The following is a 57,671-nucleotide window of genomic DNA, read 5'->3' on the forward strand; positions in this document are numbered from 1 at the left end:
TCGTAAGGATGTGTCATCACCTCTTGCAGTTCATGTATCAATGCATAGTCTCCGTTTTCGGCCTGCTGATAGGCAGGGACGAGGAACCACTCTCTCAATGTATATTTCGGATTGACCCGTTTCATTTGCTCTGAGAGTTTTGCGCGTTCTTCAGGAGTAGTGGCATTGATGCGCGATCTCCATTTTTCCAGCCACTCTGTCCACCGTTGGAGAAGCTGTTCAGTGAGCAACGTCTCATCATAGAAGCTTTTTTGAAGCGGGCTGATCTCCTCAGGTATGGACGAGAGCTCACGGAAGAAGATCGTATAATCGACGTGCGTTTGTACCATCAGCATAAAGAGCTCTCTAAAGAGCGGTTCATCGAAGGTGTTCAGACCCAGTTTTGCTGCCCACATCTTTTCCATTTTTTCATCCATTACTTTATCAAAGCCCTGTCGGATGGCATCAAGCTGAGCCGCAACATCGGGGTTGGACGCGACCAGCGCTCTGAGTGCCGAATAAAACATATGGAAATTGCGCTCCGCCGCCTGAGGCTGATTTAAAAACGAGAAATGGACTCCGCCACCCGTCCACGGCTGATATTTGGGATCGAACAGATCGATAAATCCAAACGGGCCGTAATCGAGGGTAAAGCCGCCTACAGCAGTATTATCGCTGTTAAAATTACCCTGACAGTAGCCTACGCGGATCCAGTTGGCCACCAGTGAGGTAAGGCGGTTGCGGAAGTGAATAGCAAGCAAGAGTACTTTTTCTTCCAGTGATAAATGAGGCTCGATGACGTCGCTGTATTCGCGCTCAATAGCGTGCAGTACGATCTGCTCCAGCTCTTCGAGGGCTTTAGGGTGTTCCTGTTTGCGGGCGCGGCGGCCGAATAGCTCGATCTGACCCACCCGAAGAAACGAAGGAGCCACCCGTGTAGTGATCGCGATATCTTCTTCGATCATCACTTCGGGATCTCGGGAGTAGGAGCCCTGATTAAACCAAGGGCGTTTTACGGTCTCGGATTTCGAGGTGTAGAGCGTCAAAGAACGTGAAGTCGGTACGCCCAGTGCGTGCATATGTTCTTGTGCCAAAAACTCTCTTACACTCGAACGCAGTACCGCACGGCCGTCAGCTCCGCGGCAGTAAGGGGTTCTTCCGCCCCCTTTTAGCTGCATTTCCCAGCGCTGGCCGTTGATAGTGGCCTCGAGGATGGAGATGGCACGCCCGTCTCCATAGCCGTTTCCCGTTTGGAAGGGACACTGCTGGTAGTATTCGGTGCCGTAGATGGAGAGGGCATAGCCCGTCGCCCAGCCATGGGTGCGTAAAGGTTTTGGCAGTTGCGAAGCATCGCCTGAAAACATCCGTATGAAATCCTCAGAGGTCGCCAAGGTATTATCAAAGCCCAGCTCTTTAAAAAAAGTCTGACTGTGGGCTATGTAGTGGGGGTCTTTGATAGGGGTAGGATTCACGGGGACATAGTGCCCGGAGAAGACTTGCCGCGGAGCGTGGTCGACACCATCACGCGTCGCCTCAGGATCCGGGGTAAGGGTATCTGTGAGCGAATAATCTGCCAAGGCTGCCAGATCGCTCAGGGTTTTTACAGGTGCGGAAGTGTCATTCATGGCGTTCACCTCAATCAAATTTTTTCTGCCATATCCGACAGATATGGCTAGCTTTAGGGGGTTGTAGGGACATTTGTCCCTGCCGCTTTTCGGGCTTTGCTCGAAAAGTGTGTAATCTCAGTCAATTGAGAGGAATTATATATAGGGAAAGTCAAACAAGAGACAGCAAACGAATCTAATTATTTTGTACAAGATTAGGGGCTCAGGTGAATCAGATGATCCAATGCCGAACCGGAATCCTCATCCTGATCCGATAGCGTATCAGCGGAAAGACGACCAAAAAGGCCCCGATGGTCATATAGACCGGCAGCAGCAGACTCTCCAGCGTATAGTGTTCGATCCCGAAAACGGCGATGAATGATCCCAGAAAAAAGCAGATCCATGCCAGCGGGGTCTCCTCATCGGGAGCCGTTATCACAAAGCGCAGTGTCGGTAAGAGGGCGCAAAAATCTGCAGCTATGGCTATGAGCGTGGGCAAGACTCCCGAACTCTCTCTGTAGATGAGCCAAATGACAATGGCCGAGAGCCCCACAAGCAGAGAGAACGTTTCAAGTTTGTCGGGTTTGATATACTCGCCCTTAATGAGAGTCAATACAAAGATCAGTGTCGGATTGATCCAAAAAATGACGGTGAGCATCTTGGTGACATGATCGGCACTCTGGGGGGTGATCAGCCAAAAGGCAAAACCGATCACACTCCAAATAAACCAGGAAATGCGGTTGGGTTTGACGGTTCCGCGGAAGATACTGATCGCATAGGGGAGAATGGAGATAGCGAGAATGAACTGGGCTGCCAAACCCAAATAGTAGGGTTCTATCATTTTATAAGAGTCCCGGTGAATTTTCCGGTTCCGGTTGCATATGCTCTATTGCGTCATAAGATGAATGATTGATAGCCATGTACGGATCCTTTGAGGCGTATTATATAAGAAAAAGGGGTTTAAGTCGGGACTCTGCCTTTTATCTTCAGTAAATGATTGATCGAACCATAAATCTTCTCACAATGTTTATTTTTCTAGTTGCACTAATTGTCTTGGTAGTAAATGTGAATGATGCATGGACAAAAACAGAGCCATGGGAGCAGAAATGGATTGCAAATAAAAATGTGGAACAAGAATATGATTCAGAGAAATTGATCCTTGCAATAAAAAGTGCGAATGAACAGCACGAATATTCTGATGCTTATACATTAGAAGAGACTTTAAATAATATGTATAAACCATCTGGTGAGGTTTTAATCAGGTTTAATACTGTTATCGGGAATGGGCCTTGTTCCGCATGCAAGACTTTATTCCGATATAATAAAAAAAAATGGTCAGGCTTTCAACGTCTGCCTCGATAAATAATTGTTTTAGCGCTTGATCCATTTTGAAACGTAGTACAACCTGACATGCTGAAAGCTATAAGATCGTTGGCCAATTGCGGCCATTAGACTCGTATCGGAGCTCGAAAGACTATGTACAAAGAAAATATGAATGTCCCAACGAATGAAGCTCAGTGGCTAAAGAAAGTAACGGCCGCACAATACCTCAAACATTTTTTTGCGGCACTCGTACTGGTTAGCTTGGCCGCTGCCTTGAGGGTGTGGCCGCTGCAGGCGTTAGAGTCGGAGCTTGCATGGGTGACATTTTATCCTGCGGTGATTGCCGTTGCTCTTTATGCGGGATTTTACGCCGGGTTTCTGGCAATTGTACTTGCCTCTCTTTCGGTCATATTTCTGTGGCCGTTATTTGCTGTGCACCCTTTTATTGATAATCGTTTTGACCTTTTGGAAATGGCCATTTTTGCCTTCACCTCCGGTTTTATCGTCTACCTTGTCGAAGTCGTTCGGCATATGCGCAAGAAACTCAAGCAGGCCGAATCGGTATCGAAGATCTGTACCGAGCGCGAGCAATTCATCAGAACCATCGTTGACAACGTACCCAATATGATCGGCTATTGGGACAGGGACTTGCGTTGCCGTTATGCTAACAATGCCTACCGTGAGTGGTTCGGGAAGTCGCCCGAGGAGATTGTCGGCATCACGTTCCTGGATCTGGCGGGTGAGAAGCTGTTTGCTCTGAACCAACCCCATATTCAGCGAGTTCTGGCCGGTGAACCGCAGCGTTTTGAGCGGGCTCTGAACAAAGCCAGTGGAAGCGTAGGGCATATCATCGGGCACTATATTCCCCATTTTGATGCCGATGGTACGGTCAAAGGATTTGCGATTCAGTCCAGTGAAGTGACTATGCTCAAGGAAACCGAGGCGAAACTCGAACTGGCCGCATGCGTCTTTGAGAATACGCTTGATGGTGTTCTGATCACCGATGCCAATGGGATTATTCTGTCAGTTAACCCGGCTTTCATCGAGATAACCGGCTATACGGCTGAGGAGGCTATCGGACATAACCCCCGCATTCTTAAATCCAACCAGCATGATCGGGCATTTTATGCCTCCATGTGGACGCAGATAACAATGAAGGGGCGGTGGAACGGCGAGATATGGAACCGACGTAAAGACGGAGATCTTTACCTGCAGCAGATGACCATCAGCATGGTTCGCGACGCGGACGGTGAGCTTATGCGCTATGTCTCGGTATTCAACGACGTTACCACTCTTTGGCGTAAAGATGAACACATAAAACACTTGGCTTTTCACGATGCCCTGACCGACTTGCCGAATCGTACCTTGCTGATGGATCGGATAAACCAAAGACTTATCAATTCCAATCGTGAACAGTGCAATTTGGCGCTGATGTTCATCGACCTTGACGGATTCAAGCTCGTCAACGACCAGTTTGGACACAACGTCGGGGACGATCTGTTAAAGGAAGTAGCGAAAAGGCTCCTGCTACTGGTGCGGGAGTCTGATACCGTGGCCCGCGTAGGCGGCGACGAGTTTATAGTTGTCCTCAACAATCCGAAAGAAAAAGACGAAATTGCGTATATTGCCAACCGTGTTGTCAGCTCGATAAATGAGCCTATGGAGATTCTCGGTGAAGTGCTCCATGTAGGAGCATCTGTTGGCATCGCCTTGTTCCCCGCCGATGCAAGTACATCCGTTGATCTAATCAAGAATGCCGATACGGCAATGTATTCCGCCAAAGAATCGGGTAGGAATAAGATTAGTTTTTTCTCACATAAATAATTTTACAAAGAACTTCAGTGACGCCCCCGTTATTTCTCTTTCCTTTTGCCCTTAGCTCAAGGAAACATCGCTTCATGAGCGGTACCCTTTTTTTGTCGAAGAGTGCTTCATCATTTTCCTTGCAAATTCCCTCACATCATAGTACAATCTTTAAAAATATTTCATTTTGTTAAATTCTGATGTTTATATATTAAGTACAAAAGGAATTCCATGGAAAAATATATTAAGTACCTTAAAGTCTCATACCAAATAGAAATGGTGTTGGGAATTCTTTTAGCAGGTTTCATGTCATTTTTTTTAGGAGTGATGGCTACCGATGCACCAAGTGCAACATATTTTCATTTCGCCTTAGGCGCCCTCTTTGGATTCATCATCGTAGCCATTCCAACCATGCTAATGCCTTTTCTTGCAATTAAAGAGCTAAATAATTATGTAGCGAAGAGGAAACTCTTATTCAACATTATTAATGCTGTCGTCGTATTGGCATTTGTTTTTTTCCCACTGGCTCTTTGGCAGTTTTATATGCTATATAAGATCAAAAATGATTGAATTCATAACAAACCAAAGGTGAGCAATCAAAAACTTGTAGATAGTTTTTTAATTGTTCATTTTAAACGTTAGGTAAAAGGAAAAATGATGGAAATATTCACAAGGTTTAATCGAAAACACATTCAAGATCGTCAGGTTGATACATTGATCGGCTTGAGCAAGGGACTGATTGCAGATGAGAAAGTAAATCAAAAAGAAGCTGAATTTCTATTATCTTGGCTAGTACAAAATCGTTACACTACAGAGAATCCGATAATTCTCAACCTTCTAGAAAAGGTAGATTCCATGCTTAAGGATGGAATATTAGACACAGAGGAATCTACTGAACTATTAGGAATTCTCAAAGCAATTTCTGGTGAAAAGTCAGAAATCGGGGAACTTTCAAAAACCAGTACATTGCCAATAAATGACCCTATGCCGCCAATAACTTTCGAAAGGACTTCGTTTCTATTTACGGGGACATGTGCTTTTGGCACACGGAAACAATGTCAAGATGTGATAGAGTCATTGGGTGGCATTAACGCCAATGGGGTAACTAAAACCTTGAATTATCTCATATTGGGAACATACGTTACTGATAGCTGGGCGCATGAAAATTTTGGTCGAAAAATTGAAAAAGCAATAGAATACCGCGATAATGGTATTCCACTCGTAATAATTACGGAAGAACATTGGGCAAATGAAGCTCAATTATAAGTAAAAGGCAGAAAAAGGGATAAGCCACTTCAAAGTAGCCCAAAATCACACCCCATAAATGAATCTCCACTTCCAAAATACTTTATATGAAGTTTGACACAATCGGTCTTTATAATATCGAAGAACACTTATTGCAAAAGCTTTTAAAAGGTTAACTTGGTAACATCAGTTTATAAACGATAAAATCCAAGTATTAATAAATTAAATATCTTCATAATAGGAGGAATATATGTTTTCCGCATTAATTACCCCTTTTATACATGCTATCAATTTGAGAAAAAATCTAAAACTGGCCGAGCAGGGTGATCCCGATGTTCAAAACAAACTGGGGATTATGTACCATAACGGCACTTACGTTGACCAGGATGATGAACAAGCGCTCTATTGGTATCGTCAGGCGGCGGAGCAGGGATATGCTCCGGCACAGACGAATCTGGGAGAGATGTACGAATACGGCTATGGCGTTCCCAAAGATGACGGTGAGGCTGTTTTCTGGTATCACAAAGCTGCCGAGAAAGGGGATGCAACTGCCCAGAACTCTCTTGCCTGGATGTATGAAAAAGGCAAAGGGGTTGCGCAGGACGATGCGGAAGCCGTACGGTGGTATCGCCGCTCGGCTGAGCAGGAGAATGTTGACGCCCAATATAATCTGGGTGTCATGTATGATGCCGGCAAAGGGGTAGCACAAGATTCTAAAAAAGCATTGTACTGGTATCAGAAAGCTGCCGAACAAGAGTATGCACCGGCGCAGATGAGCATGGGGCTGATGTATGCGGAAGGCAACGGGGTTCCCAAAGACAATGACGAAGCCATACAATGGTACGAGAAAGCAGCGGATCATGGATATGCGCTCGCCCAAACGTTGCTGGGCGATTTGTATGAGGCGAAAAAGAATCCGATTCAAGCTATCGAATGGTATGTGAAAGCGGCAAAACAAGGGGAACCTACCGCGCAAATGAATCTCGGGCTGATGTACGGTCTGGGGCAAAATCTTACGAAAAACTCTACCCTTTCGTACGCTTTGTTAGATATGTCGATGAAGGGCGGAAACGAGGCGGCCAAAGAGATCCGAGATACTGTCGCCAAAGATATGAACTCCTTTCAAAGCTATGAAAGTATGCTGTTAGTTCAGGAACCTGAAAAATTATGGAAATTGGTTGATAAGAGTATTAAATTATAGGGAAGATTTTTTACTATTTAGTATTGTAATTTTTGTATTTTGCAGTAGAATATATGAAAATATATCATTTTGTGTTATAGTAAAAAGATATTTATAGAAAAAAGGGGTCATAATGAAACGTTTTATCCTATCAGCGGTAATTGCCGCTGCCACTTTTAGTGTCCCGGCACTTGCTGCCGACGTTGGTGTTTCGGTTAGTATCGGCCAGCCCGGCTTTTATGGCCAGATTGACATCGGCGACTTCCCACAGCCAAGAGTGCTCTACAGCCAGCCGATAATCGTTGAACGTGGGATATCGATGAACCGCCAGCCAGTCTATCTGCGCGTCCCGCCGGGACACGCCAAAAATTGGAAGAAGCACTGTCACGAATACCGCGCCTGCGGCGAGCGTGTCATGTTTGTGAATGATAGTTGGTACGAACACGAGTATGCTCCGCGTTATCGAGAAAAACACCGTGACAAAGGTCGGGGTAATGATCATGGGAACAAAGGTCACGGCAATCAGCATTAAAGAGACTAAACATAGACGGGAAAATAATTACTGCAAAAATATGCCGCGAAAACACACATAGAGCTCAGCCGATGGCAGTAGTGCCGAATCGGCTGATAGCGTTCTGTTTGAGCGGCGCTTTTCTTTTCGTTCTTTTCTTTACTAAAAAGAAAAGGACATCATGTTCTTATTTATAAACTTTTGCGTAAAATCACACAAACACTTTACATTGCCGATTAAAAGACGAGAAGTTTAATGACCCAAACCGAATACCAAAACGCCGTAGAACGGCTTAAAAAACTCTCCTATCACTATTATGTTCTCGACGATCCGATCACGACCGATGAGGAATATGATATTCTTTACCACAAAGTCGTGGCGTATGAGCATGAATATCCCGAAAATATTATCTCCGATTCTCCGACACAGCGGGTAGGGGACGTTCCGCAGGACAAGTTTGAGAAAGCACAGCATTTGAGCCGGATGTGGAGTTTAGAGGATCTTTTCAGCCGGGAAGAGCTGGAGACCTGGGTCAACCGTATCACCAAAAATTACGGCAATGTACGGTTTTACTGCGAACCGAAATTTGACGGAGCGAGTCTGAATCTGATCTACGATAACGGATCTTTGGTTCAGGCGATCACGCGCGGTGACGGAGTCGAAGGTGAAGACGTCACTCAAAATGCCAAAACGATTCAGAGTATCCCGCTGAGTATAGAGTATACCGGGCGGATCGAGATTCGGGGCGAAGTGGTGATTTTCAAAGAGGATTTTGAGAAAATCAATGAAGAGCGCCTCCGAAACGGCGAGTCGCTTTTTGCCAATCCCCGCAACGCGGCGGCGGGGAGCCTCCGCCAGCTCGATACTCGTATCACCGCTTCGCGCCGGTTGGTATTTATGCCCTACGGGATAGGTTTCAACACCTTGGAGATCAAAAATCTGAGCGATCGGATGGAATGGGTCTATGCACTGGGATTTCGTAATCCCCACATGACCCATTTATGCGAGAGTGCAGAGCAAATCGAGACATTTTACCATGAGATGCGGGTGGAGCGGGACAATTTCGCGATGCTCCTTGATGGGATGGTGATCAAAGTCGATGCGATCGCGGTGCAGGATGAGCTGGGGTATACGGTTAAAAATCCCCGCTGGGCATCGGCCTACAAATTTCCCGCGATTGAGAAACTGACGACCTTGCGGGAGATAATCCTCCAAGTCGGCCGAAGCGGTGTCGTTACCCCGGTCGCTATTGTCGAGCCGGTCGATATCGAAGGAGTGACGGTAGAACGCTCAACACTCCATAATTTTGATGAGATCGAGCGCAAAGACATCCGTGTCGGAGACAAGGTTATTATCCTCCGCAGCGGCGATGTCATCCCGAAAATCATCAAAGTGATCGCAAGCGAGCGAGACGGAAGCGAGCAGGTCGTCCATCGTCCACACAACTGTCCGGTCTGCGGAAGCGAGCTTTTGGATGAGGGGGCGCTGATCAAGTGCCAAAACCTCTCCTGCGAAGCGCGCGTGGTCAATTCCATTATCTATTTTGCCTCAAAACAGTGTCTGAATATCGACGGATTGGGGGATAAGATCGTCGAAGCGCTGCATCAGTCGGGGATGGTCCGCGAAGTGAGCGATCTTTTCAGCCTCACGATGGAGCAGCTTTTGTCTCTGGAAGGGTTCAAAGAGAAAAAGAGCCGGAATCTCATCGATGCGATTGATGCCGCAAAAGGGTGCGATTGCTGGCGTTTTATTAATGCTCTCGGGATTGAACATATCGGCGAGGTCGCTTCTAAGAGTCTGTGTCTGGCCTTCGGAACGGCCTTTGATAAAGCGTCGCGTGAAGAGATTCTGGCATTGGAAGGATTCGGCGGGGAGATGGTCGAATCGCTGCTCGAATTTGTCCGTGTCAATGGGGAGAAGATTGAACGTCTTCGCTCGATCCTCAATCCTTCCGCCCCCGTAAAAATCGAAGCGGCGGAGAACCCGTTTAAAGGTAAAAGCGTCGTGATTACCGGATCGATGAGTGTGCCTCGGGATACGATCAAAGTTTTGCTTGAAGGGCTCGGGGCAAAAGTCGCCTCATCTGTTTCGAAAAAGACCGATTTTGTCATTTACGGCGAAGATGCGGGGAGCAAGTATGATAAAGCACTCGAGCTGGGGGTAACGCTTCTTACCGAAAGCGAATTTCGGAATTTAACGTCGTTTCCCGATAGCGCTTCGGCGGCGGAGAGCATCCGTATAAAACCGAAAAATTCCCTTTTTGATTAAGTAGGCGAGATACCCTTTGACTTTGATCCCTCCGGGGAGAAGTCCTGCTCCGTATTCCCCCCCCAAAGCGATCATCACCCCCTGGTTTTTAAAACGAAACGGGCGTTTGGATTTTCCCTTGAGGGAGCGGAGAATATTGAGGGCCGCATGTTCGCCTCCACGTTCGGCGAGCTGCGCCGTCGGAGGGATGAATTTGCCGTTTTCATCGGTTGCCTGCGTGATATCGCCGATGGCATAGATATTCTCATGAGAAGGGATGTTAAGCGTTTCGGTGACGATCAAATGCCCTTTGGCATTCGTTTCAAAACCGAGGTACTGGGTAAGTGACGAAGCGGCGATCCCTCCGGTAAAGATCATAAACTCAAAATCAAGTGTTTTGCCGTTGTCGAGGAGAATTTCTTTGGAACGCACTTCGCTGATGCGGTTATTGTGCCACACGTGGACACCCAGTTTGATAAGCCTTTCATAGGCGCTGTGGATGAGAAAGGGGTCCATTCCAAAAAGGATACTTTCATACGCATCGATAAGATAAACATCGATCCCGCGGCACCCGAAATTTCCGTTTTGGTAAAAACGGTTGGCATATGCCGCCATCTCTGCGGCTATTTCCACGCCGGAAAGCCCCGCTCCCCCGATGACGATATTGAAAGGCTCCACTTCGCAGCCGTGAGTCTGCGCTTCGATCCGGTTGAGGAGTGCGCGCTCAAACTGCTGCTTGAAATCCAAAGCGGCAGGGATGTTTTTGACTCCGTGGGCATGTTCTCGCAGTCCGGTGATAAAATCGGGGAAATAGGTTCGGCTTCCGGTCGCGATGATGAGGTAATCGTAGGCAATCGTTTTGCTTTGCGTTGAAAGGATCGAGGATGAGGTGTCGATAGATGTGACTTCATCGCACACGAATTCTACCCGTTCAAAACTCTTGCACAGGGATGGGAGGTCGATCATGATATGGGACATATCGACTTTGTTGGCGATGAAGTCATAGACTTCCGCCTGCATATAGTGGTAAGGATTTTTGTCGATCACGGTGATGGTAACCTGAGTACTTGCGGCTAAACGCTCCACTGCACGTATTCCGCCGTATCCTCCGCCGATGATAGCGACATGAACTGATTGCATAACGATTCCTTACCCTAAAAACTTCGCGCAATGGTATCCTAAACAAAGTTATGTCACCATAACGAATTATAAAATGATGGACCAATATGAGACTTGATAGTTATTTAGTAGAAATGGGGCTTGTCGAGAGCCGTAACAAAGCACAGCAGTTGATTAAAGATTTTGCGGTGAGCGTGGATGGCAAAATTATTGATAAAGTTTCATTCGATATCGCCGAGGGGATGAATGTCGAGGTTGCCGATACGGAGATTTACGTGAGCCGTGCCGCGATCAAACTTAAAGGATTCATCCCGTATACGGAATGGAACCTGAGCGGATTAAATGCCTTGGATATCGGTTCAAGTACCGGAGGATTTACCCAAGTGCTTTTGGGAAGCGGTGTTTCGGCAGTTACCTGTGTCGATGTCGGTACCGAACAGCTGCACCCGAGTCTGCGGAGCGATTCCCGTGTCCGTGTCCATGAAAATACCGATATACGGACGTTTACGAGTGAAAAGCCATTTGATCTCGTGACGTGTGATGTGGCCTTTATACCGTTGGAACTGATCCTTGAATCCATTGACCGACTCGCTTCAAACTACATTATCCTCCTTTTCAAACCCCAATTCCAAGTGGGCCGTGAAGTGAAACGGGATAAAAACGGTGTGGTGAAAGACGATAAAGCGATCGGTAAAGCGATGATTCGTTTGGAAGATGCCTGCGCGCTGATGGGATGGACACTGGTAGCGAAAGAGACAGCCCATATCAGCGGAAAAGAGGGAAATCAGGAGACCTGTTATGGCTTTGTCAAAGGTTGATTCCATTGCCATCGGCGGATTTGACGGGATGCACATCGGGCATCAGCGGCTATTTGACGAGCTGGGAGAGAACGGAGCTATTGTCGTTATTGAGACGGGATATGCCAATCTGACCCCCGGACGCGAACGGGAACATTACACGCACTATCCGATCTATTATTACTCGCTGGAAGATATTCGGCATTTGGAGGGGGAAGCATTTCTCGCCTTGCTTCAAAAACAGTTTCCGAAATTAGCAAAAATCGTCGTCGGATATGATTTTCATTTCGGGAAAAACCGCCGTTATTCCCATGCCAATCTGCACGAACTCTTTAGCGGGGAAATCCGGGTGATTGAACAGGTGTGCATCGACAATGATTCAGTCCATTCGCACAAAATCCGTACCAAAATCCAAATCGGCGATCTGAGCGGAGCAAACCGCTTTCTGGGCCATAACTACACGATTAAAGGATCGGTCGTCAAAGGCCAAGGGATCGGCAAGACCGATCTTGTTCCGACGATCAATCTTGAATGCAGCGGATATCTGCTCCCCTACGAGGGAGTATACGCGGCATTGACCCGTCTGGATGATGAGGAACATTTTCATCCGAGCGTCGTTTTTGTAGGACACCGCATCACAACCGATGGAAGTTATGCGGTTGAGAGCCATATTTTAGGGGAAAACATCGACTCATGCACCAAGGCTTCGGTGAGTTTTGTCAAGTTTTTACGAAAAAATCAAAAATTTGAGACGCTGGAATCGTTGAAAACGGCGATTAATGAGGATATCAAGAACGCGAAAAGAGAGTTGATCCATCTCAGTTTATAGAGACGAAAAATAGCATCTAAGATTTTTTTAATTCAATAATGTTATCATTTAATATAATTGAAATTCAGGAGTCGAAAATGAAAACACGTGGATTATTGATAGCAGGTCTTGCATCGTTGCTGATGTCAAGTTTCTGTAGCGCGAAAGTTTTAGAAACCCCTAGTATGATTTATAAAAACCGTTGTGCCAACTGCCATGGGCTGAAAGCGAACGGAGTACCGAAACTCAAAGAACAGCCGGGGACTTCGGTGGAAGAAGCCGCTTCCCACGGTATGGCATCGCAAGAAAAAGGGAATATTTACGGTCCTCCTCTCAACAGAATGAGCGAAGAGGAGCTTGTTGCTAAATTAAAAGATTTAAGAAACAAAGATTTTGACAGCAAATCGGCTCACTCTGTAATGCAGAAGAACTTAAAAAAAGTCGAAGAGCGTGAAGGTAAAATTACCGACGAAAAAATGGCGGAGTACATTGTCACGACGTTCGGGCCTAAATAACTATTCTTCTCTCCTCTGCCCCCTCTGGGGGTAACTGCGGATTCTGCCTCTTTTTGATTTTAAGTGGATGAATAGACTTTCTGTCATATTTTTACGCAGCATCCGCAATAAATCTCTCTGAAATCGCGTCAAAAAATGATTAATGATCATATAATAAGCGAAAAGAGGGGATTGCTTCATCTGGGTTTATTGGAATTTAATCTCATTAACGGTAAAATCCCGCTAATTTTTATATGCAAAGGAACGCTACTTATGGGTGAGTTGTTTACCTTCTTCGGCCTTATCAGCCACGAACATAGCTTTATTTTCCTCACGCACATGCTGCTCACTGCAGCTATTGTCCTTGTGATTGCGAAAATGGCGACATCAAATCTACGATTGGTTCCAAGCGGAACACAAAACGTTATGGAAGCTTATCTTAGCGGCGTACTCGCAATGGGTGCTGACGTTATGGGCAAAGCAGAAGCACGCCGTTATCTTCCATTGGTTGCAACCATCGGTCTTTTCGTCGGTATTGCCAACGTTATCGGAGTTCTTCCGGGTTTTGAAGCGCCGAGTGCGTTTTTGGATTTCACCTTGGCGCTTGCTTTGGTTGTTTTCGTTTATTACAACTTTGAAGGTATCCGCCGCAACGGTTTGATCAGCTATTTCAAACACTTCATGGGTCCTGTATGGTGGTTGGCATGGTTGATGTTTCCGATCGAGATCGTTTCACACATCTCCCGTGTTATCTCTTTGAGCTTCCGATTATTCGGTAACGTCAAAGGGGATGATATGTTCTTGATGGTATTGTTGATGCTGGCTCCATGGATTCTTCCTATCGTTCCTTTCGCACTCCTTACGTTCATGGCATTTTTGCAAGCATTCATTTTCATGATGCTTACCTACGTTTACCTCGGTGGCGCAGTTCTTCTTCACGACGACCACTAAGAACCGACGATGAAGCGAAGTACGTTCGACGCACTTTTGGGCTTCCTCAACGGTGTATCCTGGGCTTTCGTTATTGTCGGAGCCTGGGTCACTTTTCAATCCGTTATTTTCCTCGGTATGGTTCCCGCATTGATGTTCACTTTTGTTTTCATTTTCTTAGCACTTTTTTTGATTTTGGTACTCGAAAGTATTTCTAAGTCGCGGGATCGTCACGAAATGATGATCCACCAAACCGCACTTCTCGAAGAGATTCGGGAACGTCTCAAGGAACCTTCAGAGGACGCGTGAAAAGCTATTTAATTACCGATCCCGCATATTACGGCAGTGAAGCTGAGACGCTTACTGCAACGCTTCAAACTGTTTTTACCCGAGTTATTCCCGACTTTGCCCTTTTTCGTGATAAAAAAACGCTTAGCTACCAATCTCTCGCATCCTCTTTTATCGATATTTGCCGAAAAAACGGAGTAGAAAAGATTTTACTGCACGGGGATCCGTTAATGGCTTATCGACTGGGAGCTGACGGAGTTCATCTTACCTTTCACCAGCATGGTATGATCCATGAGGCAAAAAAACTGGGATTGTATGTCATAACCAGTACCCATACCCATCTTGAAGCGTTGATGGCGCAGGATGAAGGCTCAGATGCGATCACCTACAGCCCGATTTTTACTTCGCCGAATAAGGGAGAACCCAAGGGTTTAGAGGATTTAAAAGAAATTGTGGATAAAATAGAGATACCTATTTTTGCGTTGGGCGGAATTGTCTCCCAAGAGCAAATAAATGCGGTTGAAGCATGCGGAGCATTCGGTTTCGCTTCAATACGTTATTTTACCCGCTGAAGCACTAAAGCTTGCCTCTGGAGAGGCAGAATTTAATTATTATAAGGAATTTTTCGTATGTTTGAAACCATTATCGGTTTGGAAGTTCACGTCCAGCTCAACACCCAGTCTAAACTTTTTTGCTCATGCCCAACGAGTTTTAACCATGAACAAAACACCAATACGTGTCCTACTTGTTTAGCCTTGCCGGGCGCATTGCCGGTTTTGAACAAAGAAGCGCTCCGAAAAGCGGGAATGTTCGGTACGGCAGTGGGAGCAACAATCAACCGGACGTCGTTTTTTGACCGTAAAAGCTATTTTTATCCGGACAGTCCGAGTGCCTATCAAATCACGCAGCTTTATACTCCGATCGTGGAACACGGAAAACTGATTGTTGATTTCGAAGACGGTACGAATAAAACCATCCGTATCAACCGTGCCCATATCGAAGCGGATGCGGGAAAAAATATCCATGAAGGTCCTATTTCCAAGGTCGATTTGAACCGTGCGGGGACACCGCTTTTGGAAATCGTCTCCGAACCGGATATGCGTTCAGCCGAAGATGCGATTTTGTATCTTAAAAAACTCCACTCGATCGTCCGTTATCTCGATATCAGCGATGCGAACATGCAAGAGGGTTCATTCCGTGTCGATGTCAACGTCTCGATCCGTCCAAAAGGGGATGAAAAACTCTATACCCGTGTCGAAATCAAGAACATCAACAGCTTCCGTTTTATCCAACGTGCGATCGAGCTCGAAGTGGCCCGTCAAAAAGAGGCATGGGAAGACGGTGTCTATGAAGATGAGATCGTTCAAGAAACCCGTCTTTTCGATCAGGCGAAACAAGAGACCCGTTCGATGCGTGGGAAAGAGGGGGCGGCGGATTACCGTTATTTCCCTGAGCCTGATTTGCTAAAAGTGATCGTTGATGATGCGATGTACAGTGAGATCCTTGATATCCCTGAACTGCCGGATGCCAAAAAAGAGCGTTTCGTAAGTGCGTTCGGTCTGCGGGAATATGATGCAGTCGTGATTACGGCCGATTTAGAGAATGCCCATTATTTTGAATCGATGCTTGAGTGCGGTATTACGGCGAAGAATGCCGTCTCATGGCTCACGGTAGAGTTGCAAGGACGTCTCAAAGGGGGCATTAGCGCGCATGAATCTCCCGTCTGTGCCAAAACCCTTGGAACGCTTGTTAAACGTATCGAAGAGAACGTCATCAGCGGTAAAGCGGCAAAAGATATCCTCGATTATCTTCTCGAACATAACGGCGGAGATGTGGATGAAGTGATCGAGAAACTCGGACTCAAACAAGTGAGTGACACCGGTGCTCTTGAAGCTCTTATTGATGAGATTTTAGCGGCGAATACCGATAAAGTCGCCGAATATAAATCGGGTAAAGACAAACTTTTCGGTTTCTTCGTCGGGCAGGCAATGAAAGCTTCCAAAGGTTCAGCAAACCCGAATACGCTGAATGAAATCCTCCAAACCAAATTAGCGCAGTAAGGGTTAATGTGGTAGGGCAATGGATTGTAGGACTCGCTTTTTTCCTTCATACATCGCCTCGTTATCGCCATTATAAAAAGTTCTTTTATAATCTTCTTGAAAACTCTGCCTATCCGTATAAAAAATATTTTGACTATTTTATGATGTCGCTGATCGTTATCAGTGTCTATATCCTTATCCGTCATGTAAAACATGAGATGAGTGAAGGGTGGCTTTTTTTTAACAGTTATGTCATTTCGCTGATTTTTTTTATGGAGTATATGCTTCGTATGTGGATCTACAGCGATCTTTCAAAAATCGTTATTGATCAGTATGAGCATGATCTTTTTTTACAGCGTTCATTCAGCTTTAGAAAAGCTTTGCATAAGAGTGTGGTCAATAAAGCCGGATATGTTTTTTCACTTTCCGCAATTATCGATTTATTGGCGATCATGCCATTTTTCCATGAGCTCAGAATGCTGCGCATCTTTATTTTATTCCGGGTCTTTAAACTCTTTCGCTATACGAAAAGCCTGACCCAGTTTGTTTCGATTTTATCCTCTAAAAAATTTGAAATTTTTACTCTCGGCCTTTTTGCTACCGTCATTATCGTGGTTTCCTCGGTTCTTATCTATATCATGGAAGCCAATAATCCCGAATCTCGTATCAATACCCTTTTTGATGCCGTTTATTGGTCGGTAGTGACGATCTTCACGGTCGGATACGGTGATTTCGTTCCGGTAACGGATGAGGGCAGAACGGTTGCGATGGTGATCATCTTCGCGGGTATCGCAGTTATCTCGTTTGCAACATCGATTGTCGTTTCGGCATTTACGGAAAAGCTTGATGAGATTAAAGAAGAGAAACTGATCGATGACGTTTCAAAGCTGGACCGTTTTTATATTATTTGCGGATACTCGTCACTTTCGCATGAAGTTGCACAGCGATTTTTAAAAAGCGGTAAAAAAGTCATTATTCTGGAAAAAGAGAATACGAAAGTGCTGGAAGCTCAAAAATACGGCTTCAAGGCGTTGGCGATGGATTCCTCATCCCTCTCTACCTACCAAACGCTAAAAGTAAATTTTGAGCAGCAGGTCGAATCGGTATTGTTGTTTCAAGAGAGCGACGTCTTGAATGTTTATACGGCATTGACGGTTCGGGAACTTTCGGCAAGCATCAAAATCTTATCGGTTCTTAATCAGGTCGAGAACCGGCGCAAACTTTTATTGGCAGGGATCAGTGAGATCGTTTATACTCAGGAATTGATCGGTTTGATGAGTAAACAAGTAAGCGGAAAACCTATCGCGTTTGATGTGATCAATGAATTGCGTGCTGAAAAAAGCGGAGTCTATATTGAAGAGATCGTGCTGGATAAATATACCTGTGACCGTTTTTTTGATATTGCCCATCTCCCGCTGTTTCAAAATCGCCTCATTGTTTTTGGAGTCTATAAGACATTTAAAAAAGTATTTTTTTTCAATCCGCGTTCGAATCTTGTCATCGATTCGGGAGACGTCGCTATCGTTATCGGAACACGTGCCCTTATCAATGAATTCAAAGCGATGATCTATAAAAAAGGGAACCGATGAAATACGACAGCGCGATAGTCTTCGGTTTTAATGAATATGCAAAGCAAATCATTCATCAAATATCGGGTGAATATCCTTCATTCTGTGTTTTTGTCATGGATGATGAAGAGCTTTCGGCTGTCCGAGCCGCAGGATATGAGGGAGAATTATTCGATCTGGGAGAGAACTGGCAGTCGATTCAAAAGCGGTTCGATTTAAATTCCCTGATTGTTTTTTGCGCTTTGGAAAATGATGCGGAGAATGTTTTTCTAACGATTTCGCTTCGGTCGGTTTTTTGGGACTTGCAGATTATTGCCTTGGCCGGTGAACATGAGAGCGCACGAAAGCTCAAAAGTGCCGGAGCCAATAAAGTCATGCCGATCTTGCAGATCACTGCCGGTGTTATCGCCGAAATGTTAGAGAAACCGATTGTCAATGAAGTGATACATGATATTTTATATGAAAACACGGCGCTCAAAATCGTACAGATCAGTGTTCCCCACAATTCGGTGATTGTCGGAAAACATCTTTATGACATCGACTGGGTGAATGAATATGATGTTATCGTACTGGCCATTGTCGATCATGAACTTTCGGCAACGTTTAGTTTTACCTCCAAAGGGCATAACCATCATATCGATCCGGAAGACATCCTCGTGATTGTCGGATATGAGGATAAAATCAATGCTCTCTCTAAAGCAATCGGGGTGACGGTATGAAAGTAGGGGTAATCGGAGCAGGAAAATGGGGTGAAGCTCTCAGCTTTGCTTTGAGTGAAAAAAATGAGGTGATCATTACTTCCCGAACACCGCGGGATTGGCCTAATTTTAAACCTCTTTCCGAAGTGCTGGCGTGCGAGTATCTTATTATCACGGTCCCTGCGCAGCAGATCGGACAATGGCTGCAAGAGAACTTTACATTTTCCGGACAAAAGATTCTGGTTGCGGCGAAGGGGATCGAAGCCTCCAGCGGCCGATTTCTAAACGAAATCTACATGCAGTATGTACCGGAGGCTAATCTGGCCTTTTTATCGGGGCCATCGTTCGCATCGGAAGTAATACGGTCTCTGCCGACGGCACTGGTCATTAATTCGGCTTCAACCTCTACCGCACAGGAATTTGCGGCGCTGTTTCCAAAATTTATCCGCACGTACATCAGTGAAGATGTGATCGGCGCGGAGATTACGGGAGCGTATAAAAACGTTATTGCCATTGCGGCGGGAATTTGCGAGGGGCTTGCTCTGGGACATAACGCCGCAGCGAGCCTGATTGCCCGAGGATTGGTGGAAATGGAACGTTTCGGGCGTGCTTACGGAGCGCAAACAGAGAGCTTTTTGGGACTCAGCGGCGCAGGCGATCTGTTTTTAACGGCGAGTTCCCCTTTGTCGCGTAACTTTCGGGTCGGACTCGGATTGGCAAAAGGGTTGAGCAAAGAGGCGGTATGTGAAGAGATCGGTGAAGTAAGCGAAGGGATCGGGACAGCTTATGCTTTGCATGAGATCGCTGTCGCACGGGGTGTTTATTTGCCGATCGCCGCAGAAGTATATGCCATCTTAGAGGGGAAATCACCGCAGCAGAGTCTGCGTGATTTGATTGAACGCTAAAGGATGAATATCTCGGAACAATCGAAGAAACTGACCATTGCCATTGTTATGGCACTGATGGTTTTCGGTATCGCTTTTGTATTTCTGAATGGGGTTCAAGCGGCATTGCTGGGAACCATCGTCTTGCTTGTGGCATTATGGAGCAATGAAGCGCTTCCGATGGCCGTGGTGTCGCTTTTGCCGATTATTCTTTTCCCCGCTTTTGGGATAATCGATACCAAAACAACGGCACTCAATTATGCCAATCCGATCGTTTACCTCTTTTTTGGCGGATTTTTACTGGCGATTGCGGTAGAGAAGAGCGGTTTGCACCGATGGATGGCACACCATTTACTTAATCTCTTTCCGAAAAGTGCCAAAGGGGTGGTTTTCGCTTTGGCATTTACCTCGGCAATGTTAAGCTCGCTCCTTTCCAATACGACCACGACATTGCTGTTGATATCGATGGGGCTGTTTTTGTCGAGTGTTCCGAAAATCCAAATGCGCTATCTTCTCGCCATCGCCTACGGGGCAAGTATCGGGGGGATTATAACCCCCGTCGGGACGGCCCCAAATCTTATTTTACTCGGTATCTTGGGGGAACATTCGCTTCCGGTCGTCCCTTTTGTACAGTGGGTTGTGATGGTCGCGCCGTTGGCATTTGTAATGCTGGGAATGATGGGATGGGTGCTCGGGCTTGGGTTGGCGAATGAGCCGAGCCATGCCAGTGAATCGCATCCTCCGTTGACACCGCCTCAGCGAAAGGTCTTGGCTCTTCTTGGGGTACTGATGGCGGTATTGTTGATCAATGCTCCGATCCGTCCTTATTGGAATGGATTGGGGTTGGCAGAAGAGGGGGTAATGCTTACCTTCGGATTACTCCTCTTTTTACCGCAGTTGAATTTGCTCGACTGGACGGAAGACAAAGGTAAAATCCCGTTTCGGATTATGTTTTTGTTCGGTGCGGGATTCGCGATTGCCAAGGCATTCTCGGATACGGGATTGGCTGATACTACGGCGCAGAGTCTGGGAATGCTCGGAACCTTGGCCCCGTGGATGATTATATTGGCGATTGCGGCATTGATTACGTTTACGACGGAAATTACGTCAAATACGGCACTGATTTCGGTTATGCTGCCGGTCATTTATTCCTTTTCGATCCAAAATCAGTTTGATCCCATCTTGTTTATGATGGTGGCAACGATCAGTTCAAGCTATGCGTTTATGCTGCCGATAGCGACGCCTCCGAATGCGATCGTGATGTCCAGCGGTGTGATCAAAATCAAAGAGATGGCACAGTATGGAATAGTTCTGAATATCATCGGAATTATTTTGATTGTAGTATTCGCCAATTTTTATTGGAAAAATTTTATTTAAAAGGTTGACTATGTTAGTTCATATCGTGATGTTTGCATTTAAAGAAGAAAATAAAGAGGCCAATATGGCACGGGTCAAAGGGCTTCTCGAAGCACTTCCTTCGAAAATAGAGACCCTGAAAAGTATGGAAGTGGGGATCGATATCAGCCGAAGCGAGCGTTCGTTTGATTTGGTCCTTGTTTCGATGTTTGAAGACGAAGATGCGTTGAGCGTCTATGCGACACATCCGGCACATCTGGATGTCGTGAACGTGATAAAAGAGGTAACGACTCTCTCTAAAGTCGTTGATTACATACAATAAGGTTTTTGAGTGAGTGAAGAGATTATAAAAACGGATTCTACGACGATAGCGCCCAAAAACTGGCTGGATACCCTGAAAGAGTACAAGATTTATCTCTCGATAGGAGCGGCCATCGTCATAGTCGGCACCAGTGCATTGAGCCACTATAAAAATGAGCGGGTTAAAGAGGAGCTTATCAAAGCCCTCGGACAATATCAGCAGAGTACACTTATGATCGGGGGAGAACTGAATTATGAGAGTGTCGATTGCAGCGGAGTGTTGAACACCGATTGTGAGATCGAGGGGATTAAACTCTCAATATTGGGACAGGAACAGTTCTCCGCCAAAGCGATCCGCTTAGGAAATATGGAGTCATTATCGAAGTTTAAAGCGTTTTCCAAAGGGGAAGATGTAAAAGCTTCTGTGGATATCGAGGCCGATGGGGTTTCTCTGCCTGCTCCGATACTTGAGCAGGTTATTGCCCAAAATGTCAGTAACGCTTTTCAGCAAAACATTCTGGATAAACTAAGATCGGTCAATCTTGCATTCAAAGGCGAGGTTGAGGGTAATCCAATGTATATCAAAATGCTTAACATTGATTATTTTCGTATCGATAATACGATTATGCCGTTAGAGTTTTCGATGAAGGCCCGTGAGGTTTCGAGTAATGCTCCGGATACGATGATATTGGAAGGATTCTCTCTCACTGCACAAAACCGAGCTATTTCGGATGTGACGTATGAATCGGTTAAAAGCTTTACCGATACTCTCTCCGTCGAAGATAAAACATTCTTCTTAAAAGAGTTCCACCTGACTCCTGCCGAGATGGAAGATAAAGCAAAAGCATCGCTGGCCATCAACGGTGCGATTGCCAAACGTTTTGAAGATATTTTGCCTTCGACTGTCGGTATTGTTGAAAAAGATTTGATACAGGCGATGATTCAAATGCTCAAAGGGAAAACGGAAAAAATTCTTCTTGAAGGGCGCAATAAAAATAATTTGACGATGGTCGAAATCCAAACGGCACTGCAACAATCCTCTGCAATGACGGATGATGCAGCACGTAAATATATGGATGATAAATTTAAAATCGAGGTTAAAGTCGACTGAAAAGTAAAAATGAAAGAATAAACAGCATTAACACTTCTTTAACAATTACGTTATAAAATGACATATATCATTCAAGGAGTATTACATGAAAAGATTATTAACCATTGTATCGGCAACAGCCCTGATTTCTACATTTGCTTTCGCTGAGACTGCCGCGATGAATCAAGAGCGGGTACAGGTTCAAAATGAAATTCAAAACCGGTTTCGTACGATGAGTACGGATGAACTGCTTGAAAAACGTGGCACGATGACAAATCAGCAAGAGCGTGAGCAATTGCATAATGAGCTGATGAACCGTCAACAAAGTATGACGAAAGAACAGCATGAAAAGTTTATGAACAGACCGGAAAACCGCACCCCGAAAATGAAAAACCAAGGTACAGGCCAAGGGATGATGCAAGGTCAACGTAACGGCATGGGTTCCGGTATGGGCGGCGGAATGGGCTCAGGAATGGGCGGCGGCAAGGGACGTTAATCGCCTCTCATTTCTTTGGCTTTTTTGCAAGAAGAAAATCGTCAAGATTGAAGTGAATAGACTACTTTAAGGGTATGACTCTCTCCCGGAAGAAGGGTAATGATGTCGTTCCCTGCATTGGCAGTTTCGACGCAGACCGTCTTTCGGTAATCATCCGATGAGAGGTCTGCCTTTTCCTCACATACCCGTATCCACGGATTCCACACTATCGCACTGCGGCTCCCCTCACACTTGATACATATCTGTCGATTGAGCGCTTCATCATGGATAACAATATCATCTCCGTCAAACGGATAGACACGGTCGGTTTCGGCATCAATGATAATAGGACCTTCCTGAGATTTTTCACAGCTATTGTCGGTTTTGTCGAGGTAGTTATACCCCTCTAATCCCGTGATATTCGTATGGGTGACATCTCCGACGGCAAAATAGGGGTGGAGTGCCTGTGTAAGCTCTAGCGGGGTATCACCGCGATTTTGGGTCGTGAGTTCCATCGTGAGTGTTTTTCCGACGGTGAGTCTCAGGGTGAGGCGGAAACGGTGCGGCCACAGGGCGAAGAGTTCGGGGGTATCGGTAAGCTCAAAGGTGATACTGCACTCCTGATCGGCTAGCAGATCGGAGGAGATGACATTCCACATACGGGTGCGGGCGAGTCCGTGATCGCTCCGCCCCAGACTTTGCGGATCGGGACCGAACCACGGCCAGCAGATAGGGACGCCGCCTCGGATAGGGGTTCCCTCTTTAAAGATCGCTTTATCACTGAGAAAGAGCAGATCCTCAGGATCGGAGGCAAAGGCATAAGAGAGGAGGTGTGCACCGTAGGGGGTTATCGCAGCGGTGGCATGCGGTGTGGTGATAAGGGCAATCGGGAACCCCTCGGGCCCCTCTTTGAACGTAACATACCCTGCGTGGGAATATAAGGAATTTAAGGTCTCTATATCCATTAGTTGTTCTTCAAAGCTTCGATCTCTTCGGCTTTTTCTTCGATGGTCAGTAACTCATCCACTTTTTCTTCATAGAGTGCTTTTGTTTTTTCAAGCTCTTCAGCCAAAACGCTGATACCGATTTTTTCGTATTGTTTCGGATCGGCAAGCGAAGCATTCAGCTCATCTATTTTCGCTTCGAGTACTTCGATTTCGGCAGGGAGTTTTTCAAGGGCACGCTGTTCATTAAAGGTGAGTTTAAATACCTTTGGTTTTTCGATTGTTGTCTGAACCGTTGCCGCAGGTTTGGCAAATTCCGCTTCCATCGCATCCATTTCGGAGAACTCTTTTTCATCTTCGAGGTATTCGCTGTAGGGTTTGTAGCTCTCCTCTATGGTGCCGTCGCCTTTGAAAATAAAGAGTTTTTTAGCGATCTTGTCGACGAAATATCTATCGTGGCTGACGAGGATAACGGCACCCGGGAAGTTTTGGAGTTTCTCTTCGAGGATATTGATCGTCGGGATATCGAGGTCGTTCGTCGGTTCGTCGAGGATCAGAATATCCACTTTTTTCGTGAAGAGAAGCGCGAGGGCGACGCGGTTTTTCTCTCCGCCGCTGAGGACGCCGATTTTTTTGTCCAAAAATTCCCGCGGGAAGAGGAAGTTTTTCAAATAGCCGTAGACATGATAGTCCTGACCCTGCGCATCGACACGATCCCCTCCGTGAGGACAGAACGTTTCGACGAGGTTCAGGTTGTCATCGAGCATCTCACGGTGCTGGTCAAAATAACCGATGGTGAGTTCTCCTTGCTTGATAATCCCGCTGGTGGGTTTGAGGCGTCCCAGGAGGGCTTTAAGGAGGGTTGATTTGCCGCTGCCGTTAGGACCGACTACGGCGATGACATCTTTTTGCAAAATCCGGGTTGAGAAGTCTTTGATCAGAACTTTATCTCCGAGTGTGAGTCCCAAATGTTCAACATCAAAAAGCATTTTCTGGCGGTTGATCCCCTCGGAGCGGTTGAAGTGTTTGGCTTCCCGTTCGAGTTCGAGCTTCATTTTACGGATTTTGCCGGGATTGTTTTTGGCATCTTCCCGCAGCTGCAATACCCGCTGTTTTCGCCCTTCATTGCGTTTAAGGCGTGCTTTGACCCCTCGGCGGAGCCATTCGTTTTCCGACTTTAGGAGTTTTAGAAGATTGTCATGCTGTTGCGCCATGGTGCGAAGAAGTTCTTGTTTTTGCTCCAGATAGTTGCTGTACCCTCCGTTAAATTCACGCAGAGCACAATCTTCGACTTCGATCGTTTTGGTCGCGATCTGATCGATGAAATAACGGTCATGCGAGATAAAGAGGAGGGTGAATTTCTCTTTGAGAATCAGTTCTTCGAGAAATTCCACCATGTAGACATCGAGGTGGTTGGTCGGTTCATCGAGAAGGAGTACATCCGGTTTTTGGAGCAAGAGCGAAGCAAGAGCGACACGGCGCTGCTCTCCTCCGCTGAGTAGTTCGACATTTTTGTGTTCATACTCTTTGAGCATAAAGTGAAGCATCACCCGTTCGATTTTATCATCAAGGTTCCAGGCGTTGTGGTGATCGAGAAAATTGGTGAGATGAGCCTGCTCTTCCAGGAGCGCTCCGTTATCGTCGTGTTCGGCAAGTAAAACCGAAATAGCGTCAAAACGGACTTTTGCCGATTTGAGTTCGCCGAGCCCCGCTTCGATCGCTTCGCGTACGGTATGGCTGGGATCAAATTTCGGTACTTGGGAGAGCATTTTGATCTCGATTCCCTGACGGGTGATCCGCTCGCCCGCATCCGTATCGAGTGATCCGTGAACGATTTTCATCAGAGTGGATTTACCGCTGCCGTTTTTACCGACGATAACGATTCTCTCCCCTTCATCGATATGAAAGTTGATATTTTCTAAAATTTTTTGGGCTTCATAGTGTTTGCTGACACCGAGGAGATCGACTAATGCCATATTTATTTATTCCTTGGGGAGAGTAATACAGTGATTACGAGACAGATACCATGTCGCAATCGCGTAATCGTTATAGGGAGTTTCGCGCTGTGCAGGGGGAATTGAGTCGTTACGGAGCTTAGAACGGAGTATTCCGAAGACGATAACTCCCAGCAGCAAAGTACCGAGTGCGATAAACCAGTCACTTTTCCACCATACCATCAATGCGATCAGATAGTTTCCATAGCTCAAGCTCCATCCCAGTACCCGTGCGGATAAACGGCATCGGCGGGTAGGGAGCTGCGGTGTCGGATCGATGTGGAAGTGGGGCGCTGTATTCATGGATCGAATTATAGCGGATGGGAGTTTAACTTTAATAGCCACCCGAAATGATATCAGGGTAACGGAATGTTACTCTCGGCTGAATCCTAAAATTTGATTTTTTGGTAACGGTCGATGATCCATTCGGCGACGCCTTGGCGTTCATCGTCCGTCAGTTTTCCTTTGAGCGAAGGCATAATTCCGAACCGTTCGATTGCCATCGGATGACACATGCTGTACTGAACACTCGGATTTTCAATGTAATCTTTGATAAATGCGATGGTAACGCGACGTTTTACATCGTCATCTTCATCGGCAATGATGATATTTTCTCTGAGACGGTTGGAAACTTCTACCATCGGAGGGGCTTTTAGATCCCCGAGATGTTTCATGACTTCTGTCTTTTCCATCATTTCGACATGGCATTTCATACAATGTTTTTGATATACATGGTATCCGTCTGCCCCCCATATGGATGTTGCCGCGAGCAGTACACTCAAAATCTTCATTTAGTCTTGTCCTTTGATCGTGGTAGGATGAAATATTTTGAGATTATAGTTAGTTAAAAGAGATATTTTCTTGATGAATATCAAGCTTTTTGCGGTAAGTTTCCAACAAAGAAAAAGTTAGTTTACAATTGTATCGATAACGTTAACACTAAGGTGATAAGATAACAAAAATTAGGAGAAGATCTAATGAAATATAATAAAACAATAATCGCAGCAGTTATTCTGGGATGCAGTATGAATGCTTTTGCAGGACAAATAGACGGAAGTGCGGTAGTCGGCAGTATGCTCGGCGCAGGAGTCGGTTCCGCAATCGGTTCGGCCAGCGGCGGCAAAGAGGGTGCCATTATCGGCGGAGGAGTCGGCGGAGCTCTCGGGGCGGCTGTCGGAAGCAATCAGGGGACAGCCCGTTCTTCTACGCAGGTCGTTTCACAAGAGAGAGTCATTTATGTAGAAGAGGATAATGACCGTAGACATAAAAGACATAAGCACCGTGATCAAGGCAATCACTACGGAGAATACAAACACGGGCGTGACTAGGCTCGTGTTTTAGCTTTTGCCGATAGACGATTTTAAACCTTTAATCTGTGATTGGAGTCTAGGAATCGTTTAAACTCTTCCGCTGGAAGCGGTTTGCTAAAATAATATCCTTGCACTTCGTTACAGCCGTTCTCACGAAGAAAGGCAAGCTGCTCAGCTGTCTCTACCCCCTCTGCAATGGTAATCATATTAAGATTATGGGCCATATTAATAATGGTATTTACAATGGTTTTGTCTTCTGAATTTTCCGTTATTTCACGGATGAACGATTGGTCGATCTTCAGTTTATAGACCCGAAATTTTTTAAGATAATTGAGCGAAGAGTACCCGGTCCCGAAATCATCGATTGACATCCGTATTCCATGATTATAGAGTTCATTCATTACCTCAATCGCTTGATGCGGGTTTTCCATCGCGATCCCTTCGGTCAGTTCGAGTTCGAGATACTCTGCAGGGAGTTCAAGCTCTTCGAGAACGCTCAAGATCATGGCAATCAATTGGGGATGGCGGAACTGTATGGCCGAGAGGTTGACCGCCATGATAAAGGGTTCCATGCCCGCACTGATCCATGATTTTAATTGTCCGAGTGCACGACGAAGTACCCACTCCCCGATTGCGGTGATCTGTCCGCTCTCTTCGGCGATCGAAATAAATTCTGTCGGAGAGATCATTCCCATAGTCGGATGATTCCATCGCAACAGCGCCTCGGCACCGATTATATTGCCATTTTCCAACGAGATCTGCGGTTGATAGTAAACTTCAAGCTCATTGCGCCGAAGTGCGTATCTAAGTGCATTTTCTAGTTCGAGGTTACGAGCAGAGCGGGCTTGAATTTCTGGAGTGACAAAACGGTAGCAGTTTCGGCCGTCATGTTTTGCACGATACATTGCGGCATCGGCAGCTTGAAACAACTCTTCCTCATTGTTTCCATCCATCGGGAAGAGGGCGATTCCGATGGAGGGGGTAATACTGAGTTCATGAAGCTGGATATGATAAGACTGAGCGACCGTATCAATGATTTTTTCAGCAACGTGTGCTGCCCCGTCGGCATCGGTACCGGGCAGAACAATGATGAATTCATCTCCACCCTGTCGTGAGAGCGTATCTTCTTCCCGTAAGACGGATTGCATCCGTTTTGAGACTTTGATGAGTAATTCATCTCCGACGCTGTGCCCTAGCGAATCGTTGATATTTTTAAAATGGTCCAGATCCAAAAAGAGGAGGGCTATCGGCTCCTTGGAACGGTGGGCGATACTGATAGCGTATTTGATACGGTCATTCAGAAAAAGACGATTCGGCAAGGAGGTCAAAGGATCATAATGGGCAAGCCATTGTACTTTTTCTTCGGCAATTTTTTGAGCGGTGATATCTTGCACGGAGCCTTGTATCCGGATGACTTCGTTATTTTCAACAATAGGCGATCCGATTAGTCGAACCCATTTTTGATTTCCTATATGGGTTGTCATCTGAAGATCAAGATCGCGGGTTACCCTGTTGTGTACGATTTCATTAAGGGCTGTTTGTGCTTTTTCAAGCCATTCTCCCTCAAAAACACTTAACCCTGTCGCTAAGGTGACTTCCTCCGTAGGATTCATATCATAAATAGAAGATGCCTCTTTGGTCCAGATGCCGATTTTAGTGTTGAGATCGATTTCCCATCCGCCGATATGGGCAGCCGAACTCATCTTTTCGAGGAGTTTTTCGGTTTGGGTCAAATGTTCTTCAGCCGCTTTGCGTTTGGTCTCGCGATCGAAATTCTCCATCGCAAAGCTGACATCCATGGCCATTTCCTCAATGAGCTCTTGAACCATCGGGTTAAAAGCATTGAGGGTTTTGGAATAGATGGTAAATACACCGATAACATCATGATATAAATAGATCGGCAGTGCCGCGGAAGATCTCCATCCCATCTGTTGGCCCCGATCGTGCCAAAGGGCGGTGGAAGGATCATTTAAAAAGTCTTGGCACCAGTAGGGGTGCTTCTCTCGCGCGGCACTTCCGGTAGGTCCTTTACCGGACGGTATACCGGCTTCAGCAGAGATCTCAATTCCTTTTAGGTAGTGCTTTTCATCTCCGTAGGATGCAATAGGGGTGATCTGCTTTGTTTCGGGATCGATGAGTCCGATCCATGCCATGCTCATCCCCCCCTGAATAACGCTGCTTTTGCAAATTTTTGCAAAAAGCTCCTCCGGCGTGGCCGAATGGATAATGGCATGATTGCATTGGCTCAAGGTAGCATAGGTCTGGGTGAGCTGACGGATACGGTTCTCATTATGGTGGCGTTCGGTAATATCGTGTGCCATCCCCAAGATACCGATCAGAGTGTTTTTATCATCGACCATCGGGATTTTAACGGTTTCGAGCAGAGCGCTATGTCCGTCATCGGCAAAGGTGATCCACTCTTCATTAACACTCGGAGCATTCGCTTCCATGGCGATACGGTCATTTTTCCGGAAAAAATCGGCGAGTTCTTTATCGACAAAATCGTAATCGGTTTTTCCGACAATATCTTCCTCTTTAGCCCCGAAAAAACGTTCAAACATCGGATTGCAGAGTAAATAAACCCCTTCTTTGTCCTTGAGCCAAATGAGATCAGGGATAGTGTCGAGCAGAGTATGAAGCTGATTTTTAGTCTCTGCGATCTCCGCAGTACGCTGATCTACGAGCTTTTCAAGGGAATACCGGTAATTTTTTAGTTCGGCGTATTGTTTCGCCATGTAGCCTAACAGTGTGCTGATAAAGAGGGCGATTACCGCCTCGATTGCCAAGAGCCACTGATTGTGCCATCCGCCGGTCGGGGCTATGTGCAGTGTCCATGTTGAGTTGGGAAGTTCTATGAGCTGCTCTACCGGTTGGTCCAGTTTTGTTTTTCCCGATGAAGCGATGATCTGCTTTTGATTGGTTTGGGGATGGATACGGGTGAGGGTGTATTGATACACTTCATTATTAATTTTATTTAGAGAAATCGTATTAAGAATATCGGGAAAACGGATGACAATGATGACAAACCCCCAAAACTTTTTCTCTTTGGTAAAAACCGGCAACCTTCCGACGAGTCCCTCTCCGCCTTGAATAAGTTTTAAGGGGCCGGCCAACGTCAGTTTTCTCGTTTCACGGGCGAGAATAGCCTCCTGGCGTTGTTCCGGATCGTGGAAGAGGTTGAATCCAAGTGCTTTTTGATTGATCTCATAGGGAACTACGGTTTCAATGATACCGTTCGGGGCAAGAGCAATTTCAGAGATATGGGGATAGAGCGTAATGAGTTTTGTCCCGATTGCTTCAAAACCATGAATGGTTCCGTCATCTTGGATCATGGCAGCAAGCGGATAGGCTAAGCCAAGCGTTTGATCAATTTTTCGATCGAGACGATCAGCATTTTCTTTGGCAATATTCTCGATGGTATCGTGCAGTTTATGGACACGCATGGTTTCAAAATGATAAATAGTATAGGCAGAGAGAAGGAGTATAGAGAGGAAAACAAAAAAACCTATCAACCATTTTTTGAGTGAAGGAATGTCACTGTTTTTCGATGATACCGTAGCCATGAATTCCTGTCTTTCAGCAAAGTAAAAATCTATTATTTTAAAAAACTATAACATGCTTTGGATAAAAACAATCTGCATGAATTTGATCATCTATAAAATCAATAATTAGATTTCGATAATAGATTTATGTTAGAATAGTTTCAAATCATATATACCAGGAGTGAAAATGCTTTCAGAATTTAAAAAGTTTCTCATTAGCGGAAATGTTGTCGACATGGCGGTCGGGTTTATTTTCGGGGCGGCATTTGCAACGGTTGTGAAATCTCTTGTAGCCAACATCATTATGCCTCCGATAGGGCTGCTCTTGGGAGGCGTTGATTTTTCATCGTTGTTCATTGCCCTGGATGGTAAAGAGTATGTGTCTTTATCCGCATTGGATGCTGCGGGTGCACCGGCGATCAAGCTCGGAGTTTTTATCAATGACGCTATATCCTTTACCATTTTAGGGTTTGTAATGTTTATGATGGTCAAAGCCTATAATAAACTCAAAGCCGGGGAACCCGCTCCCGAGCCAGCGGCACCGACGACAAAAACATGCCCTGAGTGCGCAATGGAAATCCCTGTTGCGGCCAAAACATGCCCTTACTGTAAAAGTGCCCAGTAATCAGGCATTCGTATCGAGGATATTACCGCCGAGTGCGGTTATTTTCTCATCGATTTTTGCGAGAGCTTTGTTGAGCGTTTCATAGGAAATATCGGGGAGTTTCCCTCCCCAGAGTTGTTCTGCTTCATTAAATCCGCGAATGATCCCTTCACGTCCGGATCGGAGTTTTTCGAGATCATCCCCGCCCCCGCTCAAAACAAAATCAGAGAGGCGTGCCGAGGTTTGGGATACTCCGAAAAATCCCTCTTCACTGACGAGCGCTTTCGCCTCATCCGGGGTCATATCGATGATCGGTTTTCCGGTATAGCCGATACTTCCAAAATCGATTGCTTTGAGCAGATCACGAACTTTGTTCAGGTCGAACGCTGCATTTTGAACTTCAATATTGGTCGATGAAACTTCTTGTGAGCGTTGAGAGAATTCGATCAAATAGGCTTGGGATAAAGTTTTGGCTGAAATCTCACCGTTTTTTATTTTTGTTTTAAAATCTTCACTCTCTGTTTCATATACCGCTACACCGCTTTGAGTGTAGGGATTGATGGATGAGGTTGTGTTTCCAATTTGCATAAATGCTCCTTTCTTGGAGTTAATAGACTAATATCGTCAAACTGACCGAATCATTCAAATACAAGGGTATCAATTTGGTTAAAATCTTTCTCCGGTTCAGTGGCGGATCAATGTTAATGGAACCCGATAAAATCGAATATTTTTGTAAATGTGATTAATATGTATAAAATGTTAAAAACATTAGAATATTATAATTTTTTATATCATAATGATTTTATAAGCGGACGGCAGATGAAAAAAAATATTTTATTACACAGTATTCTTCTCTCGATATTAACCGTCGCATATGCGGATGAGGCGGACACGGGTAAAGAAATAGAGTCTCTGATCAATGATATCAGTGAAATCGCCACCAAAAAATCACTCAACGTAGATTACTTGCCCTCCGTAGTCACGATCATAGATGCCCAAACCTATAGAGATGCCGGTATCCAAACAGTTTCCGAAGCCTTGGATATGTTGCCGAGTTTCCAGATTCAGTTAAGTCCTACCGGTTACAGCATGACAACGGTACGGGGTTTGAAAAATCCAAATGCCTATCTTTCCGATAAAGTCAAAGTTTTAATAGATGGGGTAGCAATCAACAATGAAGTACAGGGGAGTACCCATTTTTACATGGATTTTCCCATGCAGCTCGTTGAAAAAATAGAGGTTCTGCGCGGGCCGAATTCTACTCTTTACGGATCCGGTGCCTTTTATGGGACGATCAATATTATCACCAAGCTTGGAAAAGGTCTTAAAGACTCTCAACTCTATGCGGGAACAGGGAATTATCAATATCAAACCGTCGGAACGAATATCAACACATCGCTTGGAAATTGGAAATTTTTCGCGGACGGTTATTACAAACAAAACGACAAAGCTCTGGATGTCAAAAATGAGACCCGGAAAACAGATGAGGCCATGAAAGATTACTCCGTCGGTTTCAAAGCGACCAATGAGAATTTTGAATTTCTGACCCGGCTAAAACAAAATACCTATGGAAACTTTTACAGTTATGAAGGACTTTTAAATCCGATACCGCAAAGTGATGAATATCATAAAAACAGCTATTTTTTCTCGCAGCTTTCCTATAAGACAGCGTTTGATGATTATAAACTGGAAACCAAAGCCAGCTTTTCGCATCGTGAGCTTGATCAAAAAGACAATATGACTTCCATTGCAGAGATTGCCGGTTTTTTTAGTGTAGTCGGCATTAATATGCAGGATGGTTTTTATACCGTTCAAAAATCAACGGAAGAAAATCTCGAAGCCGAAGCGATTCTAACCCTTCCGCAGATCTATTCCAATGATATTCTAATAGGAGCAGGAGCACGTCAGGCAAAAGTGACGCATGATGAGTTTTACAGCAGTATTGAAGCCGTGATCATGCAAAACTATAACGATATATATCTTTATGATCTAACGCATAATGATTTTAGATATAACGCAGTCAATGAATCTGCATTTTGGAACAATCCGACGACAACTCTGCTGCCCAAAGGGATAGATAGAGAGATTACGTATGGCTATGTTCAAGACTTAATATCGGTGACGAAAGATATGGATCTGATTCTCGGTTTACGGGCAGATCACTACTCTGATTATGGAATGCAATTGAATAAAAGAGCCGGCTTGGTTTATCGGGCCAGTGATTCAACCATTCTCAAGTTCCTTTACGGTTCAGCCTTCCGTGTCCCAACCCTGATCGAAGCCTATCAAAACGGTCATATCAATACGCGGGCGGGGGAGAGTACGATTCAGCCCGAAAAGACGGATACGTATGAAATCGTAGGAATATATACGCCGAATTTTAACCATAAATTTTCGTTGGATCTTTTTTATTCACAATTAAAGAATGTCATCGATCTCGAAGAGTTGCCATACACCGATCCGGGATATCAAAACTTCAAACAGCGCTATAGCCAAGGGGTGGAATTTGAATATTTTTATCATGCTGGACAGGAACATAACCTCTATTTCAATGCAACCTATCTTGATACACACTACACCCTTGCCGCAGAACCGACGATTCGATACTATGGGGACGGTACATCGGTCGCGACAGACGGTCGGGGAACGCTTGATGAAAATATGCCGGATATTTCAAAAGTGATGCTCAAAGGTATGTATGTCTATCGACCTGCCGATAAACTCTCATTCGGGACAAGCTGGAGATATTTTTCTAAAACAACACCTTCGCAATTGGTGACTCAGGATACATCTGTAGATGAAGTCCATATTTTTGATGAGACGGTGACCTACCGATTCTCCCCTTCCAGTGAACTTCAGCTCACCGTTAAAAATCTTTTCGATGCCGATGTCTACCAGCCAAGCTACTACTATCAAGTCGCCGGAGGAATCAAGAGAGAGGGGAGAAATTTCTTTTTGACGTATGTGCAGAAGTTTTAACCCCTTTACTCATGACGCAGGGCATCGATCGGGTTAAGGCGTGCTGCTTTACGCGCCGGAAAATATCCGAATACGATTCCGACAACCGTCGAAAATAAAAAAGCGATGATGACAATGGAGCTGTTAAACACAAACGGCAGATCAAAATAGAGATTGATTCCGAAACCCACACCGATCCCTAATACCATACCGATAATGCCTCCCATGGAAGAGAGGACGACGGCTTCGACTAAAAATTGGAGCAGTACTTCACGTTCCAGTGCCCCGATCGCGAGACGGATGCCGATTTCGCGTGTCCGTTCGGTAACGGATACGAGCATAATGTTCATGATCCCGATCCCTCCGACAAGCAGACTGATGGCCGCGACAGCTCCGAGCAAGAGCGTGAGCATTTTCGTTGTAGAGGAGAGAGTTTGAACCACTTCACGCAGATCCCGTACATTGAAGTCGTCCTCATCCCCCAAGCGAATGTGCCGCCGTTCACGCATAAGGGAGGTGACATTGTTTTTGATCGCTTCTACACCGGAAGCATTTTTTGCGGAGAGCATAATGGTCGAAATTTCCTGATTACCGCTGATCCGCCGCTGAAACATACGGATCGGAACAACGATGAGGTCGTCTTGGTCGGAACCGAACATGGAGGCTCCTTTCGGATGGAGCAGACCGACGACATGACACGAAAAGTTTTCCAGCCGGATCAAAGCATCGAGGGGATTTTGGTCCCCGAAAAGTTCTTTATGGATCGTCTCCCCGATCACACAGACCGCTTTTCCCCCTTGAAGCTCGGCAGACGTAAAGTTTCGCCCGGATTCAAATGTCCAATCTTTAACGGTAAAATAATCGTTATTGCTTCCGTCGATAGAGGTGGAATAGTTCTGATTCCCATACACGACCTGCATCCCTTTTGAAGAGACGGGAGCTACCCCTTTCAGCCCGACGATTTCGCGTGATATCGCGGTAATGTCATCGTGGGTAAACCGTTTGGCGGTAGCATCTCCTCCTCCGGGGCCGTGGCGCTCTTGTCCCGGGCGGATAATGAGCATATTGCTGCCGAGTTTGGAGATACTGTTGGTGACATACGCCGTGGTCGCATCTCCCAGCATGACCATGGCGATGACGGAAGCGACCCCGATGACGATCCCCAATGTTGTCAGGACAGAACGCATCACACTGCGGCGGATCTCACGCAGCGCCAGAATAAAGGCATTCCAGATCATGCGTCAACCTTGTGTTCTGTGGTATCGATAACACCGTCACGAAAATGGATGGTCCGCGAAGCGTAGGCTGCCATGTCGCTTTCGTGGGTAACCATGATGACCGTAATCCCCTGGTCGCGGTTGAAAGAGCGGAGCAGCTCCATGACTTCGATACTTTTGACGGTATCGAGATTTCCGGTCGGCTCATCGGCAAGCAGTACGAGCGGATTGGTCACAATGGCCCGTGCGATGGCAACCCGCTGCTGCTGTCCGCCGGAGAGTTCTCCGGGGGTATGATGCGCCACATTTTCAAGTCCGACGCTTCGAAGCGCTTCCATCGCTTTTTCCCGGCGCTCTGACGCGGGAACTCCCCGATAGAGGAGGGGGAGCTCGACATTTTCGATTGCCGACGTTTTGCCCAAAAGATTGAATCCCTGAAAAATAAAACCGATGTAATTGCGCCGCAGCAAAGCTCTTTGATCACGGCTGAGCATCCCGACATCGATCCCTTCGAAAAGATATTTCCCTTCGGTAGGCGTATCGAGACATCCGATGATGTTCATAGCGGTTGATTTTCCCGATCCGCTGGGACCCATGATGGCGACAAATTCGCCTTGATGGATTTTCAGATCGACTCCGCGAAGCGCATAGGCCGTGGCGTCACCCGTCCCGTAATATTTTCTCGTCTCTCTAAGTTCGATGACCGGAGTATCAGTGTGCGTCATGGTTACTCTTCAACTCCGGTGATGATGAGATCTCCGGTTTTTAGCGGTGAGTCCAAAACGATACTCATGATGCCGTCCGATTGTCCGACGGAGACTTTGGTTTTTGTCGGTGTTTTGTCTTTTAAGATCCAGACGTATTTCCCTTTGTCATCTTGATTGTTAGCATGTTTCTTTTTATCATCCTTATCGGAAACCGGAGGGGTAAACCGCAACGCCGCATTGGGAACCACGAGGACATTGTTAAACGTTCCCGTAATGATAGAAGCATTGGCCGTCATCCCCGGACGTAAAAGGAGGTCATTATTATGGACTTCGACAACTGCTTCATAGGTGACGACACCGTTGACGACAGCAGAGTTCATCCGCAGCTGGGTAATTTCCCCTTCGAAGATTCTACTGGGGTAGGCATCGACGCTGAATTGCACTTTCTGGTTCTCTTTGACTCCTCCGATATCGGCTTCGTCAACGCTGACGATCGCTTTCATTTTTGTGAGGTCTTCTGCGAGTGTAAATAAAACCGGTGTCTGCATCGATGCGACGACCGTTTGCCCCGGTTCGATCTTGCGGCTTAGGACAATGCCGTTGATCGGAGAGACGACAACCGCTTTTCGGAGATTGTCTTCATCACTTTTGAGTTGTGCCAGCGATTGGGCAACTCCCGCTTTTGCCGCGGCAAGATCGGCTTTGGCTTTTTCTAAAGTAGTAGTAGAGAGTTGCATCTCTTTGCGGGAAGGATAATTCCCCTCGGTAGAAGCATACATGGTGAGGGCACGCTCATTTTCGATCAGGGCATTGTTCAAAGCTGCTTTGGCACTTTCCTCATTGGCCTGAAACTTCATCCAATTCGCTTTGGAACTCGTCACGGCGGCACTCAGTTTTGTCGTGTCCAGCCGTGCCATCGGCTGATTGACCTTTACCTGATCGTTATAATCGACTAAAACGTCGCTGATGGTTCCTGAAACTTCGATCCCGACATCCACGGTATTGGTCGGTTCAAGATTCCCCGTAGCGGAGACGGTTGTCGTCAGATCGGCCATTTTCAGGGGAACCGTGATGTACGAGATTTCATTTTTCGTATTTTGTTTCATTTGGTACATCACCCCTCCGCCGATTAGGAGAAGGAGGATCACTCCTGCCGCAATCTTTTTCGGCCATTTGGAAGATTGGTGTTTTCCTAATCCGAGGGTTGTTTCGATATTGGTAGCGTTGGGGGTCATAATGATTTCTCCTGAGGGTGTCGCATCATGCCATACAGGGATGAAAGTTCGATTTGAATGTTGATTTCATTGATTTGAATCTCAAGTTTTTCAATGGCATTGGTATTTTGGAGGGTCTGCAGATCATAGCCTGCTTTATACCCCGCATCGACGGCGGCTTTGGTCGCACCGATCAGTTCATCGTAAAACTTGAGGTTATCGCGGGTGATGTCGATGGTTCGCTGATAACTCTCGATTCGGGCAATTGATTGTTCGTATTGGGCATCCAACTGCCGTTTTTTATCGGCAGCTTCAGCCTGCTGTTTCAGATAGGTACTTTGTGCTTCCTGTGTCGCGGCGGAAGCATTATAGGCCAAGGGCATGGTGAGCTGCAAACCCATGTCGTAAAAATTGCCGCGATAATCAGCCGAGGAGAGTTCTCGCGAATCATATCGCAGCAGACCGGCATCCGCACTCAGGGTCAATTTCGGCAGATAAGAACTTTTGATCAGGCCGTATTGCTGTGCGCTGCTTTGGCTTTGGGCTTGGAGGTAGCGGATGTCCCACCCCTCTTTCAAAAAATCTTCTTTTTGGCTCAGAGCAAAGGTCGGCACGGAGATATCCGTTATAGGATGATCGCTCAGTTTCGCCGCTTCGAATTTTTGCTGCGCCAAAGCGTATCGGATGGAAGTATTGTTTTTGAGCTCATTGCTCTGATCCATTAGGGCGTTGTTGAGCAGGGTGATGTCGATATCCCCCGCTTCGTATTGTTTGCGTTTGAGAAAAATCTCGATTTTGGTGTTTTTGAGTTTGAGGTCACTTTGTTCCAGCAAAAGGGCATTCTTCCGATAGTTCAAAACGGCCGTGATCAGCTGTTGATTAATCGTCGCGATCTCTCTGCCCATCCCGATGGTGTCGGCTTCTCTTTTAGCTTCCGCGTAATCGATCGTATAGGTAATTCCGCCGGAACGAAAGAGATCTTGCGCAATGCCTGCCGAGAGGCTTTGGCGGGTATCTCTAGATCCGGCGGCCGATTTTTCATAGGTATCCGATGCTTTAAGATTGATCGGTGAGAGCCAGTCATAGCGAAGCTTTTCATAGCCCGAATCGATTTGCTGCTGCTGGTGTTCATAATAACGCTGTTTTTCGGGAGAGAGGAGGGCCGTATCCTCTCCATACACCGATCCAACAAGGAAAGCGGCTGACAATGTACTAAGGATTAGATAATGTTTCATGGTTTGATTGTAATCTAGATTTGGTAACATTTTGGTAAGTTTCATCGTAATAAACTTTTAACTAATTTTTTTTCTCTTTCATTTTCATCGGATGACACAAATACTTTTTTTCATTGGCGACACGGGCACAGTTCGTACAGATATATTCCGGACTATTGGTGATTTTTATGATTTTTGCAATAGACGACTGAAGGTCATTTTTTTTAAGTTTGCAAAGCTCTTTCATACTGCTCTCCTTCGCTATTCGAGGTGATGATCTCATTGTATTACAATTTTTAGTACGAATACATTAACAGCGTATTAACCGCTGAAGCGTTCGTAGTGATATTGGATAAAATACGGTAACTTTCTAACTCATGCTTATGGGGGAACCATTGATATACCGTCCGTTTATTCTTCTTGCCTGCTCCTTATCCGTTGTGTGCGCGCAAGAGGTGCTTCAACTCGAAAAAATTTCGGTGCAGGAGACGTCGCAGACCCTTGAAGAACGTCAAGAGAGTTCGATTGCCAAACGGATCATCAGCGGAGCAGAACTGACCCAATACGGAGATTTAAATGCCCTCGAAGTCCTTAAACGGACACCGGGAGTCACCATACCCGAGGGGAAATCGAAAAAAGGCGCACCCGGCAAAGGGTATACCGTTGTCCTTATCGACGGTGAAGAAGCCTCTAGTGCTTCGAAACGCCGGCCGAGCCCGTTGGAACAGATATCTCCCGACATGATCGAGCGGATCGAAGTCATGACCAACGGTTCCGCCGAATACACTGCCGAAGCGATGGGGGGGATCGTCAATATCGTCCTCAAAAAGCCGAAGTCACAAGGATTGACGACGGTAAAAGTGATCGCGGGCGCCTATAAAGATCAGCCGATGCTTACCCTGTTTGCCCAAAGAGAAGGCAAGTCAGGAAACCTGTCGTATCTGGTGAATGCGACACTCTCGGATAATCAAAAGTCGGATACCGAGAGCATCGATACCCTTGCCGCATCGGCTGAGCAGGAAGAGCGTGAGGAAGATGCACGAGACCGGATGCTTAACGTGACGACGAAGCTGATTTATACACCCTCGTCAAAAGAGAAATACACTTTTGACGGGAGCCTTGCGTTCAGTGACAATAAAACAGATACGACGGATACGACATATGGCTTGACGAACCTGCTGCGCAAAGAGAACGATACCTCCGATAGCACTATGGTATGGTCCAAACTCTCCGGAGAACACCATCTCTCCGGAAGCGAACTATTGGCATGGAAACTGAAATTCCATCAGCATGAGGAAGAGGGGGAAAAGATTTCGAGCGAGATATCGCCGATACCGAGCAGCCAAACACAAAAGGATAACACTTTCTTCCGTGTTTTCGGAGCGAACAGCGATTATTCACTCGCCATGGGTGAGCATTTCATCAAAACCGGTGCGGAGCTAAAACATCTGTATCAGAATAATGAAGTACAGCAAAGCGGCGCGGCGGCATCGGATTTGACACTGAGCGAAAACCGCGGAGCGGTGTATGTCCAAGATGAGATCGGCATCGGCGAAACGATTGTGATGACTCCGGGAGTGCGCTATGAAAAGGTATCGCGTGATTTTGGACAGACATCGAATATCGATTATTTGGCTCCGTCCTTCCATCTCCTCTACAAACTTACCGCGAATGACAACGTGCGTGCGAGTATTGCCAAGACGGTCAAATTGCCACGATTGAATGAGATGGCCGGCACCCTTGTGAGTTCATTGTACCAAAACGATATCAATCATCCCGATTTTGTGGGAAATCCTGATCTTAAAGAAGAGAAGGCCATCAGCTATGAACTTCGGGGCGAGCATTTTTTTGAGGACAAAGGGATCGTCAGTATGGGAGGGTTTTACCGAACGATAGACGGAAAAATAGAAAAATTGACGACCTTCGACGGTACACGATATATCGAACGCCCTGAAAATGCGGGAAATGGAAAACTTTGGGGCGTTGAGCTGGAACTCAAAAAATCGCTCAATACCTATCTCGAAGGGCTGGGGGTTTTCGCCAATGCAACCTTTCAAAACTCTTCTTTGACCACAAACGGCTTTACGCGACCGATCAAACAAACCGCCGATTATCTTTACAATATCGGCGCAGACCATACGCTCAGTGCCTACCGTCTCACCTACGGGGCGGCCTATCGTTATGTCGGAGGGTATGATGACCCTGTCGATGAAAACGGGGTAAGCGAGTCGCAAAAAGGATACGGGGTTCTTGATTTGTATGCATCCAAACGGCTGGATTCGACCTTCAAGCTCGGGGTAAATCTCAAAAATGTCACGGCCTCCACGATTACGACCACTTCCAAAAGATCCGTCGGCGGAATAGTGATGGAAACGCAAACCGATCGGGAACATTCCGAACCTCAAATCCTTTTGACCCTTGAGGGACGATGGTAGTTGACGTAAAAACAAAATAATATTCAACCTGAAATCGTTAATTTAGGTGAAATTTGTTAACCGTTTGTAGGATAAGATAGTTACCATGTTTAATACAAAAATCACGAGGAGATTCCAAATGCAAGACAATGAACCGACATTAAGCTCAATCGAGGATTACGATACATTAAAAGGGTCGAAAAAACGGGTTGTATGGGCCGTTATTATCAGCGGATTGTTGCTCGGTACCATTTTTATTACGGCAAAAGTAATGTACGGCGAAGTTGAAGATTCCGTTGCGGTTCATGAGAGTATCGGGAAAGTTCCAGTGAAATAATGGTAAAATCGCCCTTTTAATTTTTTGAACGCAACAGAGCAAACGCTCTGTGAAGCTACGCTCGCCGCTATGACACTAAAGCTTGCCTCAAATGAGGCAGAATTTACCAAGGAATTTTATGATCACAACCGTTATCGGAGTCTATACCCTTTATATCCTTATCCGTTTGTACGTCAGCGTGATGCAAATAGGCTATATTAATCGCATCAAGTGCAAGGGCGCCGTATTGATGGGCGAGGCCCAATATCGTGACGCGGCTAATTATGCCGTGGCAAAAGAGAAGCTGACGATGATCGAGACATTTGTCGAATTCGGACTACTTCTGATCTGGATCGGCGGGATGATGGCATGGCTGGACGGGGCATTAATGGCTCAGGGCGGGTCATTGCATACGATCATGGCTGTTATGGGGCTTATTCTCATTAACGGGTTGGTCATGCTTCCGTTTAGCTGGTATAGCAAGTTTAAAATTGATGCACAGTATGGATTTAACCGCTCTTCAGCGGGGCAGTTTGTCAAAGATACCCTGATCAGTACCTTGTTGACCATCGTGATCGGGAGCCTGATCGTTTGGATCGTCTCAATGATCATTCGTTCCAATGACCTGTGGTGGCTGTGGAGTTTTGCGTTTATCTTTGCCGTGGTCATTGCCCTTAATATGTTTTTCCCCACGATACGGGCACTCTTTTTTGATAAAGTGACCCCTTTGGAAAATGGTGAACTGCGCGAACAAATCGAATCATTGATGGCGAAAACGGGTTTTGTCAGCAGCGGTGTCTTTATCAGCGATGCGAGCAAACGCGATGCCCGTCTCAACGCTTATTTCGGCGGTTTGGGTAAAACAAAACGGGTCGTGTTGTTTGACACGTTGATTCAGAAGCTTTCTCCCAGCGAACTCATCGCCGTTCTCGGACATGAACTGGGCCATTTCGCCCATAATGATCTGTACAAAAACATTGCGATGGTCGGCGTTATGCTGTTTGGGATGTTTGCCTTGTTCGGCAATCTTCCTGAAACACTTTATATGGAACTCGGTGTAGCGCAAAGTCCGCAAATCATCATGATGCTTTTTATCCTTCTCCTTCCGGTCGTCAGTTTTGTAATGATGCCGTTGATGGGGATGGTGAGCCGTCATAATGAATACGAAGCCGACCGCACCGGTGCCGAACTCGGAGGTGCGGAACATCTGGTCAACGCATTGAAAAAACTGGTGAGCGAAAACAAAAGTTTCCCGTTGTCGCATCCGCTGTACCGTTTCTTTCATACGACCCACCCTCCGGTCGTAGATCGCCTTCGGGCATTAGGGTACGATATCCATGTCGCAGACGATGAGGGATACGCCGATCCATGTCCAAACGATTAAAAGAACTTCATGATGAGATTGCCAACCGATTAAAAGGTGTCGTCGAATCTCCCCGCCGAGAGGCGGAACTTCTCCTGATTGCGTATCTGCAGCGTGATCAGCTCTATTTTATCACCCATCAAGACGACATGATCGATGAGAACGATCCGAAATTAGCGGAGTGGATAGAGAAACGAAGCCGCAATGTTCCTCTGGAATATCTTACCAACCGTGTCAGCTTTTACAGCCGGGAGTTTTATATCGATGAGGGGGCACTCATTCCCCGTCCGGAGACGGAACATCTGATTGATGAGGTACTTTCATCCGTCACGGCTGAGGAGGCTATGACGGTCGTTGAAGTGGGGGTAGGGAGCGGAATCATCTCGATCCTTCTCGCGCTTCATCTCCCGAATGCCCGTTTTATCGCCGTGGATATTTCACCCCGTGCCCTTGCCGTCGCACGGCGCAATATCGAGGCTTTCGGTTTGGGCGAGAGGATTGAACTGAGGGAGGGAGATTTGCTCTCGTGTGTCGAGGAAACGATCGATGTTCTCGTCTCCAACCCCCCTTATATCGCGCAGGACGCTCCACTGGAAAGCAACCTTTCGTATGAGCCGCAAAATGCCCTTTTCGGGGGAGAAATCGGGGATGAGATCATTCAGCGTTTGCTGGATGAAGTCTATCACCGCCAGATTCCCCTCTTTGTGTGTGAGATGGGATACGATCAGCGTCTGAAAGTCCAAGAATATCTTAGAAAGTTTGCGGTAAAATCGTTGGATTTTTATACCGATTTAGCCTCGTTTGATCGAGGATTTATACTAAAGGCTAACCATGAATAAAAAAGCATTAATCGATACTTTATACCTGCTCACGCTCGGAATGACGATCGGTGCCGTTTTGATCTTAGGCGCATTTGTCGCCGCAGTCGTTTTTCACTCCGAGATATATTTGACCCTGCCGCTGCTTTCGCGTTACGAAGAGGGAAACATTATGGGGGAAATTTTCCGCCGTTTTACCTACTGGGCTTACTTTATGACGGCAGTTATCGCCTTCTACGAGGTTTCCCGCTATAAAGTGATGCAGATCGATAAGATATCGATTCTGAGTGCTTTGGGCTCTGTCGGAACACTTCTTTTATTCAGTGCCGTCTATACTCCTAAAATCTTGGAATACCAAGCCCGCGGAGAGTCGGCCATCGATGCCTCCTTTGAAGCGCTGCACAAAGCAAGCGAGATCGATTTTAAAATCCTTCTCGTTATGTTATTGATTTTATTCATGCGACGCGCATATCTTATGGCGGTGACAAAATGATCCTGTTTGAAAACATCACCAAAAGCTTCGGAAAACGGGAAATTCTCAAAGGGGTCAACCTAGAGATCGAAAAAGGGAAGACGACGGTTATTTTCGGCGTCTCCGGCGGGGGAAAATCGACGATCATCAAACATCTCGTCGGACTGCTCAAACCCGATTCCGGTACCATTACGATTGATGGAATCCGTATCGATAATGCGGATGAAATAACCTTGCGCGAAATTCGTAAAAAAGTGGGTTTTCTCTTTCAAAGCGGTGCCCTTTTTGACAGTATGAATATCCGTGAAAACGTTGCTTTCCCGATGTTGGAACACCAGAAATTGACCCCTGAAGAACTGGAACGTAAAATCGATGAGAAACTCACGATGGTCGGACTCGACCCGAAAGTCGTCAAATCTCTCTACCCCGAAGAACTCAGCGGCGGGATGCGCAAACGTGTCGGATTGGCCCGTACCCTTGCGCTGGAACCGGAAGTGATCTTATACGATGAACCGACGTCGGGACTTGATCCCGTCACGAGCGATTTTATTACGCAGATGATCAATCGTCTACGTGATGAGATGGGGATGACCTCTATCCTCATCAGCCACGATATCTCAGAGAGTTTCAAAGCGGGGGATAATTATGCGATGCTGTTTGACGGAGTCATCGTCGAAGCAGGGGATAAAGAGTCGTTTAAAAACTCAACCAATGCGGTTGTTCAGCAGTTTATCCATGCAAGTTCTGAAGGACCGATAGAGTTTCATTAACATCCCCGTCATTCCGTACTCGATACGGAATCTATTCTCCTGCCTCTTTTTTATTCCCCTCAAAGCTATGTTTAACGATTGTCTTTTACAAATTAACTGTTTTTGTGTTTATATAGTTAAATCCAAGTTCTTCAATATATAATGTTCGTTGTATAAATAGTTAAATATACAAGGAACCAAATGCCTGACAAATCACAAATTGCTATATACATTTCTTTAGGTAGTCTGGCAATTTCTGCATTAAGTTTTTTCTTTTCACTCAGGCAATCAAGAATTGCAAAAAAAAATGAACGCATTAGAGTTTATGATAAAGTATACCACGATGCATCTGATTTGCTTTTATATCACTATCAGAGTACTCAAGCGAAACCATATGTAAACGAAGATAAAGATTTAGAAATAGCAGTAAATGAATATGCGAGTGCTCATTGGTTAGAACAAATGTATGGTATTAATTTTTCACTTCCTAACTCTCTCACAACAGAAGAAGAAAAGCAAAATTTTTCCAAAAAAGTCAGAGAAGAATATTATGCACATGAGGATAAAAAACAAGAAAGCATTTTTGAAGAGTTTATAAATTATCAATCCCCTATATTCCATTTAGAAAATGAAGAGTTTTCAAATAGATTCTCACGATTGATGGCACACATAAATGAAAACTTATCATATTTTAGTCCAATCATAAAAGAAAATTGGGAAAAGACGAGATTGCTAACACCAGACAAGGTAAAAAATGAATATCTCGCTCTAAAACGAGTAAATGAACAAGCTTGCGAAGCTATAGAAGAATCTATTGATGATCCATATTTACAGATATTACTCAGCATTAGACACGAATATAGAGAGTTGAATAAGCCATTAAAAACAAAATGGTCTGAGTTTTTTCGCTCCTAAGCTCCAGCTTGGGAGTGTATGGCATTAATCTGCATTCCCAATGAGGACATTGGGAACGAGGGAAAGCCTTTAAGCAGGCATGGGTTTTTCAAACTCTTGGTGGAATGTTATTTGGGATTACGTTGGGAATAGTTTTAAGTTTAGAGATAAACGCTATAGTTATTATCTCTTTTGTTTGTGCTTTTTTGCGTTTTACTGCGTCATTTTGGATTAAACATATTCCGATACCATAACATCTTAACAAGTACGAGGAACGCAATAATTTACCCTACGGAAAAATTATCGCTCACGACAAATATTATAGAAAAGGAATAATATGATTATAAAAATACTATTAGTTTTTATTGTCTTTTTAAATATGAGCTACAGTAAAGATATATTTATTAATAATTATGATGATTTAATAAAAGCAACTAATAATTTAACAAAGCCAATAGACCAAAGATGGATATTTGTTGATGAAAACAATAAAATAGTTTTTGAAAATGACCCCAAGCTGAAAGAGTATTTCAGTAAGTACTTCTATTATATGTTGGATAATAACATAGAAATTCAAGCTAAAAATATCCCTACAAAGGCTATGCAAAACACTATATATCAAAATGAAACTGTATTTCTATTCAAAGGTTTAAATACTATATTTAGAGGAGGTGTATTTGCTTTTTACGATCCTAATGATAAAAAAACTATATATGCAAAACGTTGTGTGGCAACAGGAGGTGATATTTTGTTTTTGAAAGATATGTCATTATATCTCCATCCAATCGAAGGAAATCAATATGTTAGAGAACATTATAAAGATTATAAAGTCGAGAATATAGATACTAAATTATTTATTAAAGATCCATATAAAAAAGTACATCAAGGTATTTGTCACGATAAAAATGTAACAAAAGACAAAAACTTTCCAATTCAATTGTCTGATATGGATCAAATTACTATACCAAGCAATGAATGTTTTATGATGGGTGATAATAGAGAACATAGTAATGATAGTAGACTTTTTGGTAGTGTTAATCAAGAATTAATTATTGGCGTAACAATTCCAATCAAATTGAAACGTCTTAATAAGTAAAACCAATGCCGTTGTTTCTCGCTCCTAAGCTCCAGCTTGGGAGTGTATGGCATTAATCTGCATTCCCAATGAGGACATTGGGAACGAGTTGTCTTCTCATCTTCCCCCAAACTTCTTCGCCCACCACTCTTGCGGGGTGAGGGTCTGCTCTTTTAAAAAGCTTTCTTCGAGATTATATTCATAGTTGGAACAGTATTCGAGGAGTGTGGCATACGCTTCGTTGATTTGCGTACTCATGGCGTGCGCGGTTTCAGGATCGTCAGGATGTTTGTCGGGGTGCCATTGCTGCATCATTGTCTTGTAGCGGGATTTAATGTCGGAGAGGGTGGATTTGTCGTGGAGGCCAAGGAGCGTTTTGGCCTTCACAAGTTTGTCAAAGGAGAGCATGGAAAGTGTTAATTAGTCTTTTTGCTGACGCATGAACGTCGGTACATCCAGGAAGTCTTCGCTGTAATCACCGTTAGCAACCATGGCAGGACGGACGACAACGCGAGGTTTTGCAGCAGCTGCGGCGATCACTTCTTTGTTTTCAAATTCGCTGTTATTGATTCCCATTGCCGCTTTTTTCTCAAAACCGGTTGCAACGAGGGTGATACGGATAAAATCTTTTGCTAAATTTTCATCGGTTGTTGTACCGAAGATAACGTCGGCAGATTCATCAACACTGTTATGGACGACATCCATCGCAGCAGAGAGTTCCATAAACGGAAACTCAGGGTGCATACTGAAGTGAACCAATACACCAAGAGCGCCGTTGACCGACATGTTGTCCAACAATGGAGATTCGATCGCATTTTTGATCGCTTCGTATGCCGCGTTCTCACCTTTGTATTCGCCCACACCCATAAGAGCCAAACCACGGTGGCTCATAACGGTTTGAAGGTCGGCGAAGTCAAGGTTGATGTCATTGTCGCCGCTGGCGAGGATAACACCGGAAGTTCCGCTAACGGCACGGGCAAGTACGCTGTCAACGATTTTAAAGCTCTCTTTGATACCGAGTTTCGGATCAATGATCGAGAGGAGTTTGTCGTTAGGGATAACGACGATACAATCGGATTCATTTTTAAGCTCATTCAATCCGTCTTCTGCAAGTTTGAGACGTTTTTTACCTTCGAATGAGAACGGTTTGGTCACGACAGCGATGGTCAAAGCACCCACTTCTTTCGCGATTTTTGCGATGATCGGAGCTGCACCCGTACCGGTACCGCCGCCAAGACCCGCTGCTACGAAAACGATATCGGCACCGCTTAATGCATGCGCCAAATCCTCATAGCTCTCTAACGCCGATTCTTTGCCCACTTCAGGCTTCATCCCTGCGCCCAAACCTTTGGTCAGTTTTGCACCCAGTTGGATCTTGGTTGCAGCACTCCCTTGTTCCAAAACCTGAGCATCCGTATTGGCAATGATCAGCTCAATACCCGGAATAGCTTCTTTCAGCATATAGCCGATCATGTTTCCGCCGCCGCCGCCGACACCGACTGCTACAATGCGTGCTCCCGTGAGAGTTGTTGATTCTTCAATTGAAAATGGTTCCATGCTTGCTCCTTGACGTGATTAAAATAGTTGAGTTGCCCAATTCCAAAACTTGGAAAGTGGGTTGGGTTGATCGGACTGGACAGGTTTGTTGGACCCTATATTGACCATTTTTTGAGTTTCGGTTTTTTTCTCTTCCTTCACCGACATCGGAGTTTCCGCCGCTGCTTGTGGAGTAGGGATCGAAACCGAGTGCTCAAATTTTGGCGCCTCTTCGTGGAGTGGATAATGCGTTTGAGCAGCTGAGGGCTCTTCGCCGGTGTGGCGCATACGGCGATTGACATCGATTTCATACGGAGTATAACCGCCGGCCAGGTATTTTACCAGCCCGACTGCTCCGGAATAAGAAGGATCTCTAAGGGTATCGAAAAGGCCTCCGATATCGGTCGGCTTTGCAAGGCGTACGGGCATGTTGTCTAAAATAGCAACGGCCAGTTCGCGAAGTCCTTCGATTTTGGTAAATCCACCGGTGAGTACTACACCGGCTCCCATATGCTCTTTGAGTCCGCTTTTTTCAATCGATTGGGCAATGATCATCAAGGTTTCTTCAACCCGTGCATAGATGACGTTATGGACCACTTCCAATGAAACTTCATGGCTTGAGCTTTCATCACCGATGACCGGCAGCTCGATGAGATCATTGCTTGGGGCATAGAGTGAACCATAGGTGATTTTGACATTGTCCGCCGTATGCAGCGGAGTATGCAATGCCATGGACAAATCATTGGTAATATGATTCGAACCGACACCTAAAAAGTCATTATAACGGATCGCATGACCCGAATGGATAACGATGTTGCTGGTATTTCCGCCCATATCGACCACGGCCGCACCGAGCTCTTTTTCATCCGCATTGAGAACGGCGATGGCGGATGCGTAACCGCTGAGAACAACGCTTTCGACATCTACACCGGCAGCTTTGACCGCTTTGCGCAGGTTGTTGAGATTTGATTTTTGGGTTGTGATAATATGCGTTTCAACTTCGAGACGTGAAGCATTCATCCCCAGAGGATCTTCAATAAAATCTTGGTCATCGACTCTGAAGTTATACGGCAGGGCGTGTAATACTTCAAACTCGTTCGGAATGTTGGCGTTATACAAGGACGTATGCATAACACGTTGGATCTCGTTGAGGGTGATCTCTTTATTCGGGATATTGACGATACCGCTGGAGTTAAGACTTTTGGTATAGGCACCGCTGATGGTGACTATTGCACTTCGAAGCTCGGTTCCGGCGACGCGCTTGGCATCATTGAGTGCGCTCTTGATCGATTTGGATGCAAGCTCAATGTTAGTGATGCTCCCTTTGCGAAGGCCTTGGGCTTTTGCGATGCCGGCTCCGATAATTTGTGCAACGTTATCATCATCGATTTCCGCGATGAGCGCACAAACTTTAGTTGAGCCGATATCAATGGCTAAAACGGTTCGTTTCAAATCAAATCCCCTCTACATAGATTTCAACTGGGTACTTGCTCTCAAGTGCTTTGATAAGCCCTTGATCCAACAAATTCCCTTTGAGCTTCAGCACGGCATTTCCATCCGCTAATGTTTTATCTTGAAGCAACTTTTGTTCCAAAACGTTATACATAATAACATTTCCGCTTTCTAAGGTAATAAAACCTTGTTTTTGTTTGGAAGCAAACAATTTATTGAGGAATTCGGTTCCCTCCGGGACACTCAACCCGCCTATTTTAGCACTGTCATTGCGTGTGATGAAATCAGTCGGAGCAGCGCTGAATGTTTTATAACTGTTTGTCGCTAACTCTTGAAGTTTGGTTTTTTTCGCTTCATTCATATAGAGTGCACTAACATTGGTTTTTGCCTCTTCATAGGTCATTGTTCGAGACGGATTCATTTTGTCGAGTTTGACGATAATGTATTCGTTTCCTGCTTTGCGCGGTTTAAGGAACGGTTTTTGATCATTGAGGTCCATAATCTCTTTGGTGAGTTCCGGGCTGAAGGTGGATGCAGCAGGAGTGATCGTTGCTTTTTGAGGAACCGTACCGGAGTTCAGTGCACCTTTTTTGTAATCGATATAGAGGCGCAGCGCCTCTTTTTCAGTCGCTTTGTCATTCAGAGCACTGATAATCATTGGCTGTGCTTCATCAAGGGTAAGGATCTTACCGCTAGCGTCTTTAAGCATCTGACGGTTCATCTCATAATAATCACTGATCTCTTTTGCCGAAGGCTCTGCGGTAACCGGCGATTGCGTTACGTAGCTGATTTCATAACTTGGAGATGTCTTGAACTCATTTTTGTGTTTTTCCCAAAATGATTTAAGTTCGCTTTCTCCGGCATTGAGAGAAATCATATCCGGTGTGAGAAGTTTATAGCTGATTTTGTCCGAAACACCCAATGCGCTGGCGAGAGTTTTTTCTTCAATCGATTTAACTTCGGATGAAGCGAGAAGGTAGAGGGTCTTTTGGATCAAAAGTTCTTTTTTCATTAACGCCTCGTACTCTTTGATCGTCAAATGGTTTTGCTTTAATACTTCCGCGTAAACCGTTTTGTCAAACGTACCGTCTTTGGCAAAACTCGGTTGAGATTTGATGAGATTCCAGAGTTCTTCGTCCGTGACGATCAATCCGTAACTCTCGGCAAGATTGAGGATCAGTGCCTGATTCACCAGTTGACGAAGGGCCTGTTGCTGCAAGCCGAATTGTTTTGCCTGTTTCTCGTCAAATTTTCCTTGGAAAAGCTGATTATATTGGTTAAAAAGATTGGAATAACTTCTTTGAAGTTCAGCTGAAGTGATCGAAACGTCTCCTACTTTGGCAACGGCACCGGCCTTGTCTCCATAGCTATATTGTCCCCATCCGACGAATCCGGCTCCGATAAAGGCTATCGTAGATATCCAGATTGTAATGACCAAGTATTTTCGGTGGCGCTGCATCCAAGTAATCATATTAAACGATCCTATTGTAAAATTCAGATATTCTATTCAGTTTAGCATTAAACTTGGATGAAAATAATAGTTGACTAACACATGTTATCACATAATAACTCAAATTAAGAGGTTTTAGATGAATAATTCAGAGATATCCGCCCGTGATTTGAGCGTTTTGTGGCATCCATGCACACAAATGAAAGATCATGAAACCATCCCTCTTGTTCCGATTGCCAAAGGGGAAGGAGTTTATTTAGAAGATTTCGAGGGAAACCGCTACATAGATGCCATCAGCAGTTGGTGGGTTAATCTATTCGGACATTGCAATCCCTACATCAATCAAAAAATCAAAGAGCAGCTGGATAATCTCGAACACGTTATTTTGGCCGGATTTACCCATGAGGGGATCGTGCGCCTCTCGGAGCGTCTGGTAAAACTTTCTCCCAAGGGGCTAACACGCTGTTTTTATGCCGACAACGGTTCAAGTGCGATTGAAGTCGCGTTAAAAATGTCGTATCACTCTCATCGAAATGCCGGAAAAGAGAAAGGGTTGTTCGTCTCTTTGAGCGACAGCTACCACGGAGAGACCCTCGGAGCCCTCTCTGTAGGAGACGTGGCCCTTTACAAAGAGACCTACGAGCCCTTATTGATCCACTCGCTTCAAACCCCTTCGCCAAAAGACCAGAGTATTGAAGCGGCACTGGAAGCGGCAACGTCGTTTGAGGAGTTGCTCCGACAGCGCAGCGAAGAGATTGCCGCACTGATCGTGGAACCTTTGCTGCAGGGGGCCGGGGGGATGAAAATGTACCATCCGGTGTTTCTCAGTGAAGCGAAACGGCTGTGCGAACAATACGGAGTCCATTTTATCGCGGACGAGATCCTCGTCGGTTTCGGTCGGACGGGGAGTATGTTTGCCTGCGAGCAATCAGACATAACCCCCGATTTTTTAATCCTCTCCAAAGGGCTGACCGGCGGGTATCTTCCTCTGTCGGTGGTGCTGACTACCGAAGAAGTCTACGGATCGTTTTATTGCGATTACAACCCTGCGCGCTCTTTTTTGCATTCACACAGTTATACGGGAAACGCTCTGGCATGTGCGGCGGCCAATGCGACCCTTGATATTTTTGAATCGGAGAATGTGATTGAAAACAACCATGTGACGATAGCCCTTATTGCAGAAGCGTTAAAACGTTTTGAAACCTTTCCGAGAGTAAAAGAGGTGCGCCAATGCGGGATGGTCGCGGCGATCGAACTGGAGGGATTCGATCCCTCGCAGCGTATCGGTTTGAAAATACATCGTTATTGCATGAGCAAGGGGGTTTTGATACGGCCGCTGGGAAGTGTGGTCTATGTGATGACCCCGTATATTATAACGCCGGAAGAACTGAGCGTTATTTTTACTGCGATTGAGGAAGCAATCTTCTCAATCGATGTCTAAGCGCGCTTGAGAATGATCGAGCATCAAGATGCGGCAACTCCGCTCTAAAATAGAGAGCTGGCGTACCATAGAGTGGATATCACGGCTGAAAGCGTAGACCCCATACCCGCGGATGATCATAATCGCGGTGTTGTTTTGTTGAAAATATTTCGGGATCTCACTGACGGCACGCTCATACCAATCGTCAAATTTTTTAGGGTCGTAAATGGCGATTTTCCCAAATTCTTTGAATCCGAAATAATCTTTCGGGATGATGATCGAATGGTTCAGGGAGAATGCGGTGGTGAACGGCGGCATCGTAAACGTGATATATTTGGCATCGGAGATCTGACGATAAATCCCCTGATGGATCGACGCATCGATACTGGCATCTTTCCATCGGTAGTCTTTGTTATAAAAAAGGTCGATCAGACTCTGCTCGCTGATACTGTCGAAAATAGCATTTTTGGTATTGATCGTAAAGAGGTTGGTATCGAGTTTTGCCGAAAGCGAGCCATGATAAATTCCGAAAAAATCTTTTCGGAACATGGAGAGGGCAAAAGAGGCAAGTTGACGTTTGACGTATTGTTTATCCATAAAAGGATTTTAACATACTTTTAAACAATTTGTTAGTGAGGCTAGGCTATTATAAGCCTAATAAAATCCAAAGGCAGTTACGTGCAAGAAACTCCCCATATCCCGGTCCTTTACCGAGAAGTCATCGAAGCATTTTCTCCATGCAAAGAGGGGATTGTAGTCGATTGTACGATGGGATACGGAGGGCACTCTTCGTTATTGCTTGAAAACAATGCGGCTTTATCCCTGATCGGCATCGACCAGGATCCTACGGCAATTGCTTTTTCGTCCAAGCGGCTTGAACCCTTCGGCGATCGGGTAGAGATCCGCCGCGGCCGTTTTTCGGATGTTATTTCCGAAGTAATCGCCGAAAAACAGGATCAAATTTGTGGGATTTTGGCCGATATAGGGGTTTCATCTTTGCAGCTCGATCAGCGGGAACGGGGTTTTTCGTACGAGAGCGATACCCTCGATATGCGGATGAATCCGGATGCTTCGTTGAGTGCGTCGGAGGTGGTCAATGATTACTCGCAAAGTGCGTTAGAGACTATTCTACGTGAGTACGGGGAAGTGACGAATGCCCGCAAAGTGGCGGAGACGATTGTCCATCGGCGTCCGTTCGCATCGGCCAAAGAACTTTCCAACGCTATTTTCCATCTGATGCCGAAGGGAAAAAAAATCCACCCGTCGACTCTCGTGATGCAGGCGATCCGGATTGAAGTCAACGATGAACTGGGCGAACTGACACGGCTGCTCGATGCGATTGAGTCTTCGTCGATTTCCCATCTGCGCGTAGCGATCATTACGTTCCACTCTCTCGAAGACCGGATCGTCAAAAACCGCTTTTCACGATGGGCAAAAAATTGTATTTGTCCCGATGAGGCGATGCGGTGTACCTGCGGGAATAACCACTCGATCGGGAAAGTGATTACGAAAAAACCGTTGACGGCACAGGATGACGAGCTACGCGCAAACTCCCGAAGCCGAAGCGCAAAACTACGCATATTTGAGATTAGAAGAGACTAGGGCCATATGAGCGAAAAGAACGAAATCTTAGAAGAGACAAGAGAACTGATAGCCCCTGAAGAGGCGATGGGGCTTCTTTTTCTGCGGAATGTATTTCTGGGAATTTCTCTGATATTGATTCTCGTGTTTCCGAAAATATTTATCAATACGCAAATCTATTTTAAAAGCCGGGAAATATCGACGCTAAGCCATGAACATGATGCCCTGGTCGAAGAAAATCGCCTCATCAAAGCGAAAGTCGAATCGATGAAATACAAAAATCAGGTATTAGATACTTTCTTTTAGGAGCTGCCCATCATGCTACGCCGCTTCCTCGAGTTCGCACTCGATAAACCGCTGCTGAACCATCTGTTTTTATTTTTTATTGCGTTAGTCTCGATTTTCGCGTATATCAATATTCCCAAAGAAATCTTCCCTCCGATGCAGATGGATAAGATCACGATCAACGGTGCGTATGCCGGAACGAGTGCGGATGTTCTGGATAAAATGGTGGTTCAAACGCTCGAAGACGATCTCAAAAATGTCAATGAGCTCGATGCGGTTACTTCGACCATCAAAAACGGGTCGTTTGGGATTATCGCCGACATCAAACCCGGTTCGAACAATAACAAAGTCCTCAATGATGTTAAAGATATTATTGCCCTGACCAAACGAGACCTCCCTGCCGACATGAACGAACCGACGGCAAAGATTCATGAGGAAGTTATTCCGTTAGTACTGATCGCTATCGCCGGAGATGTCACAACCGAAGAGTTGTTAGCACGCGCGGATGAACTCAAAAGCGACCTCTCGGAACTCAAAGATTTGAGTGAAATCACCATACGCGGAGATGCGGACGATGAACTGGTGATCCGTTTGGATGATCAAAAAATCGAAGCATACGGGTTAAGCCAAAACGGCGTGGTTTCGGCGCTCTCCAATCTCAGCTCCATTTTTCCTATCGGAACGATCAAAGAGGCTAAAAATCACCTTTATATCAGTACTTATAACGGTGAGAAAGATCCGGATCTGATCCGCGATACCCTGATCAATGTGGGGGATGCTCAGGTACGTTTGGGGGATATTGCGAGTATCTCCTTCGAACTGAGCGACGGTTCGGAATTATCGCACTTTAACGGGCAGCGCAATGTTTCGCTCAACATCACGAAAGCTAAAAGCGGGAATGCTATCGAAATCGTCAAAAAGATCCGAAAAAAGCTGGAAGGGTATGATAAAAAGTATCCTCATCTGAAGTTTGAGATCTATACCGATACCTCTGTTTGGATCAAAAACCGCCTTAATACCGTATTTTCCAACATTGTGTTTGGATTGGTGTTAGTCTTTTTTGCCATGCTGATTTTTGTCAACCGCGGTATTGCGATGGTTGTGGCGATGGGGATTCCGGTCAGTTTTATGATCGGTCTGATCGCAACGCAGATGATCGGATACAGCCTTAATATGCTCTCTTTGCTGGGGGCGTTGATTGCGCTGGGGATGCTGGTGGATGAGGCGATCGTTGTGGCCGAGAATATCTACCGTCATATGGAAGAGGGGCTGAGCCGCCGTGAGGCGACGATTCGCGGAGCGTCCGAGATGTTTCCTGCCGTCGTGGCGGCGACGATGACGACGATCTTTGCTTTTTTGCCTTTGTTGATGATGAGCGGCGAGATGGGGACGTTTATTAAGATCCTTCCTATTATGATTTCGATATTGCTCATCAGCTCTTTGTTTGAAGCGTTTTATTTTCTCCCGCTTCACGCACATGATTTCCTCCGTTTGCGCAAAGAAGATCACCTCTCCCATGTTATTTGGGAAAATCTTTACGGATGGTTTGCCAAGGTATTAAAATGGTTATTGCGCCGCCCGAAGATCAATCTGGCACTCATCGTTCTCTCAATCTTGGTGATCGAAGTGCTGTTTGTGAAACACACCAAATTCCAGCTTTTCCCGAAATTCGACGTCACGCAGGTTTATGTGACCGGAAAAGTGGATGTCAATAACGATCTGGAGGCGACCGAAGCGATGGTAGCCGGGATCGAAAAAGAGTTGATTGCCAAACTTCCCCATGGTGATGTCTCTTCGGTGACTTCAGTCATCGGAATGCGGCTTGATTCGAAAAACAAAGCCGAACTCGGCGATAACCTTTTCCACATTTTTATTGATTTGCACGAACATGCTCCGGACAATTTTTATAACCGTTACATCAACCCCTATCTAAGTCTCGAATACGATGCCTCCGGGATGATCCGAGAACGGGATGCGGATAAGATAGGAGAACAGGTCTCCGAAATCCTCAAACCGTATGTGGCACAAAAAATCGCTGACAAACCGATGTTTGAAGAGTTGATCACCACCGTTCCGGGAACGGGTGTAATCGCCCATGATGTCGAAATCGCCCTGGAAGGCAAAAGCGACGCCGAACTGGTTCGCGGGATCGAGCGGCTGAAAGCGCAGATGGGGAGTATCCAAGGTGTCCACAGTATTGGAGACAACGCCGATATCGGCGAACGGGAGCTGAAACTGCGGGTGAACGGCTACGGTCAGCAGCTGGGACTGGATGAAACGCTCCTCAATGCACAGCTGAGATCGTACTATCTGAAAGCCGAATACTCCAAAATGTTTAATGAAAAAGGGCTGATCCGTATCCGTATCGAAGGGAAAGAGAAAGATGCCCTTTCGTCTTTGGAAAATTTTCCGATCCGGATTGGAAACGAGGACGTGGCTCTCAAAGAGGTATGTGATTTCATCTATACCCGAGGGTACGTAACCCTCAACAAAGAAGACGGGAAACGGACACGCAGTGTATTCGCCTCCATCAACAAGGATCTCGTTACCTCCGGCGACGTTATGAATAAGCTCGCTCCGACGGTCGAAGCTTTGAAAAAAGAGGGGTATGGCGTCAATGTCAAAGGGGAAGAGCAAGAGAATGCCAAAACCAAACGGGAGATGTCCCAAGCGGCCATCATGGCTATCGTATTGATCTTTATCACATTGGTGTGGCTGTTTGATTCGTTTGTCAAATCGCTCATTGTCTTAAGTGTTATTCCCCTTTCTCTCTTAGGGGTCTATGCGGGACACTGGATGATGGGATTAAACATGACGATGCCGGGGCTTATCGGTACGGTGGGATTGGTCGGAGTCGTCGTGAATGACGGTTTGCTGATGGTGCAGTTTATCCAAAGAGCACGGGATAAAGACGAACTGATAACTATGGCGAAAACACGCCTCCGTCCGATTCTGATGACTTCGATCACGACCGTTTTGGGACTGGCGACGCTTATTTTCTTCGCCAGCGGCCAAGCGAAGATACTGCAGCCGATGGCGATATCGCTCGGATTCGGACTCGGGTGGGCAACGCTCTTGAATCTCATTTATGTTCCGTTGCTTTACGGTGTTATTTACCGGATCAAAGATAAAGTCATAGAACCGCTAGAAAAATAGTTTCGAGAGCGGATTGATTGAATAAAAGATTTTTTTATACTAGGGTTTGAAAAACGGGATTAAAAGTAACAAAAGATTAAATTTATCCCATTCTTTTATTTTTCTCCCGCCCCTCTTTTTTGTACACACCTAAGAATTGTGGTGGTATAATCGCCGACTTAAATTGATACTTTGGAGATACAATGTATAATCTGTTTAAAGATGAATACGATATGTTCCAAAGTGCATCGAAAAGCAGGGTTATGGAT

General features: G+C 45.6%; 55 protein-coding genes. 36 read left to right on the forward strand and 19 right to left on the reverse strand.

Translation table 11 applies throughout. The features are described 5' to 3' along the window. Together WAO38_RS05150 and WAO38_RS05155 are read right to left on the reverse strand one after the other, a co-directional pair. Positions 1-1,604: protein adenylyltransferase SelO (locus WAO38_RS05150; protein WP_422234983.1), on the reverse strand; the 1,604-nt coding region annotated here is incomplete at its 3' end. Between the two features lie 211 nt (positions 1,605-1,815). Then, positions 1,816-2,424, reverse strand: a complete 609-nt coding sequence (locus tag WAO38_RS05155) for a hypothetical protein (RefSeq protein ID WP_422234985.1) — start codon at positions 2,422-2,424, stop codon at positions 1,816-1,818. A 152-nt stretch (positions 2,425-2,576) separates the two neighbouring features. On the opposite strand from WAO38_RS05155, the gene WAO38_RS05160 reads away from it, so the two are divergent. The 7 genes from WAO38_RS05160 to ligA all read left to right on the forward strand — a co-directional run bounded on the left by WAO38_RS05160 (position 2,577) and on the right by ligA (position 9,913). Continuing rightward, positions 2,577-2,945 carry a hypothetical protein gene (locus tag WAO38_RS05160; RefSeq protein ID WP_422234986.1) on the forward strand — a complete coding sequence of 123 codons (369 nt, stop codon included), beginning with the start codon at positions 2,577-2,579 and terminating at the stop codon, positions 2,943-2,945. Positions 2,946-3,074: 129 nt separating this feature from the next. After that, on the forward strand, positions 3,075-4,730 hold the full coding sequence (locus WAO38_RS05165; protein ID WP_422234988.1) for a diguanylate cyclase domain-containing protein: 1,656 nt from the start codon (positions 3,075-3,077) through the stop codon (positions 4,728-4,730). Between the two features lie 210 nt (positions 4,731-4,940). Next, complete coding sequence (locus WAO38_RS05170; protein ID WP_422234990.1) at positions 4,941-5,279, forward strand: hypothetical protein; 339 nt, start codon at positions 4,941-4,943, stop codon at positions 5,277-5,279. Between the two features lie 87 nt (positions 5,280-5,366). Next, entirely contained in the window at positions 5,367-5,975 is a 609-nt protein-coding gene (locus WAO38_RS05175; RefSeq protein WP_422234992.1) for a BRCT domain-containing protein, read from the forward strand. 229 nt (positions 5,976-6,204) lie between these two features. After that, entirely contained in the window at positions 6,205-7,155 is a 951-nt protein-coding gene (locus WAO38_RS05180; protein ID WP_422234994.1) for a tetratricopeptide repeat protein, read from the forward strand. A 112-nt stretch (positions 7,156-7,267) separates the two neighbouring features. After that, on the forward strand, positions 7,268-7,666 hold the full coding sequence (locus WAO38_RS05185; RefSeq protein ID WP_422234996.1) for a hypothetical protein: 399 nt from the start codon (positions 7,268-7,270) through the stop codon (positions 7,664-7,666). Between the two features lie 234 nt (positions 7,667-7,900). Then, positions 7,901-9,913: an NAD-dependent DNA ligase LigA gene (ligA, locus tag WAO38_RS05190; RefSeq protein WP_422234998.1), complete on the forward strand. Its 2,013-nt coding sequence runs from the start codon at positions 7,901-7,903 to the stop codon at positions 9,911-9,913. Here the strand turns inward: ligA and WAO38_RS05195 are convergent. Further along, positions 9,839-11,032, reverse strand: coding sequence for an NAD(P)/FAD-dependent oxidoreductase (locus tag WAO38_RS05195; RefSeq protein WP_422235000.1), 1,194 nt, complete (start codon positions 11,030-11,032; stop codon positions 9,839-9,841). The genes ligA and WAO38_RS05195 overlap by 75 nt on opposite strands. Before the next feature lie 86 nt (positions 11,033-11,118). Between WAO38_RS05195 and tlyA the strand changes: the two genes are divergently transcribed. From tlyA to WAO38_RS05265, 14 genes are all read left to right on the forward strand, one after another. Then, a complete protein-coding gene (gene tlyA, locus WAO38_RS05200) occupies positions 11,119-11,829 on the forward strand; it encodes a 23S rRNA (cytidine-2'-O)-methyltransferase TlyA (protein WP_422235002.1) in 711 nt (236 codons plus the stop codon). Then, a complete protein-coding gene (locus WAO38_RS05205) occupies positions 11,810-12,637 on the forward strand; it encodes a bifunctional riboflavin kinase/FAD synthetase (RefSeq protein ID WP_422235004.1) in 828 nt (275 codons plus the stop codon). The genes tlyA and WAO38_RS05205 overlap by 20 nt, the downstream gene beginning before the upstream one ends. A 77-nt stretch (positions 12,638-12,714) precedes the next feature. Continuing rightward, on the forward strand, positions 12,715-13,131 hold the full coding sequence (locus tag WAO38_RS05210; RefSeq protein ID WP_422235006.1) for a c-type cytochrome: 417 nt from the start codon (positions 12,715-12,717) through the stop codon (positions 13,129-13,131). A 252-nt stretch (positions 13,132-13,383) separates the two neighbouring features. Further along, positions 13,384-14,061: a F0F1 ATP synthase subunit A gene (locus tag WAO38_RS05215; RefSeq protein ID WP_422235008.1), complete on the forward strand. Its 678-nt coding sequence runs from the start codon at positions 13,384-13,386 to the stop codon at positions 14,059-14,061. 9 nt (positions 14,062-14,070) lie between these two features. After that, entirely contained in the window at positions 14,071-14,349 is a 279-nt protein-coding gene (locus WAO38_RS05220; RefSeq protein ID WP_422235010.1) for a hypothetical protein, read from the forward strand. Continuing rightward, complete coding sequence (locus WAO38_RS05225; RefSeq protein ID WP_422235011.1) at positions 14,346-14,900, forward strand: thiamine phosphate synthase; 555 nt, start codon at positions 14,346-14,348, stop codon at positions 14,898-14,900. The genes WAO38_RS05220 and WAO38_RS05225 overlap by 4 nt, the downstream gene beginning before the upstream one ends. Before the next feature lie 57 nt (positions 14,901-14,957). Then, positions 14,958-16,388 carry an Asp-tRNA(Asn)/Glu-tRNA(Gln) amidotransferase subunit GatB gene (gene gatB, locus WAO38_RS05230; RefSeq protein WP_422235013.1) on the forward strand — a complete coding sequence of 477 codons (1,431 nt, stop codon included), beginning with the start codon at positions 14,958-14,960 and terminating at the stop codon, positions 16,386-16,388. 8 nt (positions 16,389-16,396) lie between these two features. Beyond that, complete coding sequence (locus WAO38_RS05235) at positions 16,397-17,956, forward strand: ion transporter (RefSeq protein ID WP_422235015.1); 1,560 nt, start codon at positions 16,397-16,399, stop codon at positions 17,954-17,956. Continuing rightward, entirely contained in the window at positions 17,953-18,654 is a 702-nt protein-coding gene (locus tag WAO38_RS05240) for an NAD-binding protein (RefSeq protein WP_422235017.1), read from the forward strand. The genes WAO38_RS05235 and WAO38_RS05240 overlap by 4 nt, the downstream gene beginning before the upstream one ends. Continuing rightward, positions 18,651-19,538, forward strand: a complete 888-nt coding sequence (locus WAO38_RS05245) for an NAD(P)H-dependent glycerol-3-phosphate dehydrogenase (RefSeq protein ID WP_422235019.1) — start codon at positions 18,651-18,653, stop codon at positions 19,536-19,538. The genes WAO38_RS05240 and WAO38_RS05245 overlap by 4 nt, the downstream gene beginning before the upstream one ends. A 3-nt stretch (positions 19,539-19,541) precedes the next feature. Beyond that, positions 19,542-20,894 carry an SLC13 family permease gene (locus tag WAO38_RS05250; RefSeq protein WP_422235021.1) on the forward strand — a complete coding sequence of 451 codons (1,353 nt, stop codon included), beginning with the start codon at positions 19,542-19,544 and terminating at the stop codon, positions 20,892-20,894. Positions 20,895-20,904: 10 nt separating this feature from the next. Continuing rightward, complete coding sequence (locus WAO38_RS05255) at positions 20,905-21,195, forward strand: Dabb family protein (RefSeq protein ID WP_422235023.1); 291 nt, start codon at positions 20,905-20,907, stop codon at positions 21,193-21,195. A gap of 9 nt (positions 21,196-21,204) precedes the next feature. Next, entirely contained in the window at positions 21,205-22,284 is a 1,080-nt protein-coding gene (locus WAO38_RS05260; RefSeq protein ID WP_422235025.1) for a hypothetical protein, read from the forward strand. An 85-nt stretch (positions 22,285-22,369) separates the two neighbouring features. Continuing rightward, positions 22,370-22,759, forward strand: a complete 390-nt coding sequence (locus WAO38_RS05265) for a hypothetical protein (protein WP_422235027.1) — start codon at positions 22,370-22,372, stop codon at positions 22,757-22,759. A gap of 41 nt (positions 22,760-22,800) precedes the next feature. Here WAO38_RS05265 and WAO38_RS05270 read toward each other — a convergent pair whose 3' ends face one another. The 4 genes from WAO38_RS05270 to WAO38_RS05285 all read right to left on the reverse strand — a co-directional run bounded on the left by WAO38_RS05270 (position 22,801) and on the right by WAO38_RS05285 (position 26,467). Then, entirely contained in the window at positions 22,801-23,703 is a 903-nt protein-coding gene (locus WAO38_RS05270) for a D-hexose-6-phosphate mutarotase (RefSeq protein WP_422235029.1), read from the reverse strand. Next, positions 23,703-25,658, reverse strand: coding sequence for an ABC-F family ATP-binding cassette domain-containing protein (locus WAO38_RS05275; RefSeq protein ID WP_422235031.1), 1,956 nt, complete (start codon positions 25,656-25,658; stop codon positions 23,703-23,705). Before WAO38_RS05275 ends, WAO38_RS05270 begins: the two co-directional genes overlap by 1 nt. Positions 25,659-25,664: 6 nt before the next feature. Further along, on the reverse strand, positions 25,665-25,979 hold the full coding sequence (locus WAO38_RS05280; protein WP_422235032.1) for a hypothetical protein: 315 nt from the start codon (positions 25,977-25,979) through the stop codon (positions 25,665-25,667). A gap of 86 nt (positions 25,980-26,065) precedes the next feature. Continuing rightward, positions 26,066-26,467, reverse strand: a complete 402-nt coding sequence (locus WAO38_RS05285) for a c-type cytochrome (RefSeq protein ID WP_422235034.1) — start codon at positions 26,465-26,467, stop codon at positions 26,066-26,068. Between the two features lie 186 nt (positions 26,468-26,653). On the opposite strand from WAO38_RS05285, the gene WAO38_RS05290 reads away from it, so the two are divergent. After that, a complete protein-coding gene (locus WAO38_RS05290) occupies positions 26,654-27,004 on the forward strand; it encodes a glycine zipper domain-containing protein (RefSeq protein ID WP_422235036.1) in 351 nt (116 codons plus the stop codon). 32 nt (positions 27,005-27,036) lie between these two features. Here WAO38_RS05290 and WAO38_RS05295 read toward each other — a convergent pair whose 3' ends face one another. Then, entirely contained in the window at positions 27,037-30,549 is a 3,513-nt protein-coding gene (locus WAO38_RS05295; RefSeq protein WP_422235038.1) for a bifunctional diguanylate cyclase/phosphodiesterase, read from the reverse strand. A gap of 166 nt (positions 30,550-30,715) precedes the next feature. Here WAO38_RS05295 and mscL point away from each other — a divergent pair, with 166 nt between their 5' ends. After that, on the forward strand, positions 30,716-31,153 hold the full coding sequence (gene mscL / locus WAO38_RS05300; protein ID WP_422235040.1) for a large conductance mechanosensitive channel protein MscL: 438 nt from the start codon (positions 30,716-30,718) through the stop codon (positions 31,151-31,153). Here the strand turns inward: mscL and WAO38_RS05305 are convergent, their stop codons facing one another. Continuing rightward, the gene (locus WAO38_RS05305) at positions 31,154-31,720 is read right to left on the reverse strand and encodes a hydrogenase-4 component G (protein ID WP_422235042.1); all 567 of its coding nucleotides are present in this window, start codon (positions 31,718-31,720) and stop codon (positions 31,154-31,156) included. Between the two features lie 231 nt (positions 31,721-31,951). Here WAO38_RS05305 and WAO38_RS05310 point away from each other — a divergent pair, with 231 nt between their 5' ends. Continuing rightward, complete coding sequence (locus tag WAO38_RS05310; protein ID WP_422235044.1) at positions 31,952-34,111, forward strand: TonB-dependent receptor plug domain-containing protein; 2,160 nt, start codon at positions 31,952-31,954, stop codon at positions 34,109-34,111. Between the two features lie 5 nt (positions 34,112-34,116). Here the strand turns inward: WAO38_RS05310 and WAO38_RS05315 are convergent, their stop codons facing one another. The 5 genes from WAO38_RS05315 to WAO38_RS05335 form a co-directional block, all read right to left on the reverse strand. Continuing rightward, on the reverse strand, positions 34,117-35,328 hold the full coding sequence (locus WAO38_RS05315) for an ABC transporter permease (RefSeq protein ID WP_422235046.1): 1,212 nt from the start codon (positions 35,326-35,328) through the stop codon (positions 34,117-34,119). Continuing rightward, positions 35,325-36,032, reverse strand: a complete 708-nt coding sequence (locus tag WAO38_RS05320) for an ABC transporter ATP-binding protein (protein ID WP_422235048.1) — start codon at positions 36,030-36,032, stop codon at positions 35,325-35,327. Before WAO38_RS05320 ends, WAO38_RS05315 begins: the two co-directional genes overlap by 4 nt. Positions 36,033-36,034: 2 nt before the next feature. Then, complete coding sequence (locus tag WAO38_RS05325; RefSeq protein WP_422235050.1) at positions 36,035-37,249, reverse strand: efflux RND transporter periplasmic adaptor subunit; 1,215 nt, start codon at positions 37,247-37,249, stop codon at positions 36,035-36,037. Further along, positions 37,246-38,463 carry a TolC family protein gene (locus tag WAO38_RS05330; RefSeq protein ID WP_422235053.1) on the reverse strand — a complete coding sequence of 406 codons (1,218 nt, stop codon included), beginning with the start codon at positions 38,461-38,463 and terminating at the stop codon, positions 37,246-37,248. The genes WAO38_RS05325 and WAO38_RS05330 overlap by 4 nt, the downstream gene beginning before the upstream one ends. A 61-nt stretch (positions 38,464-38,524) precedes the next feature. After that, positions 38,525-38,689, reverse strand: a complete 165-nt coding sequence (locus WAO38_RS05335; RefSeq protein WP_422235055.1) for a hypothetical protein — start codon at positions 38,687-38,689, stop codon at positions 38,525-38,527. A 136-nt stretch (positions 38,690-38,825) separates the two neighbouring features. On the opposite strand from WAO38_RS05335, the gene WAO38_RS05340 reads away from it, so the two are divergent. The 8 genes from WAO38_RS05340 to lepB all read left to right on the forward strand — a co-directional run bounded on the left by WAO38_RS05340 (position 38,826) and on the right by lepB (position 46,564). Continuing rightward, positions 38,826-40,877, forward strand: a complete 2,052-nt coding sequence (locus WAO38_RS05340; protein ID WP_422235057.1) for a TonB-dependent receptor plug domain-containing protein — start codon at positions 38,826-38,828, stop codon at positions 40,875-40,877. A 118-nt stretch (positions 40,878-40,995) separates the two neighbouring features. Next, on the forward strand, positions 40,996-41,193 hold the full coding sequence (locus WAO38_RS05345) for a hypothetical protein (protein WP_422235059.1): 198 nt from the start codon (positions 40,996-40,998) through the stop codon (positions 41,191-41,193). A gap of 118 nt (positions 41,194-41,311) precedes the next feature. Then, the gene (locus tag WAO38_RS05350; RefSeq protein WP_422235061.1) at positions 41,312-42,556 is read left to right on the forward strand and encodes a M48 family metallopeptidase; all 1,245 of its coding nucleotides are present in this window, start codon (positions 41,312-41,314) and stop codon (positions 42,554-42,556) included. Further along, the gene (gene prmC, locus WAO38_RS05355) at positions 42,541-43,374 is read left to right on the forward strand and encodes a peptide chain release factor N(5)-glutamine methyltransferase (RefSeq protein ID WP_422235063.1); all 834 of its coding nucleotides are present in this window, start codon (positions 42,541-42,543) and stop codon (positions 43,372-43,374) included. Before WAO38_RS05350 ends, prmC begins: the two co-directional genes overlap by 16 nt. After that, entirely contained in the window at positions 43,367-43,846 is a 480-nt protein-coding gene (locus WAO38_RS05360; RefSeq protein ID WP_422235065.1) for a DUF4149 domain-containing protein, read from the forward strand. Before prmC ends, WAO38_RS05360 begins: the two co-directional genes overlap by 8 nt. Beyond that, positions 43,843-44,595 (forward strand): ABC transporter ATP-binding protein, encoded by a 753-nt coding sequence (locus WAO38_RS05365; RefSeq protein WP_422235067.1) that lies wholly within the window; start codon positions 43,843-43,845, stop codon positions 44,593-44,595. The genes WAO38_RS05360 and WAO38_RS05365 overlap by 4 nt, the downstream gene beginning before the upstream one ends. 180 nt (positions 44,596-44,775) lie before the next feature. Further along, positions 44,776-45,489: a hypothetical protein gene (locus WAO38_RS05370; RefSeq protein ID WP_422235069.1), complete on the forward strand. Its 714-nt coding sequence runs from the start codon at positions 44,776-44,778 to the stop codon at positions 45,487-45,489. A 316-nt stretch (positions 45,490-45,805) separates the two neighbouring features. Beyond that, the gene (lepB, locus tag WAO38_RS05375; protein ID WP_422235071.1) at positions 45,806-46,564 is read left to right on the forward strand and encodes a signal peptidase I; all 759 of its coding nucleotides are present in this window, start codon (positions 45,806-45,808) and stop codon (positions 46,562-46,564) included. Positions 46,565-46,660: 96 nt separating this feature from the next. Here the strand turns inward: lepB and WAO38_RS05380 are convergent, their stop codons facing one another. The 4 genes from WAO38_RS05380 to WAO38_RS05395 are packed head-to-tail and all read right to left on the reverse strand — an operon-like array spanning position 46,661 to position 51,002. Further along, positions 46,661-46,951 (reverse strand): J domain-containing protein, encoded by a 291-nt coding sequence (locus WAO38_RS05380; protein ID WP_422235073.1) that lies wholly within the window; start codon positions 46,949-46,951, stop codon positions 46,661-46,663. 12 nt (positions 46,952-46,963) lie between these two features. After that, positions 46,964-48,100, reverse strand: a complete 1,137-nt coding sequence (ftsZ, locus tag WAO38_RS05385) for a cell division protein FtsZ (protein WP_422235075.1) — start codon at positions 48,098-48,100, stop codon at positions 46,964-46,966. An 18-nt stretch (positions 48,101-48,118) separates the two neighbouring features. Further along, positions 48,119-49,531: a cell division protein FtsA gene (gene ftsA / locus WAO38_RS05390; protein WP_422235077.1), complete on the reverse strand. Its 1,413-nt coding sequence runs from the start codon at positions 49,529-49,531 to the stop codon at positions 48,119-48,121. 1 nt (position 49,532) lies between these two features. Continuing rightward, entirely contained in the window at positions 49,533-51,002 is a 1,470-nt protein-coding gene (locus WAO38_RS05395) for a SurA N-terminal domain-containing protein (protein WP_422235079.1), read from the reverse strand. Positions 51,003-51,120: 118 nt separating this feature from the next. Between WAO38_RS05395 and WAO38_RS05400 the strand changes: the two genes are divergently transcribed. Then, positions 51,121-52,422: an adenosylmethionine--8-amino-7-oxononanoate transaminase gene (locus WAO38_RS05400; protein ID WP_422235081.1), complete on the forward strand. Its 1,302-nt coding sequence runs from the start codon at positions 51,121-51,123 to the stop codon at positions 52,420-52,422. Here WAO38_RS05400 and WAO38_RS05405 read toward each other — a convergent pair. Beyond that, complete coding sequence (locus WAO38_RS05405; RefSeq protein WP_422235083.1) at positions 52,408-52,998, reverse strand: class II aldolase and adducin N-terminal domain-containing protein; 591 nt, start codon at positions 52,996-52,998, stop codon at positions 52,408-52,410. The genes WAO38_RS05400 and WAO38_RS05405 overlap by 15 nt on opposite strands. Positions 52,999-53,079: 81 nt before the next feature. On the opposite strand from WAO38_RS05405, the gene rsmH reads away from it, so the two are divergent. From rsmH to WAO38_RS05420, 3 genes are read left to right on the forward strand one after another with little or no spacing between them, the layout of a single operon-like run. Beyond that, complete coding sequence (gene rsmH, locus WAO38_RS05410) at positions 53,080-54,003, forward strand: 16S rRNA (cytosine(1402)-N(4))-methyltransferase RsmH (protein WP_422235085.1); 924 nt, start codon at positions 53,080-53,082, stop codon at positions 54,001-54,003. A 6-nt stretch (positions 54,004-54,009) separates the two neighbouring features. Then, positions 54,010-54,288, forward strand: a complete 279-nt coding sequence (locus tag WAO38_RS05415) for a hypothetical protein (RefSeq protein ID WP_422235087.1) — start codon at positions 54,010-54,012, stop codon at positions 54,286-54,288. Positions 54,289-54,300: 12 nt separating this feature from the next. Then, positions 54,301-57,423, forward strand: coding sequence for an efflux RND transporter permease subunit (locus WAO38_RS05420; protein ID WP_422235089.1), 3,123 nt, complete (start codon positions 54,301-54,303; stop codon positions 57,421-57,423). Positions 57,424-57,671: the final 248 nt, after the last annotated feature.

Origin of the sequence: Sulfuricurvum sp. (assembly GCF_049277495.1) — a bacterium.
Taxonomy (GTDB): domain Bacteria; phylum Campylobacterota; class Campylobacteria; order Campylobacterales; family Sulfurimonadaceae; genus Sulfuricurvum.

Coding starts and splice junctions, on each gene's coding strand:
- WAO38_RS05270 (WP_422235029.1), bottom strand. CDS start 23,703: ATGGATATAGAGACCTTAAATTCCTTATATTCCCACGCAGGGTATGTT.
- WAO38_RS05185 (WP_422234996.1), top strand. CDS start 7,268: ATGAAACGTTTTATCCTATCAGCGGTAATTGCCGCTGCCACTTTTAGT.
- gatB (WP_422235013.1), top strand. CDS start 14,958: ATGTTTGAAACCATTATCGGTTTGGAAGTTCACGTCCAGCTCAACACC.
- WAO38_RS05415 (WP_422235087.1), top strand. CDS start 54,010: ATGAGCGAAAAGAACGAAATCTTAGAAGAGACAAGAGAACTGATAGCC.
- WAO38_RS05210 (WP_422235006.1), top strand. CDS start 12,715: ATGAAAACACGTGGATTATTGATAGCAGGTCTTGCATCGTTGCTGATG.
- WAO38_RS05155 (WP_422234985.1), bottom strand. CDS start 2,424: ATGATAGAACCCTACTATTTGGGTTTGGCAGCCCAGTTCATTCTCGCT.
- WAO38_RS05320 (WP_422235048.1), bottom strand. CDS start 36,032: ATGACGCACACTGATACTCCGGTCATCGAACTTAGAGAGACGAGAAAA.
- WAO38_RS05285 (WP_422235034.1), bottom strand. CDS start 26,467: ATGAAGATTTTGAGTGTACTGCTCGCGGCAACATCCATATGGGGGGCA.
- WAO38_RS05360 (WP_422235065.1), top strand. CDS start 43,367: ATGAATAAAAAAGCATTAATCGATACTTTATACCTGCTCACGCTCGGA.
- WAO38_RS05275 (WP_422235031.1), bottom strand. CDS start 25,658: ATGGCATTAGTCGATCTCCTCGGTGTCAGCAAACACTATGAAGCCCAA.
- WAO38_RS05315 (WP_422235046.1), bottom strand. CDS start 35,328: ATGATCTGGAATGCCTTTATTCTGGCGCTGCGTGAGATCCGCCGCAGT.
- tlyA (WP_422235002.1), top strand. CDS start 11,119: ATGAGACTTGATAGTTATTTAGTAGAAATGGGGCTTGTCGAGAGCCGT.
- mscL (WP_422235040.1), top strand. CDS start 30,716: ATGCTTTCAGAATTTAAAAAGTTTCTCATTAGCGGAAATGTTGTCGAC.
- WAO38_RS05280 (WP_422235032.1), bottom strand. CDS start 25,979: ATGAATACAGCGCCCCACTTCCACATCGATCCGACACCGCAGCTCCCT.
- WAO38_RS05250 (WP_422235021.1), top strand. CDS start 19,542: ATGAATATCTCGGAACAATCGAAGAAACTGACCATTGCCATTGTTATG.
- WAO38_RS05170 (WP_422234990.1), top strand. CDS start 4,941: ATGGAAAAATATATTAAGTACCTTAAAGTCTCATACCAAATAGAAATG.
- WAO38_RS05345 (WP_422235059.1), top strand. CDS start 40,996: ATGCAAGACAATGAACCGACATTAAGCTCAATCGAGGATTACGATACA.
- WAO38_RS05160 (WP_422234986.1), top strand. CDS start 2,577: ATGATTGATCGAACCATAAATCTTCTCACAATGTTTATTTTTCTAGTT.
- prmC (WP_422235063.1), top strand. CDS start 42,541: ATGTCCAAACGATTAAAAGAACTTCATGATGAGATTGCCAACCGATTA.
- WAO38_RS05240 (WP_422235017.1), top strand. CDS start 17,953: ATGAAATACGACAGCGCGATAGTCTTCGGTTTTAATGAATATGCAAAG.
- WAO38_RS05245 (WP_422235019.1), top strand. CDS start 18,651: ATGAAAGTAGGGGTAATCGGAGCAGGAAAATGGGGTGAAGCTCTCAGC.
- lepB (WP_422235071.1), top strand. CDS start 45,806: ATGATTATAAAAATACTATTAGTTTTTATTGTCTTTTTAAATATGAGC.
- WAO38_RS05165 (WP_422234988.1), top strand. CDS start 3,075: ATGAATGTCCCAACGAATGAAGCTCAGTGGCTAAAGAAAGTAACGGCC.
- WAO38_RS05290 (WP_422235036.1), top strand. CDS start 26,654: ATGAAATATAATAAAACAATAATCGCAGCAGTTATTCTGGGATGCAGT.
- WAO38_RS05175 (WP_422234992.1), top strand. CDS start 5,367: ATGGAAATATTCACAAGGTTTAATCGAAAACACATTCAAGATCGTCAG.
- WAO38_RS05220 (WP_422235010.1), top strand. CDS start 14,071: ATGAAGCGAAGTACGTTCGACGCACTTTTGGGCTTCCTCAACGGTGTA.
- WAO38_RS05310 (WP_422235044.1), top strand. CDS start 31,952: ATGAAAAAAAATATTTTATTACACAGTATTCTTCTCTCGATATTAACC.
- WAO38_RS05265 (WP_422235027.1), top strand. CDS start 22,370: ATGAAAAGATTATTAACCATTGTATCGGCAACAGCCCTGATTTCTACA.
- WAO38_RS05255 (WP_422235023.1), top strand. CDS start 20,905: ATGTTAGTTCATATCGTGATGTTTGCATTTAAAGAAGAAAATAAAGAG.
- WAO38_RS05195 (WP_422235000.1), bottom strand. CDS start 11,032: ATGCAATCAGTTCATGTCGCTATCATCGGCGGAGGATACGGCGGAATA.
- WAO38_RS05380 (WP_422235073.1), bottom strand. CDS start 46,951: ATGCTCTCCTTTGACAAACTTGTGAAGGCCAAAACGCTCCTTGGCCTC.
- WAO38_RS05420 (WP_422235089.1), top strand. CDS start 54,301: ATGCTACGCCGCTTCCTCGAGTTCGCACTCGATAAACCGCTGCTGAAC.
- WAO38_RS05295 (WP_422235038.1), bottom strand. CDS start 30,549: ATGGCTACGGTATCATCGAAAAACAGTGACATTCCTTCACTCAAAAAA.
- WAO38_RS05305 (WP_422235042.1), bottom strand. CDS start 31,720: ATGCAAATTGGAAACACAACCTCATCCATCAATCCCTACACTCAAAGC.
- ligA (WP_422234998.1), top strand. CDS start 7,901: ATGACCCAAACCGAATACCAAAACGCCGTAGAACGGCTTAAAAAACTC.
- WAO38_RS05350 (WP_422235061.1), top strand. CDS start 41,312: ATGATCACAACCGTTATCGGAGTCTATACCCTTTATATCCTTATCCGT.
- WAO38_RS05330 (WP_422235053.1), bottom strand. CDS start 38,463: ATGAAACATTATCTAATCCTTAGTACATTGTCAGCCGCTTTCCTTGTT.
- WAO38_RS05205 (WP_422235004.1), top strand. CDS start 11,810: ATGGCTTTGTCAAAGGTTGATTCCATTGCCATCGGCGGATTTGACGGG.
- WAO38_RS05400 (WP_422235081.1), top strand. CDS start 51,121: ATGAATAATTCAGAGATATCCGCCCGTGATTTGAGCGTTTTGTGGCAT.
- WAO38_RS05325 (WP_422235050.1), bottom strand. CDS start 37,249: ATGACCCCCAACGCTACCAATATCGAAACAACCCTCGGATTAGGAAAA.
- WAO38_RS05180 (WP_422234994.1), top strand. CDS start 6,205: ATGTTTTCCGCATTAATTACCCCTTTTATACATGCTATCAATTTGAGA.
- WAO38_RS05395 (WP_422235079.1), bottom strand. CDS start 51,002: ATGATTACTTGGATGCAGCGCCACCGAAAATACTTGGTCATTACAATC.
- WAO38_RS05365 (WP_422235067.1), top strand. CDS start 43,843: ATGATCCTGTTTGAAAACATCACCAAAAGCTTCGGAAAACGGGAAATT.
- WAO38_RS05215 (WP_422235008.1), top strand. CDS start 13,384: ATGGGTGAGTTGTTTACCTTCTTCGGCCTTATCAGCCACGAACATAGC.
- WAO38_RS05340 (WP_422235057.1), top strand. CDS start 38,826: ATGGGGGAACCATTGATATACCGTCCGTTTATTCTTCTTGCCTGCTCC.
- WAO38_RS05405 (WP_422235083.1), bottom strand. CDS start 52,998: ATGGATAAACAATACGTCAAACGTCAACTTGCCTCTTTTGCCCTCTCC.
- WAO38_RS05370 (WP_422235069.1), top strand. CDS start 44,776: ATGCCTGACAAATCACAAATTGCTATATACATTTCTTTAGGTAGTCTG.
- ftsZ (WP_422235075.1), bottom strand. CDS start 48,100: ATGGAACCATTTTCAATTGAAGAATCAACAACTCTCACGGGAGCACGC.
- WAO38_RS05335 (WP_422235055.1), bottom strand. CDS start 38,689: ATGAAAGAGCTTTGCAAACTTAAAAAAAATGACCTTCAGTCGTCTATT.